This window comes from Roseomonas sp. CCTCC AB2023176, assembly GCF_042259275.1.
Taxonomy (GTDB): Bacteria; Pseudomonadota; Alphaproteobacteria; order Acetobacterales; family Acetobacteraceae; genus Roseomonas.
Genome location: NZ_CP170086.1, coordinates 728,712 through 782,696, shown reverse-complemented (window position 1 = coordinate 782,696; position 53,985 = coordinate 728,712). Strand labels below are relative to the sequence as shown.

General features: G+C 71.9%; 53 protein-coding genes and 2 pseudogenes (2 of these 55 running past the window's edge). 31 read left to right on the top strand and 24 right to left on the bottom strand.

Annotated elements, in window-relative coordinates:
- A pseudogene (locus ACE7GA_RS03920) lies at positions 1 to 215 on the top strand (biotin transporter BioY); it begins 306 nt to the left of the window's first position.
- 71 nt (positions 216 to 286) lie between these two features.
- A pseudogene (locus ACE7GA_RS03915) lies at positions 287 to 1,932 on the top strand (diguanylate cyclase).
- Positions 1,933 to 1,935: 3 nt separating this feature from the next.
- Here ACE7GA_RS03915 and ACE7GA_RS03910 read toward each other — a convergent pair.
- Entirely contained in the window at positions 1,936 to 2,346 is a 411-nt protein-coding gene (locus ACE7GA_RS03910) for a rhodanese-like domain-containing protein (protein ID WP_376095912.1), read from the bottom strand.
- Between the two features lie 91 nt (positions 2,347 to 2,437).
- On the opposite strand from ACE7GA_RS03910, the gene ftrA reads away from it, so the two are divergent.
- Positions 2,438 to 3,499 carry a transcriptional regulator FtrA gene (ftrA, locus tag ACE7GA_RS03905; protein WP_376095909.1) on the top strand — a complete coding sequence of 354 codons (1,062 nt, stop codon included), beginning with the start codon at positions 2,438 to 2,440 and terminating at the stop codon, positions 3,497 to 3,499.
- 164 nt (positions 3,500 to 3,663) lie between these two features.
- On the opposite strand, the gene ACE7GA_RS03900 is transcribed toward ftrA, so the two are convergent.
- The 4 genes from ACE7GA_RS03900 to ACE7GA_RS03885 form a co-directional block, all read right to left on the bottom strand.
- Positions 3,664 to 5,196 carry an ABC transporter substrate-binding protein gene (locus ACE7GA_RS03900; protein ID WP_376095906.1) on the bottom strand — a complete coding sequence of 511 codons (1,533 nt, stop codon included), beginning with the start codon at positions 5,194 to 5,196 and terminating at the stop codon, positions 3,664 to 3,666.
- A gap of 77 nt (positions 5,197 to 5,273) precedes the next feature.
- Entirely contained in the window at positions 5,274 to 6,551 is a 1,278-nt protein-coding gene (locus ACE7GA_RS03895) for a TRAP transporter large permease (protein WP_376095903.1), read from the bottom strand.
- A complete protein-coding gene (locus tag ACE7GA_RS03890; RefSeq protein ID WP_376095900.1) occupies positions 6,548 to 7,141 on the bottom strand; it encodes a TRAP transporter small permease in 594 nt (197 codons plus the stop codon). Before ACE7GA_RS03890 ends, ACE7GA_RS03895 begins: the two co-directional genes overlap by 4 nt.
- Positions 7,141 to 8,139: a sialic acid TRAP transporter substrate-binding protein SiaP gene (locus tag ACE7GA_RS03885; RefSeq protein ID WP_376095897.1), complete on the bottom strand. Its 999-nt coding sequence runs from the start codon at positions 8,137 to 8,139 to the stop codon at positions 7,141 to 7,143. Before ACE7GA_RS03885 ends, ACE7GA_RS03890 begins: the two co-directional genes overlap by 1 nt.
- 80 nt (positions 8,140 to 8,219) lie before the next feature.
- On the opposite strand from ACE7GA_RS03885, the gene ACE7GA_RS03880 reads away from it, so the two are divergent.
- From ACE7GA_RS03880 to ACE7GA_RS03865, 4 genes are all read left to right on the top strand, one after another.
- Positions 8,220 to 8,552, top strand: coding sequence for a hypothetical protein (locus tag ACE7GA_RS03880; protein ID WP_376095894.1), 333 nt, complete (start codon positions 8,220 to 8,222; stop codon positions 8,550 to 8,552).
- A gap of 49 nt (positions 8,553 to 8,601) precedes the next feature.
- Positions 8,602 to 9,054, top strand: a complete 453-nt coding sequence (locus ACE7GA_RS03875) for a WYL domain-containing protein (protein WP_376095891.1) — start codon at positions 8,602 to 8,604, stop codon at positions 9,052 to 9,054.
- Positions 9,055 to 9,377: 323 nt separating this feature from the next.
- Positions 9,378 to 9,704: a hypothetical protein gene (locus ACE7GA_RS03870; protein WP_376095888.1), complete on the top strand. Its 327-nt coding sequence runs from the start codon at positions 9,378 to 9,380 to the stop codon at positions 9,702 to 9,704.
- Between the two features lie 81 nt (positions 9,705 to 9,785).
- Positions 9,786 to 10,304: a CHAP domain-containing protein gene (locus ACE7GA_RS03865; RefSeq protein WP_376100085.1), complete on the top strand. Its 519-nt coding sequence runs from the start codon at positions 9,786 to 9,788 to the stop codon at positions 10,302 to 10,304.
- A 60-nt stretch (positions 10,305 to 10,364) separates the two neighbouring features.
- On the opposite strand, the gene ACE7GA_RS03860 is transcribed toward ACE7GA_RS03865, so the two are convergent.
- Positions 10,365 to 11,375: a TerC family protein gene (locus ACE7GA_RS03860; RefSeq protein ID WP_376095885.1), complete on the bottom strand. Its 1,011-nt coding sequence runs from the start codon at positions 11,373 to 11,375 to the stop codon at positions 10,365 to 10,367.
- Positions 11,376 to 11,744: 369 nt separating this feature from the next.
- On the opposite strand from ACE7GA_RS03860, the gene ACE7GA_RS03855 reads away from it, so the two are divergent.
- The 6 genes from ACE7GA_RS03855 to ACE7GA_RS03830 all read left to right on the top strand — a co-directional run bounded on the left by ACE7GA_RS03855 (position 11,745) and on the right by ACE7GA_RS03830 (position 16,191).
- The gene (locus tag ACE7GA_RS03855) at positions 11,745 to 12,017 is read left to right on the top strand and encodes a twin-arginine translocase TatA/TatE family subunit (protein ID WP_376095882.1); all 273 of its coding nucleotides are present in this window, start codon (positions 11,745 to 11,747) and stop codon (positions 12,015 to 12,017) included.
- Positions 12,018 to 12,089: 72 nt separating this feature from the next.
- Positions 12,090 to 12,722, top strand: coding sequence for a methylthioribulose 1-phosphate dehydratase (locus tag ACE7GA_RS03850; RefSeq protein WP_376095879.1), 633 nt, complete (start codon positions 12,090 to 12,092; stop codon positions 12,720 to 12,722).
- Positions 12,719 to 13,261: an acireductone dioxygenase gene (locus ACE7GA_RS03845; RefSeq protein ID WP_376095876.1), complete on the top strand. Its 543-nt coding sequence runs from the start codon at positions 12,719 to 12,721 to the stop codon at positions 13,259 to 13,261. Before ACE7GA_RS03850 ends, ACE7GA_RS03845 begins: the two co-directional genes overlap by 4 nt.
- 8 nt (positions 13,262 to 13,269) lie before the next feature.
- A complete protein-coding gene (gene mtnC / locus ACE7GA_RS03840; RefSeq protein ID WP_376095873.1) occupies positions 13,270 to 13,983 on the top strand; it encodes an acireductone synthase in 714 nt (237 codons plus the stop codon).
- A 102-nt stretch (positions 13,984 to 14,085) separates the two neighbouring features.
- The gene (locus ACE7GA_RS03835; RefSeq protein WP_376095870.1) at positions 14,086 to 15,078 is read left to right on the top strand and encodes a magnesium transporter CorA family protein; all 993 of its coding nucleotides are present in this window, start codon (positions 14,086 to 14,088) and stop codon (positions 15,076 to 15,078) included.
- Between the two features lie 90 nt (positions 15,079 to 15,168).
- Positions 15,169 to 16,191 (top strand): D-cysteine desulfhydrase, encoded by a 1,023-nt coding sequence (locus ACE7GA_RS03830; RefSeq protein ID WP_376095866.1) that lies wholly within the window; start codon positions 15,169 to 15,171, stop codon positions 16,189 to 16,191.
- On the opposite strand, the gene ligD is transcribed toward ACE7GA_RS03830, so the two are convergent.
- Positions 16,158 to 18,716: a non-homologous end-joining DNA ligase gene (gene ligD, locus ACE7GA_RS03825; RefSeq protein ID WP_376095863.1), complete on the bottom strand. Its 2,559-nt coding sequence runs from the start codon at positions 18,714 to 18,716 to the stop codon at positions 16,158 to 16,160. The genes ACE7GA_RS03830 and ligD overlap by 34 nt on opposite strands.
- 129 nt (positions 18,717 to 18,845) lie before the next feature.
- Here ligD and ACE7GA_RS03820 point away from each other — a divergent pair, with 129 nt between their 5' ends.
- Both ACE7GA_RS03820 and ACE7GA_RS03815 read left to right on the top strand, forming a co-directional pair.
- Positions 18,846 to 19,817, top strand: coding sequence for a Bug family tripartite tricarboxylate transporter substrate binding protein (locus tag ACE7GA_RS03820; RefSeq protein WP_376095860.1), 972 nt, complete (start codon positions 18,846 to 18,848; stop codon positions 19,815 to 19,817).
- On the top strand, positions 19,817 to 20,485 hold the full coding sequence (locus ACE7GA_RS03815; RefSeq protein WP_376095858.1) for an RraA family protein: 669 nt from the start codon (positions 19,817 to 19,819) through the stop codon (positions 20,483 to 20,485). Before ACE7GA_RS03820 ends, ACE7GA_RS03815 begins: the two co-directional genes overlap by 1 nt.
- Before the next feature lie 45 nt (positions 20,486 to 20,530).
- Here the strand turns inward: ACE7GA_RS03815 and ACE7GA_RS03810 are convergent, their stop codons facing one another.
- The 5 genes from ACE7GA_RS03810 to hmgA all read right to left on the bottom strand — a co-directional run bounded on the left by ACE7GA_RS03810 (position 20,531) and on the right by hmgA (position 27,528).
- Positions 20,531 to 22,174: an NAD(P)/FAD-dependent oxidoreductase gene (locus ACE7GA_RS03810; protein WP_376095855.1), complete on the bottom strand. Its 1,644-nt coding sequence runs from the start codon at positions 22,172 to 22,174 to the stop codon at positions 20,531 to 20,533.
- A gap of 35 nt (positions 22,175 to 22,209) precedes the next feature.
- Positions 22,210 to 23,391 carry an NAD(P)/FAD-dependent oxidoreductase gene (locus tag ACE7GA_RS03805; protein ID WP_376095852.1) on the bottom strand — a complete coding sequence of 394 codons (1,182 nt, stop codon included), beginning with the start codon at positions 23,389 to 23,391 and terminating at the stop codon, positions 22,210 to 22,212.
- Entirely contained in the window at positions 23,388 to 24,758 is a 1,371-nt protein-coding gene (locus ACE7GA_RS03800; protein WP_376095850.1) for an aldehyde dehydrogenase family protein, read from the bottom strand. Before ACE7GA_RS03800 ends, ACE7GA_RS03805 begins: the two co-directional genes overlap by 4 nt.
- 39 nt (positions 24,759 to 24,797) lie before the next feature.
- Positions 24,798 to 26,102, bottom strand: coding sequence for a fumarylacetoacetase (gene fahA / locus ACE7GA_RS03795; RefSeq protein WP_376095847.1), 1,305 nt, complete (start codon positions 26,100 to 26,102; stop codon positions 24,798 to 24,800).
- A 70-nt stretch (positions 26,103 to 26,172) separates the two neighbouring features.
- Entirely contained in the window at positions 26,173 to 27,528 is a 1,356-nt protein-coding gene (gene hmgA, locus ACE7GA_RS03790; protein WP_376095845.1) for a homogentisate 1,2-dioxygenase, read from the bottom strand.
- A 62-nt stretch (positions 27,529 to 27,590) separates the two neighbouring features.
- Between hmgA and ACE7GA_RS03785 the strand changes: the two genes are divergently transcribed.
- A complete protein-coding gene (locus tag ACE7GA_RS03785; RefSeq protein WP_376095843.1) occupies positions 27,591 to 28,055 on the top strand; it encodes a MarR family winged helix-turn-helix transcriptional regulator in 465 nt (154 codons plus the stop codon).
- 16 nt (positions 28,056 to 28,071) lie between these two features.
- On the opposite strand, the gene ACE7GA_RS03780 is transcribed toward ACE7GA_RS03785, so the two are convergent.
- On the bottom strand, positions 28,072 to 29,538 hold the full coding sequence (locus tag ACE7GA_RS03780; RefSeq protein ID WP_376095841.1) for an amidohydrolase family protein: 1,467 nt from the start codon (positions 29,536 to 29,538) through the stop codon (positions 28,072 to 28,074).
- 230 nt (positions 29,539 to 29,768) lie between these two features.
- Between ACE7GA_RS03780 and ACE7GA_RS03775 the strand changes: the two genes are divergently transcribed.
- Positions 29,769 to 31,349, top strand: coding sequence for an ABC transporter substrate-binding protein (locus tag ACE7GA_RS03775; protein WP_376095838.1), 1,581 nt, complete (start codon positions 29,769 to 29,771; stop codon positions 31,347 to 31,349).
- On the opposite strand, the gene ACE7GA_RS03770 is transcribed toward ACE7GA_RS03775, so the two are convergent.
- The 7 genes from ACE7GA_RS03770 to ACE7GA_RS03740 form a co-directional block, all read right to left on the bottom strand.
- The gene (locus ACE7GA_RS03770) at positions 31,346 to 32,197 is read right to left on the bottom strand and encodes a gamma-glutamyl-gamma-aminobutyrate hydrolase family protein (RefSeq protein WP_376100083.1); all 852 of its coding nucleotides are present in this window, start codon (positions 32,195 to 32,197) and stop codon (positions 31,346 to 31,348) included. The genes ACE7GA_RS03775 and ACE7GA_RS03770 overlap by 4 nt on opposite strands.
- Positions 32,198 to 32,210: 13 nt before the next feature.
- Entirely contained in the window at positions 32,211 to 33,179 is a 969-nt protein-coding gene (locus ACE7GA_RS03765; protein WP_376095835.1) for an NAD(P)/FAD-dependent oxidoreductase, read from the bottom strand.
- 52 nt (positions 33,180 to 33,231) lie between these two features.
- A complete protein-coding gene (locus ACE7GA_RS03760; protein ID WP_376095832.1) occupies positions 33,232 to 33,495 on the bottom strand; it encodes a hypothetical protein in 264 nt (87 codons plus the stop codon).
- Between the two features lie 17 nt (positions 33,496 to 33,512).
- On the bottom strand, positions 33,513 to 34,244 hold the full coding sequence (locus ACE7GA_RS03755; RefSeq protein WP_376095829.1) for a patatin-like phospholipase family protein: 732 nt from the start codon (positions 34,242 to 34,244) through the stop codon (positions 33,513 to 33,515).
- Positions 34,245 to 34,343: 99 nt separating this feature from the next.
- Positions 34,344 to 35,357: an ABC transporter substrate-binding protein gene (locus tag ACE7GA_RS03750; RefSeq protein WP_376095826.1), complete on the bottom strand. Its 1,014-nt coding sequence runs from the start codon at positions 35,355 to 35,357 to the stop codon at positions 34,344 to 34,346.
- Positions 35,358 to 35,498: 141 nt separating this feature from the next.
- Positions 35,499 to 36,164, bottom strand: a complete 666-nt coding sequence (locus tag ACE7GA_RS03745; RefSeq protein ID WP_376095823.1) for an SDR family NAD(P)-dependent oxidoreductase — start codon at positions 36,162 to 36,164, stop codon at positions 35,499 to 35,501.
- A gap of 1 nt (position 36,165) precedes the next feature.
- Entirely contained in the window at positions 36,166 to 37,146 is a 981-nt protein-coding gene (locus ACE7GA_RS03740) for an MBL fold metallo-hydrolase (RefSeq protein WP_376095820.1), read from the bottom strand.
- A 131-nt stretch (positions 37,147 to 37,277) separates the two neighbouring features.
- Here ACE7GA_RS03740 and aspS point away from each other — a divergent pair, with 131 nt between their 5' ends.
- Genes aspS through ACE7GA_RS03725 form a run of 3 tightly spaced genes read left to right on the top strand, consistent with a single transcriptional unit; the run spans position 37,278 to position 41,132 of the window.
- On the top strand, positions 37,278 to 39,128 hold the full coding sequence (aspS, locus tag ACE7GA_RS03735; RefSeq protein WP_376095817.1) for an aspartate--tRNA ligase: 1,851 nt from the start codon (positions 37,278 to 37,280) through the stop codon (positions 39,126 to 39,128).
- Positions 39,129 to 39,157: 29 nt separating this feature from the next.
- Positions 39,158 to 40,039, top strand: coding sequence for an EipB family protein (locus ACE7GA_RS03730; RefSeq protein WP_376095814.1), 882 nt, complete (start codon positions 39,158 to 39,160; stop codon positions 40,037 to 40,039).
- Positions 40,040 to 40,091: 52 nt separating this feature from the next.
- Positions 40,092 to 41,132, top strand: coding sequence for a class I SAM-dependent methyltransferase (locus ACE7GA_RS03725; protein WP_376095811.1), 1,041 nt, complete (start codon positions 40,092 to 40,094; stop codon positions 41,130 to 41,132).
- 8 nt (positions 41,133 to 41,140) lie between these two features.
- Here ACE7GA_RS03725 and ACE7GA_RS03720 read toward each other — a convergent pair whose 3' ends face one another.
- On the bottom strand, positions 41,141 to 41,860 hold the full coding sequence (locus tag ACE7GA_RS03720; protein ID WP_376095808.1) for a DUF1003 domain-containing protein: 720 nt from the start codon (positions 41,858 to 41,860) through the stop codon (positions 41,141 to 41,143).
- Between the two features lie 108 nt (positions 41,861 to 41,968).
- Positions 41,969 to 42,652 carry a YqgE/AlgH family protein gene (locus tag ACE7GA_RS03715; protein WP_376095805.1) on the bottom strand — a complete coding sequence of 228 codons (684 nt, stop codon included), beginning with the start codon at positions 42,650 to 42,652 and terminating at the stop codon, positions 41,969 to 41,971.
- Between the two features lie 97 nt (positions 42,653 to 42,749).
- Here ACE7GA_RS03715 and ACE7GA_RS03710 point away from each other — a divergent pair, with 97 nt between their 5' ends.
- From ACE7GA_RS03710 to ACE7GA_RS03700, 3 genes are read left to right on the top strand one after another with little or no spacing between them, the layout of a single operon-like run.
- Positions 42,750 to 43,232 (top strand): peroxiredoxin, encoded by a 483-nt coding sequence (locus ACE7GA_RS03710; RefSeq protein WP_376095802.1) that lies wholly within the window; start codon positions 42,750 to 42,752, stop codon positions 43,230 to 43,232.
- Between the two features lie 4 nt (positions 43,233 to 43,236).
- On the top strand, positions 43,237 to 43,506 hold the full coding sequence (locus tag ACE7GA_RS03705; RefSeq protein ID WP_376095799.1) for a hypothetical protein: 270 nt from the start codon (positions 43,237 to 43,239) through the stop codon (positions 43,504 to 43,506).
- A 58-nt stretch (positions 43,507 to 43,564) separates the two neighbouring features.
- On the top strand, positions 43,565 to 44,338 hold the full coding sequence (locus tag ACE7GA_RS03700) for an SDR family NAD(P)-dependent oxidoreductase (RefSeq protein WP_376095796.1): 774 nt from the start codon (positions 43,565 to 43,567) through the stop codon (positions 44,336 to 44,338).
- Here the strand turns inward: ACE7GA_RS03700 and ACE7GA_RS03695 are convergent.
- Complete coding sequence (locus ACE7GA_RS03695) at positions 44,335 to 44,982, bottom strand: TetR/AcrR family transcriptional regulator (RefSeq protein WP_376095793.1); 648 nt, start codon at positions 44,980 to 44,982, stop codon at positions 44,335 to 44,337. The two genes, ACE7GA_RS03700 and ACE7GA_RS03695, sit on opposite strands and share 4 nt — an antisense overlap.
- A gap of 87 nt (positions 44,983 to 45,069) precedes the next feature.
- Here ACE7GA_RS03695 and ACE7GA_RS03690 point away from each other — a divergent pair, with 87 nt between their 5' ends.
- Genes ACE7GA_RS03690 through ACE7GA_RS03675 form a run of 4 tightly spaced genes read left to right on the top strand, consistent with a single transcriptional unit; the run spans position 45,070 to position 48,120 of the window.
- The gene (locus tag ACE7GA_RS03690; RefSeq protein WP_376095790.1) at positions 45,070 to 46,239 is read left to right on the top strand and encodes an HlyD family secretion protein; all 1,170 of its coding nucleotides are present in this window, start codon (positions 45,070 to 45,072) and stop codon (positions 46,237 to 46,239) included.
- Complete coding sequence (devC, locus tag ACE7GA_RS03685; RefSeq protein ID WP_376095787.1) at positions 46,236 to 47,411, top strand: ABC transporter permease DevC; 1,176 nt, start codon at positions 46,236 to 46,238, stop codon at positions 47,409 to 47,411. Before ACE7GA_RS03690 ends, devC begins: the two co-directional genes overlap by 4 nt.
- Positions 47,411 to 48,001 (top strand): ATP-binding cassette domain-containing protein, encoded by a 591-nt coding sequence (locus ACE7GA_RS03680; protein WP_376095784.1) that lies wholly within the window; start codon positions 47,411 to 47,413, stop codon positions 47,999 to 48,001. The genes devC and ACE7GA_RS03680 overlap by 1 nt, the downstream gene beginning before the upstream one ends.
- The gene (locus ACE7GA_RS03675) at positions 47,959 to 48,120 is read left to right on the top strand and encodes a hypothetical protein (protein WP_376095781.1); all 162 of its coding nucleotides are present in this window, start codon (positions 47,959 to 47,961) and stop codon (positions 48,118 to 48,120) included. The genes ACE7GA_RS03680 and ACE7GA_RS03675 overlap by 43 nt, the downstream gene beginning before the upstream one ends.
- A gap of 7 nt (positions 48,121 to 48,127) precedes the next feature.
- On the opposite strand, the gene ACE7GA_RS03670 is transcribed toward ACE7GA_RS03675, so the two are convergent.
- Positions 48,128 to 49,843: a 4Fe-4S dicluster domain-containing protein gene (locus ACE7GA_RS03670; protein WP_376100081.1), complete on the bottom strand. Its 1,716-nt coding sequence runs from the start codon at positions 49,841 to 49,843 to the stop codon at positions 48,128 to 48,130.
- A 106-nt stretch (positions 49,844 to 49,949) separates the two neighbouring features.
- Here ACE7GA_RS03670 and ACE7GA_RS03665 point away from each other — a divergent pair, with 106 nt between their 5' ends.
- From ACE7GA_RS03665 to ACE7GA_RS03650, 4 genes are all read left to right on the top strand, one after another.
- Positions 49,950 to 50,828, top strand: coding sequence for a uracil-DNA glycosylase (locus ACE7GA_RS03665; protein WP_376095778.1), 879 nt, complete (start codon positions 49,950 to 49,952; stop codon positions 50,826 to 50,828).
- A gap of 103 nt (positions 50,829 to 50,931) precedes the next feature.
- The gene (locus ACE7GA_RS03660; RefSeq protein ID WP_376095775.1) at positions 50,932 to 51,606 is read left to right on the top strand and encodes a hypothetical protein; all 675 of its coding nucleotides are present in this window, start codon (positions 50,932 to 50,934) and stop codon (positions 51,604 to 51,606) included.
- 124 nt (positions 51,607 to 51,730) lie between these two features.
- Positions 51,731 to 53,161 carry a lytic transglycosylase domain-containing protein gene (locus ACE7GA_RS03655; RefSeq protein WP_376095772.1) on the top strand — a complete coding sequence of 477 codons (1,431 nt, stop codon included), beginning with the start codon at positions 51,731 to 51,733 and terminating at the stop codon, positions 53,159 to 53,161.
- Between the two features lie 416 nt (positions 53,162 to 53,577).
- On the top strand, positions 53,578 to 53,985 hold the start of the coding sequence (locus tag ACE7GA_RS03650; RefSeq protein WP_376095769.1) for an isopenicillin N synthase family dioxygenase. Its footprint extends 597 nt past the window's final position; only the first 408 of its 1,005 coding nucleotides appear in the window; the start codon lies at positions 53,578 to 53,580; its stop codon lies off the right edge, out of view.

Here is a 53,985-nt window from a genome sequence, read left to right as displayed (position 1 = left end):
CCTGGATCGCGGGGCAGGCAGGGCGGGGCGCGGTGCGGCAGGCGGTGGTGCTGGCGGCGGCGCACCTCGTGATCTTCGTGCCGGGCGTCGCCTGGCTCGCGACCGTCGTGGGGTGGGAGCGGGCCTGGCAGGCCGGCTTCCTCGTTTTCGTGCCGGGGACGGCGGTGAAGACGGCGCTGGCCTTCGCGACGCTCCGCGCCCTTCGGCGGGGGTGAGGCGCGAAACGCGGGGTTAACCCCTCCCGGCCGATGGTGCCCCCGCGCGACGCCGAGGCGGGAGGGGGAACATGCCGGGGGAGGGGAGGCGCTCCGCGCCGCCGCTGCGGGAGGCCTTCGGCGGGTTGCGGGGGCGCCTCCTCGCTCTCGTGTTCCTGGCGCTCGCCCTGCCGGCGGCGGTGATCTCCGTGCTCATCGATCGCGGGATCGCCACGCGCGTGGCGGCCGAGGAGGCGGGCCTGCTCGCCGCCGCCCGCGCCTTCGCGCGGGAGGAGGGGACGCGGATCGGCCAGGCGCGCGCCGTGCTGGAGGCCCTGTCGGGCATGCCCGGCGTCGCGGAAGGCGGGCCGGCCTGCTACGCGGCGCTCGAGTCCATCGATTCCGCTTCCCGCCGGTCCCGGGGGATGGGGATCGTGCGGCCGGACGGGAGCTTCGTCTGCGCCTCGGCGTCCGGGATACGCCGGCAGAACATCGCGGACCGCGCCTATTTCCGGCGGGCGCTGGAGACGCGCCGCTTCGTCGTCTCGGACCTGGTGGTCGCGCGCAACGGGCAAGGCTCGCTCGCGGTCGTCGCGGCGCTGCCGGTGCTGGCGGCGGACGGGACGGTGACGGCCGTGCTCGTCGCGGCGCTCAACCTCGACTGGGTCGGCCGGCTGGCGGCCGGCGCGGGGCCGGACGCCGACCTCGACGTCGCGATGCTGGTGGACGGGGCGGGCCGCGTCATCGGACGCAACCCGCCGCGGCCGGACATGATCGGCGCGTCCTACGCGGACCATCCGATGGTGGTGGCAATGCTGGCGCGGGGCGAGGGCACCCTGCGGGCGGAGATGCTCGATGGCGGGCGCCGCTTCGTCGCCTTCGCGCGCCTGCCGGACAGCGACGCCGTCGTGGCGGTGGCCCGCGACGAGGAAGCGGTGCTCGCGCCGATGCGTCAGGATGCGGCGATCGCCTACGGCGCGGTGCTGCTGGCCGTCGTGCTGGCGACGGCCCTGGCGTTCTGGTTCGGGCATTCGGTGCTGCTGCGGGGAATCGGCGCCATGGCCGTGGCGCTGCGCGATGGCCGGCGGCTGACGGACGCGGCCCCCGACCCCGGTGCCGCGCCGGAGGTGCTGGCGCTTCACCGCGCGCTGTCCACCGCCGAGGCGGCGCGGGAGAGGACGGAGGCGCGGCTGCTGGAGGCCCTGTCGCATCTCGAGACCATCGCGGCGACCGACGGGCTGACCGGGCTGTTCAACCGGCGGCACTTCGACGCGTCGCTGGCGCGCGAATGGCGTGGCGCGTCCCGGGCGGGAACCCTGCTGTCGCTCGTCCTGATCGACGCCGATCGGTTCAAGGCGTTCAACGACCGCTACGGGCATCCGGCGGGTGACGCCTGCCTGCGGGCGATCGCGACGTCCATCCAGGCGGTCGCGCGCCGGCCGCACGACCAGCCCGCCCGCTACGGGGGGAGGAATTCGCCATCATCCTGCCGAACACGGGCGCCGAAGGGGCCCGGCACGTTGCGGAGCGCCTGCGCCGGCTGGTCGAGGAAGCGGGTATTCCCCGTGCGGACAGCCCCGGCGGAGTCGTGACCCTCTCCCTCGGCGTCGCTTCGGCCATGCCGGGGCGCGGCATGGCGGGCCCCGAGGGGCTGGTCGCCGCGGCCGACGCGGCGCTCTACCGGGCGAAGACGGGCGGGCGGAACCGCGTCGTGGCGGCCGAGGACGTGCCGGCGTGACGCTCAGGCGGGCGCCGCCTCGTCCGAGCGGACGGGGAAGTCCTCGTCCCGCCAGCCCGTCATCCCCCCGCGCATGACCTTCACGCTTCGGCCGAGCTCGGCGATGCGCACCGCGGCCTTGTCGGCGCCGTTGCAGTGCGGGCCGGCGCAGTAGACGACGAAGAGCGTGCCGGGCGGCCAGGCCGCCATCCGTTCCACGCCGATCTCGCGGCGCGGCAGGTTGATCGCGCCGGGGACGTGGCCGCGCGCGTGGGCCTTGGGGCCGCGCACGTCGAGCAGGACGAAGCCCGGATCGTCGCCGCGCAACGCGGTGTGGACGTCGTTGCAATCCGTCTCCAGGGCGAGCATGCGGCGGAAGTGGAGCATGGCGGCCTCGGCCGGCGCGGGCGCGATCTCCGTGACGGGGTTCGGCATTTTCTGTTCCCTCCTCTCTGGGGCGGGAAAGATGGTGCGACGGGGCGCGGGCGGCTGGTGAGTGGCACGAGTGACGGCTATCGTCAGGTTCGTGCCAAACCCGGCCCCGCCTCCCGATCCGCTCGTCGTCGCGCTGGCCTATGACGAGCTCTGCACCTTCGAGTTCGGGGTGGCGGTGGAGGTCTTCGGCCTGCCGCGGCCGGAGATGGGGCCGGGATGGTACCGCTTCGCCGTCGCGGCGGTGGAGGATGGGCCGCTGCGCGCCACGGGCGGCGTGCGCGTGCTGGCCGATGGTGGGCTGGACCTGATCGCGCGGGCCGGGACGATCGTCGTGCCGGGGTGGCGCGGCGTGGACGCGCCGGTGCCCGAGCCCCTGCTGGCGGCGTTGCGGGCCGCGCATGGGCGCGGGGCACGGCTGCTGTCGCTCTGTTCCGGCGCCTTCGTGCTGGCGGCGACGGGGCTGCTGGATGGCGGGCGCGCCGCGACGCATTGGCGTTACGCGGAGGCGCTGCGGGCGCGGCACCCGCGGATCACCGTCGTTCCCGACGTGCTCTACGTGGATGAGGGTCAGGTGATGACGGCCGCGGGCAGCGCGGCGGGGATCGACCTGTGCCTGCACTTGATCCGGCGCGACCACGGCGCGGCGGCGGCGAACAGCGTGGCGCGACGGCTCGTCGTGCCGCCGCACCGGGATGGCGGGCAGGCGCAGTTCGTGGAGCGCCCGGTGCCGCGGGATCACGAGGGCTCGCGCCTGTCTCCTCTGCTCGACCGGATGCGGGCGGCGCCGGCGGAGGACTGGACGGTGGAGCGGATGGCCGGGGCCGCGGGAATGAGCCGGCGAACCTTCATCCGCCGCTTCCGGGAGACGACGGGGGCGACGCCCGCGGCCTGGCTGCTGGACGAAAGGGTCCGGCGCGCGCGGGAGTTGCTGGAGACGACGCGGGCGCCGGTGGAGGAAGTGGCGGCGGCCAGTGGCTTCGCGAGCGCGGCGACACTGCGGCTGCATTTTCGGGGGATGTTGGGGATTCCACCGTCGGCGTACCGGGCGCGCTTCGGCGGGGATGGGGCTGGTTGTCCCGGGGGGAGGGCGTTGCCCTCCTCCCGGACCCTCCACCCACCAAGGGGCGACGGCCGCCTGGACCGCGTTCCGTAGAAATATGCTCTCGTGTGAAGGTTGGCTCGCAGGCGCGCTTGCGCCGCCTGCGAGCCAACCTTCACACGAGGGGGTTCACAGAGTGGGGTCCGGGGGACGCGTCCCCTGGCGGATGGAGGCCCGGAGGAAGGCAGCGCCTTCCTCCGGGGCCACCCAGCGCATCCTCATCGCGGCGCGATCTCGACGGCCAGGACCTCTTCGTCGGCGCGGGCGCGCGTGGCGAGGTTGGCCGTGCCGGCGTTGACGGAACGGAGCAGCCCGACGCCGATGATCAGGTTCTCGTCCGCGACTTGCTGCATCAGGGCGCGGAGCTGGCGTGCGCGTTCCGTGTCGTCGAGCGTGGCGCGGGCCCGCTGGATGAGGGCGTCGGTCGCCTGGGTGCCCAGGCCGGTGAAGTTCAGCGTGCCGAGGCCGGGGACGGTGCCGACGGAGTGGAGTTGGGAGCCGAGGAGGTAGGAGGTCTCGCCGGTCAGAGAGCCGAAGACGGAGAGGAAGACGCCGTATTCCCGGCGGTTGCGGCGGGTGAGGAAGGTGGCCTGGGGCACGACCTCGACCGTGGTGCGCACGCCGACGCGGGTCCACGCCGCGGCGACCGCCTGGCAGATGCGGGGCGTGCGGTTGGGGGAGCAGAACAGGTTGACCCCGAAGCCCTGCGGGAAGCCGGCTTCGGCCAGCAGGGCGCGGGCGGCGTTGAGATCCTGCGCGGGGACCGGGCGGTCGGGGATGGAGCCGAAGATGAAGGGCGGGGCGGCGAGGTCGGTTGGGTCGGCGAAGCCTTCCATGATCTGGCGCGCGATGCCGTCGCGGTTCAGGGCGAGGGAGAGGGCGCGGCGGATGCGGGTATCGGCGAAGGGGTTGGCGCCGCCGGCATCCACGCCGGGCGGGTTCGGGCGTTCGACGTCGGGGTAGATGTTCACGGCGTAGATCGAGGGGCCGGCGAACAGCGAGAAGCGGCGGTCGGCCTGGATCCGCGGGGCGTCCTGCAGCGGCACGTTGTTGATGAACTCCACGTCGCCTGCGAGGAGGGCAGCGATGCGGGCGGAGTCATTCGGGATGGGGACGAGGCTTGCGGTCTCCCAGGGCACGCGGCCGCCCCACCAGGCGTCGTTGCGGCGCATGGCGAGCGGGGCGTTGGTGGACCAGGACGCGACGCGGAAGGGGCCGGTGCCGATGGCGGCCTCGCCGGAGTTGAATTCGGCGTTGCCCTTCGCGGCGACGGAGCGGGGGATGATGAAGATCTGCGTCAAGTTCGTCAGCAGGATCGGGGACGGGCCGGTGGTGCGGATGCGGAAGGTCAGGTCGTCCACGACCTCCACGCCCGTCACACCGGCGAGGTAGATCGTATAGGGATTCGGATTGCCCGGCACGTTCGGCACGCGCTGGAAGGAGGCCGCGACGTCGGCGGAAGTCAGCGGCGCGCCGTCGTGGAAGCGCACGCCGGGGCGGAGACGGAACTCCCAGGTCGTGTCGTCCACCACGCGCCAGGATTCGGCGAGGCCGGGGCGCAGTTGCATCCCGGCGTCGCGGGCGACGAGGGTGTCGTAGATGTTCCGCAGGGCGCCGGTGTTGGAAAGGTTCAGCAGCCAGTGCGGGTCGAGCGTGCTCGGCGGGGACTGGATGCCGATGCGGAGGTTCTGCGCCAGCGCCGGCGTGGCGGCGAGCATCAGGGCGAGGGCGAGGTGGCGCAGGGCGCGCATCGCGGATTCCTTCCATCGCGGCGATGGCTGCAGCGTGGCAGGAACCGGCCGGGGACGCTACCGCGCCGGGCGGTGCTTCATCGGTACATCAGCGTCGGCAACCACAGCACCATCTGCGGCCAGAAGGTCACCAGCGCCAGGCAGACGAAGAGCGGAATGAGGAAGGGGCTGCAGGCCTTCGTCGTCTCCTCGAAGGTCAGGCCGGAGACACGTGCCAGGATGTAGAGGACCATCCCGACCGGCGGCGTGAGCAGGCCGATCATCAGGTTCAGCACCATGATCAGCCCGAAATGCACGGGGTCCACGCCGATCTGGATCATCAGCGGCATCAGGACGGGCGTGAGGATGGTGATGGCAGCGATGGTCTCCAGGAAGCAGCCGACGATCAGCAGCAGGATGTTCACCAGCAGCAGCACCATCCACTTGTTCTCCGTGATCGAGAGAACGAAGGACGCCACGCCGTCGGTGATGCGCGTCGTCGTGACGAGCCAACCGAAGATCGAGGATGCCGCGACGATGAGGAGGACGATGGCCGTCGTCTCGATGGTTTCCATCGAGACGCGGACGAAACCGCGCCATGTGAGGGAACGGTACACCACGACGCCGAGGAAGAGGGCGTAGAAGGTCGCGGCGACGGCGGCCTCCGTGGGCGTGAAGGCGCCGGTGGTCATGCCCCCGACCAGCAGGACGGGCGTCATCAGCGGCAGGAAGGCGCGCTTGAAGGCATGGCCGAGCTTGGGGATCGAGAAGGTGGCGTCGCGCTGGAAGCCCTGGCGGCGCGCGACGATGGCGACCCAGGCCATCAGCGTCGCTGCCATCAGCAAGCCGGGGATCAGCCCCGCTGCGAAGAGCTGGCCGATGGAGGCGTTGGCGACGACGCCGAAGATCACCATCGGGAGGGAGGGCGGGATGATCGGGCCGATGGTGGCCGATGCGCCGGTGAGGCCGACGGCGAAGGGCAGGGGGTAGCCATGCTCCCTCATCGCCTTGATCTCGATGTTGCCGAGGCCGCCAGCGTCGGCGACGGCCGTGCCTGACATTCCCGCGAAGATGACGGAGCCCACGACGTTGACGTGGCCCAGGCCCCCGCGAAGCCAGCCGACGAGGGCGACGGCGAAGGAGTAGATGCGTTCCGTGATGCCGGCGGAGTTCATGAGCGAACCCGCCATGATGAAGAAGGGAATGGCGAGCAGCGGGAAGGAATCCACGCCCGCCGCCATCCGGTGCAGGACGACGAGCGGCGGCAGGGCGCCATCCGCCCAGACGTAGATGAGGGACGCGCCCCCGAGCGCGACCGCTACGGGCACGCCGACGAGCAGCAGCCCGATGAAGGCGAAGAAGAGGAGTGCGGTCACACGCGCGCTTCCAGGGAGGGGTCGGCGGGGGTCTCGGGCTCGCCGGCGGCGAAGCGTTGGGCCGCCGCCTGGGCGGAGCGGAGGGTCGTGAGGACCAGGCCGAACAGGATGCCCCAGTATACGTAGGATAGCGGAATGTCGGGGAAGACGACCATCGGTTGGAAGGCCATGGCCTCCGACACCTGCCAGGCGAGGAAGGACAGGATGCCGTAGAACGCCATCGCGACGCCCGCGGCGGCGAGGCGCGCGTAGCGGCGGGCGCGGACGGGGAGGGCGGCGAAAAGGAACTCGACCGCGATATGGGTGCCGCGCCGCGCGGCGATGGCGCTGCCGAGGAAGGCGAGCACCATCAGCATGTACTGCGCGATCTCCTCGGTCCAGGAGAGGCTGCTGTTCAGCACGTAGCGCGTGAAGAACTGCACGAAGACGGTGACGGACAGGATCCAGAACAGGCCGAAGGCGAGCCAGTCTTCCGGCGCCGCCTCGATCGGCGGCTCCGGCTGGTTGCCTTCCTCGGCCGCAAGATGGGCGAAGGTCTGTTCGGCGTCCTCGCGCGACGGCGCGGCCCTCGTCTCGTGCACGTCAGGCATCAGGTACGGGGGCCGATGGCCTGGAGGCGGTCGTACTGTTCCCGGGTCCAGCCTGCGCCTGCGGCGGTGTCGTTGTGCAGCGGCACGGCAGCCGCCCGGAACGCCGCGCGATCCGGCGTGAGGACGGTCTTGCCCTGCTGCCGGAACCAGTCGGGCAGGACGAGTTCCTGCTGCCGGATCTCGTTCGTGACCTTGTCCGACGCCTCGCGCAGGACTTCCGCGAAGACGCCCTTGTCCGCGTCGGAGAGGCGGCGCCAGGTCGCGCCGCCGACGATCGTCAGCAGGCTTTCCGTGATGTGGGCGGAGAGCATGATGTGGCTCTGCACCTCGTAGAATTTCTTGGCCTGGATGGTGGGCAGCGGATTCTCCTGCCCGTCCACGGTGCCCTGCTGCAGCGCGAGGTAGACTTCCGCGAAGGCGATCGGCGTCGCGTTGGCGCCGACACTGCGCGTGAACATCAGGAACAGCGGTGCCTGCGGCACGCGGAGCTTCATGCCCCGCATGTCCTCGGGCCGGTTGATCGCCTTGTTCGCGGTGAGGTGCCGTTCGCCGTAGTAGTTCAGCGCAAGCGCCTGGTGGTTGGTCTGCCGGTTGTACCCGCCGATCAGGTCACGCAGCAGGTCGGACGTCCGGTAGGCCTGGAAGTGGTCGAAATCCCGCAGCACGTAGGGCGCGTTGGAGATCGAAAGCGGCCGGTAGGTGGCGCCGGCGAAGGCGACGCCGGTGTAGATCATGTCCACCGTGCCGAGCGCGAGGCCCTGGTTGATCGTCGGCTCGTTGCCGAGGGAGGAGGAGGGGAAGATCTCGATGTTCCAGCGGCCGGCTGTCCGTTCCTTGATCCGCTCCGCGGCCCAGAGGGCCTGGGTGTGATAGGCTTCGTTCGTCTCGTACACGTGGCCCCACCGCAGGCGCGTGCCCTGCGCGACGGCGGGGTTGGAGACGAAGGGCGCGGCGAGCGGCGTCGCGAGCGCGGCACCGAGCAGTTGGCGGCGATTCATGGTCGTGTTCTCCCGGTAGAATATCGTTTTGGTTGCCGGGAGCCTGCCCGACGGGTCCTGGTGCCGCAAGCGATCTGCTGATGCGGCATCCCGTCACGCGGGACGGGCGGTACTTCGTCGTCCGCGGTCGGTTGTGGCGCATGGCCGATCCGTCGCTGCCCGAGGAGCGGCGCGCTTCGCTGACGCGGGAGTTGATGGCGGCGCGGCGCGCGGTCGGGGTGGCGTTGCGGTCAGGCGGTACAGCGGCGCTGCGGGACGCGCGGGCGGCGGTGGACCGGGCGAAGGTGGCGCTCGGCGAGCGGGGGCCGGTCTGGTGGGATGATGGGGCGCCGGACCTCAACCGGAAGCTGGTCCGCAACACGCCCTATGCGGCTTGGTTCGAGGCGCTCGGCGCGGGTCCGGACGGGACCTAAACGATTGATCAGGCTGGAAAACAGGGGTGCCGATCACCATATCCCGTGCATGCGCAAGACCCCTGCTGGGCGTCGCGCCGTGACCCGGCTCCCCGCCCCCCAACTGCCGCCCGAGGTGATGGCCCGCCGCGTCGAGCGGCTGTCCCATGCCGTGCACGAGCGCCGGGCACTCGAGGTGCTGTATGGCGGCGCCTGGCGCGTCGTGCACCCGCATGCCCTCGGCGAGACCGGGACGGGCAAGTTGGGGCTGCTGACCTGGCAGACGGCGGGGCTGGCGCGCGGCCCGGGCAACCCTGGCGAGGGGTGGCGCCTGTTCGACATCGCGCGGATCGAGGACGCGCAGGTCCTGCGCGCGACCTTCGCGCCGCGCCCGCGGGAGGCGGAGGCGACCTGGACCAAGGGTATCGGCGCGCCGCTCGCGGAGGTGCCGCCGCGGGAGGCGGCGCTGGAGCCGGCGATCCCGGTCGCGGCGGTCCCCGACCCTTTTCGCCTGGGGGCCTGAGCGCGCCGGAGCGCGGGCAGGCCCCGGAGCCTCAACCTTTGGATGATGGGTCGAACGCAGGGTCTGCGGGCGGCGGCAATGCGGGCGTGCACCTCGCGTTGCCCGTGCCGGCCGCTACCCTGCGGGTGGGCGAGGAGACGGCCGGTGCTGATGGTGTGCCGGGCGCTGAGGTTCCCGGGGAGGCGTTGACCGCGGGGGCCTCGTCCGTGCACCTCGCGCCGGACCCGGCGATCGTCGTCGCGGCCGGGGTTCCTGCCTCGCCGGCCGCGACCGGGCGACCGGCCCCCACCCGAACCAGGCCGTCCATCGGCCGGGAGACCCCGATGGCCCGAGCCCCCCGCCCCCCTTCGCCAGAGAAGGCCGCGATCAAGCGGTTGGGCGAGACCCTCCAGCGTGGCGCGACCGCGGACCGGATGACCCGGGAGGTTCAGGGCGTGGTGGACGGCCTGCGCGAGGCCGGGGACGAGGAGACGGTGAAGGAGTGGCTGGAGGCCATGCGTGAGACCTTCGCCGAGGGCGCGGAGGCCGCGGCGGAGGCCGTCAGCGACGTGGACACGAGCGACGCGGCCGGCGCGAAGCGGGCGCGCCAGAGCCTCGCAGCCTTCGAGGCGACGCGGGACGCGCTGGACGCGGCGTTGCGCGGGCGGTGATCCGCTGCTGACTCGCGCGGGGACGTTGCGGTAGCGTGCGACCTGGACCTCGGGGGAGGTCCAGGGGGATTTTTGGGCGATGTGGCTTCGGAGGGGGCGCTGCTCGCGTCCCTGGCCGTATTGCTGTCGGGGTGCGGGGGCACGCGCGGCGGGTCGGGGCTGAGCAGCGGATACGAGTCCGGCAGCGGGTTCCTTTACTGCGTGCCTTACGCCCGCGCGCGGACGGGCTTGGACTTGCGCGGCAATGCCTGGGAGTGGTGGGAGGCCGCGGCGGGTCGCTATGACCGCGGGGCGCGGCCGCGTGTCGGGTCCGTGCTCGTGTTCCAGCGGACGTCGCGGCTGCCGGACGGGCACGTCTCCGTCGTGTCGCGCGTCGTGAGCGCGCGGGAAATCCGGGTGGACCACGCGAACTGGGCAACGGGGAGCGACCGCGGGCGCGTCGCGCGGGACCAGGCGGTGGTGGACGTGTCGGAACGCGGCGACTGGTCGCGGGTGCGGGTCTGGTATCCGCCGATCGGCGCGGTGGGGAACACGGCCTACCCGGCCTATGGGTTCATCCATGCGGGCAGGCGGTGGGCGTCTGCGGACGGGGCGCCGTAGAGCGGTCGCGGGCGCGGTTCGCCTGTGGGGGGGGCCGGATCGCTCCGGCCCCCATCCCGTTCAGCCCTTCGCGGCCGGGGTCACGGGGCCGACTTCCGGCCCGTGCGGCGGCTCGTTGCGGGTCTTCCACAGCGACAGCGCGATCGAGCCGACGATGATCGAGCCCGTCAGCATCAGCGCGTATTCCACCGGCACCGCCTTCCCGCCCGCGAAGTAGTTCGCGAGCATCTTGGCGCCCACGAACATCAGCACGATCGAGAGGCCGTGCTTGAGGTACTTGAAGCGGTGGATGACACCGGAGAGGGCGAAGTACATCGCGCGCAGGCCGAGGATCGCGAAGACGTTCGCGGTGTAGACGATGAACGGATCCGTCGTGACGGCGAAGATCGCGGGGATGCTGTCCAGCGCGAAGACGAGGTCGGTCAGCTCCACCATGATCAGGACGAGGGCGAGCGGGGTGAGGAAGAACTTGCCGCCCTCGCGCCAGGTGAAGCGGTTGCCCTTGTACTCGTCGGTGACGGGAAGGCGGGCGCGCATCCAGGCCAGGATCTTCTGGCCGCCGACCTCCTCCTCGCCTTCCGCGGAGACGGACTTCAGCATCTTCCAGCCGGAGTAGATGAGGAACAGGCCGAAGATGATCATGATCCAGTCGAATTCGCGCAGCAGCGAGGTGCCGACGAGGATCATCACCGCGCGCATGGCCAGCGCGCCGAGGATGCCCCAGAACAGCACGCGGTGCTGGTAGGCGGCGGGCACGCCGAACTTCGCGAAGAGCAGGACGAAGACGAAGATGTTGTCCACGCTCAGCGACCATTCGATGATGTAGCCGGTGAGGAACTCGAGAGACTTCGTCGTGCGTTCCTCCGGCGTCGCGCCGTAGGTCATGCGGAGGTAGACGAAGAAGGCGAGGGCCAGCAGGACGTAGATGCCGGACTTGATGAGGGCGGTGCGGACGGGCACCTCCTCGGCCTGGCCGTCGGCACGCTTCTTCGAGAAGACGCCGAGGTCGAAGAGCAGGATCAGGAGTACGCCGGCGTTGAAGACCAGCCAGAAGGTGGGTGACGCGCCCATGCGCGGTGGGTCCCTGTGTCTGGCGCAGTCGGGCCTTCGGGGGATATCGGGCCTGACCGCGCGCGTTGCACGCGATCCGACATCGCGCCGTGCCGCCTCGCCATTCCCATGCTGGACCGTTCCGGCCCGGGGTCAATGGCAGACGGCAGGCGCCAGAGGGGCCCGGATCTCTAGGCCTTAGTGCAGCAGCGCCGCCTGGGTTGCAAGCGGAAATGAACGAACGTCCATGTTTCCCGCCCTCCCCCATTGCCCGGGGCCGCGCGACGCGCCATGTGCCCCTAGGCGGCAGGGGGCCCGCGGGCCTAGTGTCCGCGCCGGAACACGGTGCCGGGCATCCGCCGGCCGCACACGGATTTTCGGGGCTTCACCATGGGTTCGTTCAGCATCTGGCACTGGCTCGTCGTCCTGCTCGTCGTGCTGCTCCTGTTTGGCAGCGGCAAGATCAGCGGGCTGATGGGTGACCTGGCCACCGGCATCAAGTCCTTCCGCAAGAACATGCGGGAGGAGGACGATGCCTCGATGGCGGCGACCACGACGCCGACCACGACGACGGGCAACCTGCCGGCGCCCGGAACCACGGGCCAGGCGGCACAGCCCGGCGCGACCCAGACGGTCGTCCGCCAGCCCTCCCAGCCCGTCTAGGGCCTCGTTTGAACCAACGCGCCGGTGCTCGCCGAAAGGCGGGCGCCGGCGTCGTGCGTGAGGGGGTCCGAGATGCGCCCGATCCCGGAGGATGCGGTCCGCGCGATCGTCGGCGCGGGGCGGCGGCTGGCCGAGCAGGGATGGGTGCCGGCGACGGCGGGCAACATCTCGGTACGGCTGGCGGGTGGGCGCGTCGCGATCACCCGGTCAGGCTTCCACAAGGCCTATCTGACCGCCGAGGCCGTGATGGCGGTGGACCTGGAGGGGCAGCCGGAGGACCCGACGCTCCGGCCCTCGGCGGAGACGGGGCTGCATTGCGGGGCCTATCGCCGCTTCCCGAATGTCGGGGCCGTGGTCCATGGCCATTCCGTCGCGAACACGGTGCTGTCCCGGGCGGCGGGGGATGCGATCGGGCTGGAGGGGTACGAGCTGCTGAAGGCCTTTCCAGGCCTGCCGACGCACGAAGCGGCGGTGGACGTGCCGGTGCTGGACAACGACCAGGACATCGCCCGCCTGCAGCGTGCGGTCGAGGCCCGATGGGACGGCATGGCGGCACGCGGGGGGGACATCCCTCCGGGCTATGTGATCCGCGGCCACGGGGCCTATGTATGGGCGCCCGACATGGAGGCCGCGCTGGCCCGCCTGGAGGGTCTGGAATTCATGCTGGCCTGTGAACTGGCCAGCCGAGGAGGGTTGGGGCGATGAGCCGGCTGATCATCCACGCCGCGGACACGAATGCCGTGGCGCTCGACACGACGGACAAGGCGGAGATCGCGCGGGAGCTCGGCGCGATCGGCGTGCGGTTCGAGCAGTGGCCCGTGGCCGCGCTGCCGCAGGGGGCCGACGCTGATTCCGTGCTGGCGGCCTACAGGCCACGCCTGGACGCCTTCATGGGCGAGACGGGGGCTGGGACGGCGGACGTCATCAAGCTTGACCCCTCGCACCCGATGAAGGACGCGATGCGGGCGAAGTTCCTGTCGGAGCACACGCATACGGAGGATGAGGTCCGCTTCTTCCACGAGGGCAGCGGCAACTTCGTGCTACACGTGAACGGGCGCGTCTACGACGCGCATTGCACGGCGGGCGACCTGATCTCGGTGCCGGCGAACGTGACCCACTGGTTCGACGCGGGGACGGCACCGAACTTCACCGTGCTGCGGGTCTTCACGGACACCACGGGCTGGACGCCGCACTACACGGGCACCGACATGGCGGAGCGCTTCCCCGCCGCCACGGCGGCCTGACCCGCCTGATGTCGGTCCGCCTGGTCCTGACCGACATCGAGGGCACGACGAGCGCCATCGCCTTCGTCAAGGAGACGCTGTTTCCCTACGCGGAGCGGGCGCTCGACGGGTTCCTGGCCGAACGTGCCGGCGAGCCGGAGGTCGCTGCCATCCTGGACGACGTGCGGGCGCTGGCGCCGGGGCAGGACCCCGCGGTGACGCTGCGCGGCTGGATGGAGCGGGACGAGAAGGTCACGCCGCTGAAGACGCTCCAGGGCCTGATCTGGCGGCAGGGGTTCGCGGGCGGGGAGGTCGTCGGGCACCTCTGGCCCGACGTGACGCCTTGCCTGCGGGCTTGGCGCGCGGCGGGGGTGCGGCTGGCCGTCTTCTCCTCCGGCTCGGTCGCGGCGCAGCGGCTTCTGTTCGGGCATTCGGTCGCGGGCGACCTGACGCCGCTGTTCGACGGGTTCTTCGACACGCGCACCGGCGCGAAGCGGGAGGCGGCGTCCTACGCCGCGATCGCCGCGGCGCTGGGCGAACGGCCCGGCGACGTGCTGTTCCTGTCGGACGTGGCGGAGGAACTGGACGCGGCGCGGGCCGCAGGCATGGCGACCTGCCAACTGGTCCGTGCGGCCGACGGTACGGCGGAGAGCGGGCGGCATCCGGCCTGCTCGATCTTCCCCGACGTGGCCACGCGCTTCGGCCTGCCGATGCCGGACGAGCCGGCACGCGACGCCGCCTGAACTTCTCCCGACCCCCTTGGGCCGGGATTTCCCGTCGCGACGCTTCCGGGCGCCCTGCCCGCCAGCGGCCCTCTTCCACCGCCCGCGAGCGGACCTGCACCCATGCTGACGACCTACACCCTGCGCGAGAACACCTGCGACGTGCGGGGCGGCCTGCTGGACGCGGCCGACGACCTGACGCATGCCGTCTGGATCGACCTGCTGAATCCGACTCCCGAGGAGGAACGGGCGGTGCAGGAGGCGCTTCGCCTGGAGATCCCGACGCGCGAGGAGATGCAGGAGATCGAATCCTCCTCTCGCCTCTACAAGGAAGGCGACGCGCTCTTCCTCACCGCGCCCTTCCTCTACGGCGCGGACGAAGGGGAGTATGATTCGACGAACATCACCTTCGTGCTGGCGCCGACGGTGCTGGTGACGGTGCGCTACGCGACGCCCAAGGCGTTCTCCACCTTCGCGTTGCGGGTGAAGAAGCAGGCGGGGCCGCTGCTGCGCACGCCGGACGGCGTGATCCTGCACCTGTTCGAGCAGATCGTGGACCGACTGGCCGACATCCTGGAACGCACCAGCGCGGACATGGACCGCGCGAGCCAGACGACGTTCCGCAACGCCCGGCACACGGGCATCAAGGCGAACCGCCGCGACGTGGACCTGCGCAACGCGCTGATCACGCTGGGCCAGGTCGGCGAGGTGACGAGCCGCGCGGGGGATACGCTGCTCGGCCTGACGCGGATCATGACCTTCGTCGGCGCGGAGAAGGCGAACGCCGTGCGGAAGGAGAACCAGGCGATGATCAAGACGCTGGTCCGCGACATCCGCTCCCTCGGCGAGCACGCGAATACGATGAACGCCAAGGCGCAGTTCCTGCTGGATGCCGTGCTCGGCATCATCGGCATGGACCAGAACGGGATCATCAAGACCTTCACCGTGGCGTCGGTGGCGCTGATGCCGCCGACGCTCGTCGCCTCGATCTACGGGATGAACTTCAAGCACATGCCGGAGCTGGACTGGGTGGCGGGCTACCCTTGGGCGCTGCTGCTGATGGTGGCCAGCGCGGTGCTGCCGATCCTCTTCTTCAAGCGGAAGGGGTGGCTGTAGGACGCCGCGGCGCCGGCGCCGCCTGGGCCCTCCCCCGCCGCGGGGCGGCGGGGTAAGGAAGGCGGACGTCCAGACCACGGAAAAATCCGCATGAACCTCGCCCGCTTCCCCCGCATCCGCCTCGGCCACATGCCGACGCCGCTGGAGCCGATGGAGCGGCTGACGAAGCACCTGTTCCCGAACGGTGACGGGCCGACGCTCTGGATCAAGCGGGACGACGCGACGGGGCTGTCCACGGGCGGGAACAAGACGCGGAAACTGGAATACCTCATGGCCGATGCGGTGGCGCAGGGCGCGGACGTCGTCATCACGCAGGGCGCCACGCAGTCCAACCATGCGCGGCAGACGGCGGCGGCCTGTGCCAAGCTCGGGATCGAGTGCCAGATCCTGCTGGAGGACCGGACGGGCTACACCGACCCGGCCTACACGCAGTCGGCGAACGTGATGATGGACCGGCTGCACGGCGCCTCCATTTCCCGCCGTCCCGGCGGCGCGGACATGCAGGCGGAGATGGAGGTCGTCGCCGAGGACCTGCGGAAGGCGGGGCGCAAGCCCTACGTCATCCCGGGCGGCGGCTCGAACCCCGTGGGCACGCTGGGCTACGTGACTTGCGCGCTTGAGCTGGTCAACCAGGCGAACGAGATCGGGCTGCGCATCGATCACCTCGTGCACGCGACGGGGAGCGCGGGCACGCAGGCCGGGCTGGTCGCGGGGCTCGTCGGGCTGAACTCCGGCATCAACCTGCTGGGCATTGGCGTGCGCGCGCCGCGGGAGAAGCAGGAGGCGAACGTGCTGGCGCTGGCGCAACGCACCGCGGACCACATCGGGCTGCCGGCCGGCACGATCCGGGCGGAGCACGTGCGCGCCAACTGCGACTACGTGGGCCAGGGCTACGGCATCCCGACCGAGGGAATGGTCGAGGCGATCAAGCTGCTGGCGCGGATGGAGGGCATCCTGCTGGATCCCGTCTATTCCGGGAAGGGCATGGCGGGGCTGCTGGACCTGCTCCGCAAGGGGCAGTTCAAAACGGGCGAGAACATCGTGTTCCTCCACACCGGCGGGCAGGTCGGGCTGTTCGGCTATCCCGACGCCTTCGACCTGCCGCGGGACTGAGGGCGCGGGCCGTGCGGCTTCGCCACCTCGCTGCCTCGCTGCTGGCGATCGCGCTGGCGGCCGGGCCGGGGGCAGCGCCGGCGCAGGACGGGCGGATGGCGCCGGCCCTGGACTTCCTGGTGCAGTCGAACTGCATCGACCCGTCGGGGCGGGTCGTGCCGGGCCTCCTGCCGACGGAGCCGCGCTGCACGCATCGCCGGCCGGTGCGGGAGGGCGACCCTCTCGGCTACCGCAAGCATGACTGGCCCGCGACGGCGCAGGCGGGCGCGCTGCCGCAGGGCTATCAGGCCTCCGATGCCTATCTCGCGACGCTGCTCGGCCGGCAGGTCGCGGTGATGACCTTCGATTTCGGCGCCGATGCCCGGCGCGCCTTCGGCCGCTTCGATCCGGGCGCGGATGGTGGCGACGCGGCGGTGGTGCAGGGCGACACCGCAGTCGCGCTCCTGACCGAGGATGGTGGCGGCGGGGTGCAGTGGTTCATCGGGCCGGCCTGCCGCACGGGGGCGCTGGCGCCGGGGTGGCTGTTCTTCGGGCCGGGCGACGGGCAGGCGATCGCGGAGTTGGGTATCGCTCGTTCGCCCCGCGCCTGCCCGGCGGGGTTTTCGCGCGCGCTGACCCGTTGGACCCGCCAGACCATCGACATGCCCGCGCTCGCCTCGGGCCGCCCCGCCGGGCGGTTCCGCGCGGAGATGATCGTCAGCGACCATTTCAGCCATCCCGACCCGGCGGCCAGCCATCACCTCGAGCGCTTCTGGTTCGCGCGCGGCCTGGGGCGGGTGCGGTGGGAGCGCTGGCAGAACCCCGCGCAAGCCGGCGCGGAGCGGGAGCGCTGGGAGGCGCAGGGCCGCTGGCTCGCCGGCACGGGACGCTGCCCGGAGGTGGAGGGCGGCGGACCGCCCGCCCCGGGCTGGGTGCTGGTGGATTGCCGGAGCTGGACGAACTTCGTGCCGGCGGATGGCGTGTCGCGCCCGGCGGCGTGGCCGACGCTCGAGGCCAACCGGTAGGGCAGTATCAGCGGCGGCTGGTCGGGGGCAGGGGCGCGCGGCGTCGTCGAAGGCGGCCCAGGGATCGGGGCGCAACAGGCGGTCGGGCAGGGTGCGGATGGTGAAGGCGTGGGGGTCCAGGGCCTCCGTCACCTCCTCCCAGGCGAGGGGCGTCGAGACGGTGGCGCCGGCGCGCGCGCGCGGGGAATAGGCGGCGACGGCGGAGGCCTCGCGCGCGTTGCGGCCGTAATCCAGATAGATGCGGCCGGGGCGGGCGGCCTTGGCAACGCTGACCGTGAAGCGGTCCGGCATCTCCCCCGCCAGCGCCGTGCAGGTGGCCTTGGCGAAGGCGAGCAGCCGCGGCCAGGTCGCGCCTGCGACGGGCGCCACGACGTGCAGGCCCTTGCCGCCGGTGGTCTTGCAGAACGGGGTCAGGCCGGCGGCGGCCAGGCGTTCGCGGCAGAGATGGGCGGCGCGGACGACCTCGGCGAAGGGGACGTCGTCTCCGGGGTCGAGGTCGAGCACGAGGCGGTCGGGTTGCGCGATGCGGTCGCCGCGCGCGGGCCAGGGGTGGATTTCCAGGATGTTGTACTGGGCAAGGGAGAGGAGCGCGGCGACGTCGTTCGCTGCGAGCCAGGGTTTTTCCTCGTCGCGCGTGCGGATCGGCCTGAGGTCCCGTGGCGTGCCGCGGGAGGCGTGGCGGAGGAAGAAGGTGGCCGCGCCGATGCCATCGGGCGCGGAGAGGAGGGAGAGCGGGCGGCCTGCGATCCAGGCGAGCAGGCGCGGGGCGACGGCGACGAGGTAGTCGGCGAGGGCGCGCTTGGTGATGCCGTCCTCGGGCCAAAGGCGCTTTTCGGGGTGGGTGAGGCGCACGCCCTCGATCGTGGCGGGCGGGCTGTGGTCCTTCGGGGCAGGCGGTCGCTTCGGCCTGGCTGTGGCCCTGGGCTTCGCGGGCGCCGGTTTCGCGGGCTTGCCGCCGAGGTCCTCGAGGGTCTTGCCAGACTTCACCGAGGTGTCGGCGGCGAGGAAGGCCTCGGCCTCGCCGGGCCGCGCGGCCTCGTCGTCATCCTTCACAAGCAGCCATTGCTGCTTCGGGTTCCTCCCGCGCGGGCGCATGCGGATGAGGTGCCAGCCGCCCGTCATGCGGTCGCCGTGCAGGGTGAAGGACAGGCGGCCGGCTTCCAGGTCCTTCGCGGGATCGGTGCCGCCCGGTTCCCAGGTGCCGCTGTCCCAGAGCAGGACGGTACCGGCCCCGTAACCCTCGGCGATCCTGCCCTCGAAGTCGGCGTAGTCGAGCGGGTGGTCCTCGACCTGCACGGCCAGACGCTTGTCTGCGGGATCGGGGGAGGGGCCGCGGGTGACGGCCCAGGATTTGAGGACGCCATCGAGTTCCAGGCGGAAGTCGTAGTGCAGGCGGGTCGCGTCGTGCTTCTGGACGACGAAGCGGAGCGCCTTGCCGCGGCGACGCGCGACCGTGCCGCGCGGTTCGGCGGTGCGGGCGAAGTCGCGCTTGGCGTGGTAGTCGGAAAGGGCGCCGGCCATGACGTGGCGGGAACGTTTGCTCCTGCCTCGGGTTCCGCCGCATGCCCTCGCAGCGTCGGAGGCAGCATTGTTACGGGTCCGGGTGAGGGCTAGGCTCGATCAGACGCGGGAGTAAAAACAATGTCTCGCATGACAAGGCGAAACCTCGGCTCGCTCGTTCTCGGGACAGTGCTTGCTTCCGGCGACGCCGTGTCCCAGCCGCGGGATTGGCCGACGCGCCCGATCCGCATGATCGTGCCCTACGGCCCCGGCGGCGCGACGGATACGTTGATCCGGCTGTGGGGCGCCCGTCTCTCCACGATCCTCGGCCAATCCGTTCTCATCGAGAACCGTCCCGGCGGCAACACGGCGATCGGGGCTGAAGTCGTGCTGAGGGCTCCGCGCGACGGGCACACCCTGTTCTTCGCGGGGGGAGGCGCGTTCCTCTCGGCGCCGCTGCTCCAGGCCCTGTCCTACGACCCGTTGCGCGAGTTCCAGGGCGTTTCGATCGTCGGCAGCAACGGCATGCTGATGACGGTGAACCGGGACATCCCGCCCCGCGACCTCGACGGTTTCATCGCCTGGGCGCGGGCTAACCCCGGTACGGTCAACGCCGCCTCCTCGTCGCTCGGCACATCAAGCCATCTCGCACCCGTGCTCCTGGCCCAGCGGGCGGGGATCGACATCACCGTCGTGCCCTATCCCGGCTTCCCGCAGATGCTCGGCGACCTCGTCGGTGGGCGGGTGCAGGCGCTGTTCGGAAACCCCGCCGACATGCTGCCACACGTGCAGTCCGGTTCCCTGCGGGCTCTGGCCGTGACGTCGGAGCGGCGAATGCCGCAGCTTCCCGACGTACCCGCACTGGCGGAGCGCTATCCCGACGCGGTCTTCACGACCTGGAACGGGCTCTTCGCCCCCGCCGGCACGCCGCGGCCCGTGATCGAGACGCTCGCGCGGCACATGACGGAGATCGGGCGCGAGCCGGAGATGCGGCGGCGCCTCGCCGACCTCGGGATCGATCCGGACGAGAGGACGCCGGAACAGGTCGACGCGACGCTCCGTCAGGAAGCGCCGATCTACGCGACCCTGCTGCGGGCCTCGGGCCTGGGGCGCGCGGGCTGATGTTCCGCGTCGGAACCCTGCCGGAGCCGATCGCGCCGGAGCGGCTGGCGCGGCTGGCACAATGCGAGACCGCGACGATCGGGCACTTCCTGCATTCCGGGTTCATGGACCCGGCGATCACCGCCGTGATCCCCGGCCGGCGGGTCGCCGGCACGGCCGTGACGGTCCTCGTCCCGCCGGTGGACGGGACGATCAACCACTACGCGGTCGGGCATGCGCGGCCCGGCGATTTCCTCGTTCTCGACCGGGCCGGGGACCACCGGCACGCCGGCTGGGGCGGGGTCGTCGAAGTGGCGGCGCATGTCGCCGGCGTGGTCGGCGTGGTGGTGGACGGGACGGCGACGGACTTCGAGGAGATCCGGCATATCGGGCTGCCCGTCTGGTGCCGCGGTCCCTCCCCGATCACGCTGAAGCGGCTCGGCCTCTCCGGTTCTTTCTGCGTACCCGTGTCCTGCGGCGGGGTCGCGGTGAACCCCGGCGACGCGATCCTTGCCGATGAGAGCGGGATCGTTGTGTTGCGGCCTGATCAGCTGGACTGGGTCACCGACGAGGCACTGCGCCGGCAGGAGCGCGAGCCTGCCCTGCTCGCCCGGCTTCGCGCCGGCGAGCGGCTCCATGACATCACGGGCGCCGGTGCGCAGGTCGAGGCCAGCATCGTTCGGGTGTGAACGGCCAGGTGTGGGTGGCTTGGGGCGGCCCGCATCCCCGGGGTGCTACGCCGTGACCAAGGCCCCGTGCAGGGAGCGGATGACGGCTTCGGCCTGCTTGATGCCGTCCACCGCGGCCGAGAGGATGCCCCCCGCGAAGCCCGCGCCCTCGCCGGAGGGGAAGAGGCCTGGCGTGTTCAGGCTCTGCCCGTCATCGCCCCGGCGGAGGCGGAGGGGGGAGGAGGTGCGGGTTTCGACCGCCGTCATCACGGCGTCGGCCATGGCGAAGCCGGGGATCTGGCGTTCGAAGGCCGGCAGGGCCTCGCGGATCGCGGCGACCGCGAAGTCGGGGAGGCAGAGCGACAGGTCCGTCGGCGTCACGCCGGGGAGGTAGGAGGGCACGACCTCCCCCAACTCCGTGGATGGCCGGCCCGCCAGGAAGTCGCCCACGCGCTGAGCGGGGGCGCGGTAGTCACCGCCGCCGGCGTGGAAGGCCGCTTCCTCCCAGCGACGCTGGAACGCGATGCCGGCGAGCGGGCTGCCGGGGTAGTCGCGTTCGGGCGTGACGGAGACGACGATGCCGGCATTCGCGTTGCGCTCGTCGCGCCGGTACTGGCTCATGCCGTTCGTGACGAGGCGGCCGGGCTCGGAGGCCGCGGCGACGACGCGGCCGCCGGGGCACATGCAGAAGGAATAGACCGAACGGCCGTCGAGGCCCCGTTTACCAGCATGGGGGTCGCGGCAGTGGTGGACGATCTTGTAGTCCGCGGAGCCGAGCAGCGGGTGGCCGGCCTGCGGGCCGAAGCGGCAGGTGTTGATCAGGCCCTGCGGGTGCTCGATGCGGACGCCGATCGAGAAGGGCTTTGCCACCATGTCCACGCCGGCCTCGTGGAGCATCGTAAAGGTGTCACGGGCCGAGTGGCCGACGGCCAGCACGACGTGGTCGGCTTCCAGCACCGTGCCGTCCGACAGTCGCAGGGCACGGATGCGGCGGTCGGCGTCCAGCTCCATGCCATCAACGCGCGTGTCGAAGCGGTAGGTGCCGCCGAGCGCCTCGATCTTCTCCCGCATGGTCTCAACGACGGTGACGAGGCGGAAGGTGCCGATATGCGGCTTGGAGACGTAGAGGATTTCATCGGGCGCGCCGGCTGCGACGAGTTCCTCCAGCACCTTGCGGATGCGGTTTTCGCTATCGCCGATGCCGGACCAGAGTTTTCCATCCGAGAAGGTGCCGGCGCCGCCTTCGCCGAACTGCACGTTGGCCTCGGGATTCAGGATGTTCCGGCGCCAGAGGCCCCAGGTGTCCTTCGTGCGTTGCCGGACGATCGGACCGCGCTCGATCAGGATGGGGCGCAGGCCGATCTCGGCGAGGATGAGCGTCGAGAAGAGGCCGCAGGGACCCGCGCCGATGACGACGGGGCGGTGGCGCAGGGACGGGGGCGGCGCGGGCAGGCGGTAGGAGGTGTCCTTCGCCATTCCGACCTTCGCGTTGGGGCCGAGGCGGCGGAGCACGGCGTCCTCGTCCTCGACCTCCGCGTCCAGCGTGTAGACCAGCATGATCGCGCCGCGCTTGCGGGCGTCGTGGCCGCGGCGGAAGACCGTGACGTCGCGTAGCGCGGCATCCGGCACGCCGAGGCGCGTGCGCGCCGCGTCCCGGATCGCCTCGGGTGCATGGTCCAGCGGGAGCTTGATCTCGTGAAGTCGCAACATCGTCTGCGGGTATATGGGGCGCGGCGTTCGCGGACTCAAACGCTTTGCGCGGCACACCAGCCCGACGACCAGGCCCACTGGAAGTTGTAGCCGCCGAGCCAGCCCGTGACGTCCACGGCTTCCCCGATCACGTGCAGGCCGGGCACATCCCGTGCGGCCAGGGTCCGCGGGTCCAGCGCGCGCGTATCCACGCCGCCCGCCATGACCTCGGCCTTCGCGTAGCCTTCCGTGCCCGCGGGCTTGAGCGTCAGCGCGTTGAGGAAAGCGGCGACGTCGCGCAGTGCGCGATCCGGCAGCTCCCCGACGGGACGGGCGAGGTGGGCGAGGCGGGTTTCCGCCAGGCCGTTCGCGAGGCGGGCGGGGAGGTGTTCGGCCAGCACCGTGCGGGCCTCCGCGCGCGGCCGGTCGCGCTTGCGGGACAGCAGCCAGGACGCGGCGTCGGTGCCGGGGAGGAGGTCGAGCGTGATCGGCGCTCCGGTCGCGAGGTAGGACGAAACCTGCAGGATCGCGGGGCCGGAGAGGCCGCGATGGGTGAAGAGCATCGCCTCCCGGAAAGCCGCGCGCCCCGTGCGCGCCTCGACGGGCAGGGAGACGCCCGCAAGGGGGCGCATCAGCGCCAGCCAGTCCTCCCCGAACGTCAGGGGAACGAGGGCGGGGCGCGGCTCCACCACGGCCAGGCCGAAGCGGCGGGCGAGGTCGAGGGACAGGCCCGTCGCGCCCATCTTCGGGATGGACAGGCCGCCGGTCGCGAGCACGAGCGCCGGGGCGGTGAAGGCTCCGTGGTCCGTCTGCACGGTGAAGGCATCGGCGCGGGAGACGTTCGTGATCCGGTGCCCGGCGCGCAGGTCCACGCCGCCGGCGTCGCATTCGGCGCGCAGCAGCGCGACGATCTGGCGGGAGGAGCCGTCGCAGAACAACTGGCCCAGCGTCTTCTCGTGGTGGGCGATGCGGTGGCGGTCCACCAGCGCGATGAAGTCCTGGGCGGTGTAGCGGGACAGGGCGGACCGGGCGAAATGCGGGTTGGCCGAGAGGAAGCGGTCCGGGGCCGTGTCGCGGTTGGTGAAGTTGCAGCGCCCGCCGCCGGAGATGAGGATCTTCTTCCCGGGCTCCTCCGCATGGTCCAGCAGCAGCACGCGGCGGCCGCGTTGCCCCGCGGAAGCCGCGCACATCATCCCCGCCGCGCCGGCGCCGAGGACGATCGCGTCGTATCCCGTCATCCCATCAGGCGCTTCAGCAGCGACAGCGGCGCCTTGATCGGCGGGTAGCGCATCGGCGGGTCCACGCCCGCGGGCTGCCGGAAGATCGCGCGCTGGTCGGAGAAGGCGTCGAACCCCGCGCGGCCGTGGTAGCGGCCCTGGCCGGAGGCGCCGACGCCGCCGAAGGGGAGTTCCGGCACTGTCGCCTGCACCAGCGTGTCGTTGACGCAGACGCCGCCGGATCGGGTGGCGGCGGTGACGCGGTCGGCCAGGGCGCGGTCGCGGGTGTGGACGTAGACGGCGAGCGGGGGCGGGGCCGCGGCGATCTCGGCCAGGACGGCGTCGAGTTCGCGGTAGGGGATGACCGGCAGGATCGGGCCGAAGATTTCCTCCCGGCGCAGGGCGGGGTCGGCGTCGGCCAGGATCGTTGGCGGGATGTGCAGCGCGGCCTCGTCCGCCATGCCGCCGTGTAGGACGCGGCCCGCGTCCAGCATGTCCCGCAGACGCGTGAACTGGCGGGCGTTGACGATCCGCTGCATCCCCCGCCCGTCGGGGCCGTAGAAGCGGGTCAGCGTGTCGCGCAGCGCGGCGGTGAGGGCGTCGAAGCTGCTCTCCTCCACCCAGACATGGTTCGGGGCGAGGCAGGTCTGGCCGGCGTTGAGGAACTTGCCCCAGGCGATCCGGCGCGCGGTCACGGCCGGGTCGGCGCTGGCATCCACGATGCAGGGGTTCACGCCGCCGAGTTCCAGCGTGACCGTCGCCAGGTTCTTCGCCGCGGCCTCCGCGACCTGCCGGCCGATGCCGGTGGAGCCGGTGAAGAAGACGTGGTCGAAGGGCAGGACGGTCAGCGCGCGCGCGACCTCCGGCCCGCCGGTGACGCAGCGGACATGGTCCGGATCGAAGGCGCGCTCGATCAGGCGGGCGATGGCGTCGGCGGTGGCGGGCGCGAGTTCGGAGGGCTTCAGGACGACCGCGCAGCCCGCCGCGACCGCGCTGACGAGGGGCATGAGGCAGAGTTGCGCCGGGTAGTTCCATGGGCCGAGGATCAGCGCGACGCCGCGCGGCTCGGCCACGACGGAGGCGCGGCCGGGCAGTTGGAACCAGCGCACCCCCACACGCCGCGGCGCCATCCAGCCGCGGAGCTTCCGGAGCGCCACGGCCAGTTCCTGGCGGACCAGCATGATCTCGGACGCCCAGGCCTCGACCGCTGGCTTGCCGAGGTCGGCGTGCAGCGCCGCAAGGAGGTCGGGTTCCGATGCTTCGAGCGCGTCGCGCAGGCGGATCAGCGCGGCCCGGCGCGCGGCCTCGGGGCGCAGCGCGCCGGTGCCGAGGTGCGCGCGAAGCGCATCGAGGATCGCGCCATGCGCGGGCGGGGCGGGGCCGTCCATGGGCCCGGCGTTATCCGGCGGCCCGCCGCGCGTCCAGCATCAGATGCCCGGGGCGGGGCGGACCGTGCCCAGGCAGGGGCCGAAGCCAATCGTCGCGAAGCCCTCGCGCCGGCCCCGGGCGTGCAGCGCGACCTCGTCCCCATCCTCCAGGAAGCGGCGTTCCTCGCCGGAGGGAAGGCGCACCGGTTCCTTGCCACCGCGGGAGGTCTCGAGGAGCGAGCCAAGGCCGGTCGGATCCGGCGCAGAGAGGGTGCCGGTGCCCAGCAGGTCGCCCGGGTGCAGGTCGCATCCGTTGCAGGCGTGGTGCGTCACGATCTGCGCCGCCGTCCAGTACATGTGGCGCATGTTGGACAGCGACAGGCGGTGCGGGGGCAGGCCGGCCTCGCGCATCTTCGGCGTGAGGATGGTGATCTCCAGTTCCAGGTCGAAGGCGCCGGTGGCCTGGTCCGCGCCGTCCGACAGGTAGGGGAGCGGCGCCGGATCGCCTTCGGCCCGCGGCGCCTGCGCGATCCGGAAGGGCGCGAGGGCCTCAGGCGTGACGACCCAGGGCGAGACCGTCGTGAGGAAGTTCTTCGCCAGGAAGGGACCAAGGGGCTGATACTCCCAACCCTGGACGTCGCGCGCGGACCAGTCGTTGAGAAGGCAGTAGCCCGCGACGTGGTTCGGCGCGTCGCCGATACGGATGGGCGTGCCGAGATCGTTTCCCGGGCCGATCCAGATGCCCATCTCCAATTCATAGTCGAGGTTGCGGCAGGGGCCGTAGGACGGCGTGGGATCCTCCGCGCGCTTGCGCTGGCCGTTCGGGCGCGTGACCGGCGTGCCGGACAGGCGGACGGACGACGCGCGGCCGTGATAGCCGATCGGGACGTACTTGTAGTTCGGCAGCAGCGGATTGTCGGGGCGGAAGATCTTCCCGACATTCGTCGCGTGGTGGATGCCGACGTAGAAGTCGGTGTAGTCGCCGATCCGTGCGGGCAGGTGCAGCGTGACATCCGACGAGCGGTGCAGCAGGTGCGGGCGGGGCTGCGTGCCCTCGGCCAGGAGGTGCGACAGTTGCGCGCGCAGCGCACGCCGTGGACCCGCGCCGAGACCCATGAGGCCGTTCAGCGTGCCGTCGGCCGTCGCTTCCACGGCGCGCGCGGCCTCTCCGGCGAGGAGGCCGAGGCGCAGCGCTTCCGTCAGGTCCAGGATGTCATCGCCTATGGCGACGCCGGCGCGTGGCGACCCGCCGCTGACCGAGAAGACGCCGAGCGGCAGGTTCTGGATCGGGAACTCGGCGTGGCCGTTGGCGGAGGCGACCCAGGAGGTGAGGCCGGGGTCATGCGTGGCATCGGTCGTCGTCATGCGTGTCCTCTGGCGCGAAAAGGGCCGGGATCGTGCGGACCCCGGCCCCTGGCATGGTTCGGCGCGTCGTTCAGGGCTTCGTCGGGTCGAAGTGCCGGCGGATCGGGGCACCGTAGTTCGTGTAGTCCCGCTGGAACTGCGGGCACTCCGCGGCGAACCGCGTCACCTTCTGCGGAAACCGCGTCTCGAACATGAAGGCCAGCGTGCCTTCCAGCTTGTGCGGCTTCAGGTCTGCGTTCAACGCCTTCTCGAACGCGTCCATGTCCGGGCCGTGCGGCAGCATGCTGTTGTGCAGCGAGAAGCCGCCGGGGACGAAGCCGCCGCCGGTCTTGGCGTCGTAGACGCCGTGGACCAGGCCCATGAACTCGCTCATGACGTTCATGTGGTACCAGGGCGGGCGGAAGGTGTTCTCGGCCACGAGCCACCGCTCGGGGAAGATGACGAAGTCGATGTTCGCCGTGCCCGGTGTCTCGGAAGGCGAGGTCAGCACCGTGAAGATGGACGGGTCGGCGTGGTCGAACAGGATCGGGCCGACGGGTGAATACTTCCGCAGGTCGTACTTGTAGGGTGCGTAGTTGCCGTGCCACGCCACGACGTCGAGCGGCGAGGCGCCGATCTCCGTGCGCCACAGCTTGCCGCCCCACTTGACGTAAAGCGCGGTCGGGACCTCCCGGTCCTCGTAGGTCGCCTCGGGCGTCAGGAAGTCGCGCTGGTTGGCCAGGCAATTGGCGCCGATCGGGCCGCGCTCCGGCAGGGTGAAGGCGCCGCCGTAGTTCTCGCACAGGTAGCCGCGGGCGGGGCCGCCGGTGAGCTCGACGCGGAACTTCACGCCGCGGGGGATGACCGCGATCTCGCCCGGCTCGATCCCGATGATGCCGAATTCGGTGTGGAGGCGCAGGTCGCCCTGCTGGGGGACGAAGAGGAGCTCGCCGTCGGCGTTGTAGAAGACCTCGTCCTCCATCGAGCGGGTGATGAGGTAGACGTGCGACCCCATCCCGGCCATGGCGCAGGCATCGCCCGCGGTGGTGATGGTGCGGATGCCCTCCAGGAAGGACACCGGCTGCTCCGGCAAGGGGATCGGGTCCCAGCGCATGGGGGCGAGCGGCAGGTCGACTTCCGCCACGGGGGCGGTGCGCCACAGGCCGATTTCCGCCGGCTGGAAGGCGCCCCAATGCGCGACGGTCGGGCGGATGCGGTACAGCCAGGACCGCTCGTTCGTCGTGCGCGGGGCGGTGAAGGGGGAACCGCTCAACTGCTCCGCATACAGCCCGTAGGCCGGCCTCTGCGGGGAGTTGCGGCCGACCGGGAGGGCGCCGGGCAGGGCCTCCGTCTCGAAGCCGTTGCCGAAGCCGGACAGGTAGCCGGGGTGGAGCTGCGTCGCGGCCCGGGCGTTTCGTGTGCTTTCGGGGCAAAGGGAGACGTTCAAGGGCGGAACCTCCTGGCTCGGGCTGGCGGCCGGGCGGGAACGATTATATCATCTCATATGAGATGAAAAGCACGGCCCGCCAACCCCTCATCCTCGGTGACTTCCTCCCCTACCGGCTTTCCGTCGTGACGGAGGCGGTCTCACGCCTCTTTGCGCAGCGCTACGAGGAGCGGTTCGGCCTTTCCATCCCCGAATGGCGGGTGATGGCCGTGGTCGGCGAGGCGCCGCCGCGCGCGACGCAGGAGGTCATCGAGCGGACGGGAATGGACCGGGTGAAGGTGTCGCGCGCCGCCATCCGGCTTGCGGACAAGGGCCTGCTGGCGCGGCAGGCGGACCCGGCCGATGCGCGGGCGCATCTGCTGTCGCTGACGGAACAGGGTGAGGCGACCTACCGGGCCATCGTGCCGCTCGCGCGCGACCTGCACGCGGCCCTCGCGGCCGGGCTGACGGAGGAGGAGCAGGCCGCGCTGGACCGAATCCTCGGCAAGATCGGCGAGCGGGCGCGGGCGCTGAGCGGCGCGGCCTGATCCGCGCCGCGGGCCGTCAGGCGGCGCGCCGGGCCGCCTCCCGCCGCAGAAGCCGCCCGGCCGGCGTGTCGCTCGCGCCAGCAGCGTGGGTGTAGACGGACTGCCCGTTCACCCAGGTCTCGACGATGCCGTCGGCGACCTGCTTCGGCTCGGTGAAGGTCGCGCGGTCGCGCACGGTCGCGGCGTCGAAGAGGACGAGGTCGGCGAAGGCGCCCTCCCGCAGCACGCCCCGGTCGGGGATGCCGAAGACCACGGCGGTGCGGCACGTCATCTTGTGCACCGCCGTCTCCAGGTCGAGCAGGCCGAGGTCGCGGCTGTAGGTCCCCAGCACCCGTGGGAAGGTGCCCCAGAGCCGGGGATGCGGGTGCTTCGCCAACGGCCCGCCATCGCTGCCGATCATGGAAAGCGGGTGGGCCATGATGCGGCGGATGTCCTCCTCCGCCATGTTGTGGAAGACGCCGCCGCCGGGCATCAGCCGCGCCGCCGCCTCCTCCGCCGTCACGCCCCATTCGGCCGCGAGTTCGAACAGGTCGCGCCCCGCGGCTTCCGGGTGCGGGACGGAGGTCGTCACCGTCACCTTCACGTCCGGGCGCGGCTTGCGTGCGCCGAGCGAGGTGGAGGAGGCGGTGTAGGGATACATGTCGAAGGCGACGGGCCAGTCCGCCGCGTGCCGCTCGATCAGCGGCAGCGTCTCGCGGGACCGGCCATGGTTCTCGGGCTGCGCGCATTTGTGGTGGGAGATGACGACGGGCACACCCACGGCGCGCCCGATCCTCACCGTCTCCTCGATGCTGTCCAGCACATGGTCCGCCTCGTCCCGCATGTGCGTCACGTAGAGGCCGCCGGTCCCGCGCAGGGCTTCGGAGACCGCGATGACCTCGTCGGTCGGCGCGTGCTTGCTCGGCGGGTAGAAGAGGCCGGTGGAGAAGCCCGCGGCGCCCTCCGCGAGCGCCTGCGCCAGCATCGCGCGCATCCGCTCCGCCTCCCCGTCCGTCGCGGGGCGGTCGAGGTCGCGGCCCATGGCGCCGACGCGGAGCGACATGTGGCCGATGAGGGCGAGGGTGTTGACGGAGGACGGGTTGGTCCGCAGCCGGTCCGCATAGGCGGCGAAGGAGTCGAAGATCCACCAGTCCGGCGCGCAGACGCCGTCGAGCGGCGGCGGCGGTCGCTCGGCCATCGGCACGGGCGCGAGGGAGATCCCGCAATTCCCCACGACCACTGTCGTGACCCCCTGCGACGTCTTGCAGAGCATGCAGGCCGGGCCACAGAGCACGGCCTGGTCGTCATGCGTATGGGCGTCGATGAAGCCGGGCGAGACGACACGGCCTTCCGCCATGACCTCCCGGTCCGCGGACAGGCCGCCGAGATCACCGATGGCGGTGATCCGGTCCCCTTTCACGCCGACATCGGCCCGCCGCCTCGGCCCGCCCGTGCCGTCGATCAGCGTGGCGTCCCGGATGATGAGGTCACAGCGGAGGGCCATGGTGCCGTCCTTCCCGATGAGATGAGCCCGATGAGATGAGCCCGATGGGATGAGCCCGATGGGATGAGCCCGATGGGATGAGCCCGATGGGATGAGGATGCGGCGGGACGCCGGGTCCGCCAAGCGGGCCACGCACGCGATGCCACGCACGCGACGCCATGCACGCGAGGTTTGACTCTACCGGTTCCGCTGCGGAACGCTGCGCCCAACCCGTCCGGAGATGCTGCACGATGCGCCGCCGCCACCTCTTCCTCGGCACGGCCGGCGCCCTGGCCGCGCCGCGGATTGTCGGTGCGCAGAGCGCGGCGTCCCGGACCGTGCGCTTCGTGCCACAGGCGGATGTCGCGGTGCTCGACCCCGTGGTGACGACGGCGACGGTCACGCTGGTGCACGGCATGGCGGTCTTCGACACGCTCTACGCCACGGACGCGGAGTACCGCGTGCAGCCGCAGATGGTGGCGGGGCACGTGATCTCGGCCGATGGGCGCGAGTGGAACCTGACCCTGCGGGAAGGCCTGCGCTTCCACGACGGGGAGCCGGTGCGGGCGCGCGACTGCGTCGCGTCCATCCGCCGATGGTGGGCACGCGACAATTTCGGCGGCGAGTTGATGGCTGCGACGGACGAGCTGTCGGCGCCGGACGACCGCACCATTCGCTTCCGCCTGAGGCGTCCCTTCCCCCTGCTGCCGCGCGCGCTGGGCAAGGTGACTTCGCCGATGCCCGCGATGATGCCGGAGCGGCTGGCGAGCCTCGATCCCGCGCGCCCGGTGCCGGAGGTGGTGGGCAGCGGTCCCTTTCGCTTCCTCTCGGCCGAGCGGGTCTCCGGCGCTCGCCTCGCCTACGAACGCTTCGCGGGCTACGTGCCCCGGCCGGACGGCGCGGCCAGCCGGACGGCCGGGCCGAAGGTCGCGAACATCGAGCGCGTGGAGTGGCACATCCTGCCGGATCCCGCGACGGCCGCGGCCGCCTTGCAGCAGGGCGAGGTGGACTGGCTGGAATATGCACCCCCCGATCTCCTCCCCCTCCTGCGCCGACGGCGGGACGTGACGGTGGCGGTGACGGAGGAGTCCTCGCTCTCGACGCTGCGCCTCAACCACCTGCATCCGCCCTTCGACAACCCGGGCGTGCGCCGCGCGATCCTCGGCGGCGTGGACCAGGCAGCCTTCATGACCGCCGCCTTCGGTGAGGACCGATCCACCTGGAGCGACCGCGCCGGCGTCTTCCTGCCAGGCACGCCGATGGCGAGCGAAGCGGGGATGGAGGTTCTGACGGGGCCACGCGACATGGCGAAGGTGCGACGCGAGCTCGCCGCGGCGGGATACCGCGGGGAGAAGGTGCTTCTCCTGCAGCCCAACGACTTCCCGCTGATCAAGGCCCAGTGCGAGGTCGCGGCCGACCTGTTCCGCCGCGCCGGGATGACGGTGGACGTCTATGGCGCGGATTGGGGCAGCGTGACGACCCGCCGCGCGTCACGGGAACCGGTGGAGCGCGGGGGCTGGTCGGCCTTCGTCTCCGGCTTCTCCTCCGGCGGCGTGCTGGACCCGGTGGCGCATCTGGGCCTTCGCGCGAACGGGGCGGGCGCCTGGTTCGGCTGGCCGGACAGCCCCCGGCTGGAGGCGCTTCGGCAGGACTGGATGGTCGCGCCGGACGAGGCGTCGCAGCGGCAGATCGCCGAGGCGATCCAGGTGCAGTTCTGGCAGGACGTGCCATACGCGCCGATCGGGCAGTACTTCCGGGTGATGGCGCACCACCGGAGCCTGGGCGGCTTCCCTGTCGGCATGTCAGCCTTCTGGAACGTGCGGCGGGGCTAGGCGCGTCCCCGTGCGCTGCGGGTCGGCTTGACCAGATGCTCGACGAAGTTGCGCAGTTCGATGCTGCGCCGAGCGGGATCGGCCACCTGTTCGTCCAGGCCGAGTTGCCACGCCACGTCGCGCCGCGCGGGGTCGTGGTGCAGGGCCGCGACCCGCGCGGCGTAGGTCTCCACCGCCCGTTCGTCGAGTGCGAGCCCTGACTCCCTCAGGTCGTCCACCTGGCGCCGCAGCGCGGCCGCGATGTCGGAGAGCGGCAGTTCCGGATGGTACTGCACGCCCCAGAAGACGCCGCCTCCGTGCCGGATCTCTGCGGCCTGCACGGAGGTGACGCGGTTGCCGGCGAGGGCGGTCGCGCCGTCGGGAAGGCGGTCCACCTCGTCGGAATGGATGGCGGGGGCGTCCCAGGCGCGCGGGCGCCCGTCCAGCAGCGGGTGGGCGGTCCCCGCCTCCGTCCGCGTGATCCGCCGTGCGAAGCCTGCCTCATAGCCTCGCCGGTTGGACCGGACCGTTCCGCCGGCGGCGGCCGTCGCGACCTGCAGGCCGGCGCAGGAACCGAAGGCAGGGGTGCCCGAGGCGAAGACGGCGCGCATGAAGGCGACCTGCCGCCGGACCTCCGGCGATCCTCGTACACATGCAGCGGGGAACCCGTGAGGAAGACGGCGTCGTAGCCTTCCAGCCCCGCGCGGTCTGGCGCCTCCGTCCCGTCCTCCGCGGGCCGGATCAGGTCGAGCGTGGCGCCGGGAACGAGCGTGCGGAGGGTGTCGAGGTAGGTCTCGCCGCTGCTGCGCCCGACGCTCGCCCGCCGGGCCTCGCGCGCCGCCGGCATCTCGCTCTCGGCGACGAGGAATCGGAAAGGCCGAGTCACGTGCGGTTCTCCGGCTCGTCCTCGGTCGGGATCTCGCAGCGGTTGTGGATGGCGGTGGCGGCGACGGCGGCGTGGCCCATCGCGACGACCACCTGGTCCAGGCCGCGCACGATGGCGCCGGCGGCGTAGAGGCCGGGGACGGTGGTCTGGTTGTGGTCGTCCACGATCAGGGCGCCGGCGTCGTCGTGCTCGGCGCCGAGCGCGGTCGCGAGGCCGGAGCGCAGCGTCAGGCCGAGAGCGGAATAGAGGACGTCGAAGCCGTGCCGCGCGCCGCCGGCCTGCACCGCGGCGATGCGGTCGCCTTCAATCTCCAGCGCGGCGACGGGTTCCTCCACCACGCGGATGCGGTGCTCCGCGATCCGGCGCCGATCCTCCTCCGTCAGGTCCAGGGACTTGCCGAGCGTCATCAGCGTGACATCGCCGGAATAGGTTCGGGCGATGAAGACGGCCTCGCCGAGGCCGCGCGTACCGTGGCCGACGACGCCGATCCGGCGGCCCCGCGCCTCGTAGCCGTCGCAGATCGGGCAGTAGCGGATCAGGCCGCGGCGGATCGCGCCTTGCAGGTCGGGGAGGTCGGGTTCCACGTCCTGCGCGCCGGTCGCCAGCAGCACGCGGCGGGCGCGGAGGTGGCTCGGCGCGCCCTCCGCCTCGACGTGCGCGGTGAAACCGCCTGCCTCCTTCGTCAGCGCGGTGACGGAACCACGGAGCGGCACCGCCCCGTAGCGCCCGGCATGGTCGCGCGCGCGGCCCAGGATCTCGGCGCCGCCGATGCCCTCGGCGAAGAAGGGGATGTTGTGGCTCGTCGGGATCCAGGCGGCGCGCGGGTCGCCTTCGTCCACCAGGGCGAAGCGGCGGCCGAAGCGGGCGAGGTAGAGCGCGGCCGTCAGCCCCGCGGGACCGCCGCCGATGACCAGCGCGTCCAGTGCCTCCTCCGGATCGTGGGTCGGGCCCGTGGTGAAGGTCATGCCGCGGTCCTCCTGCCGCGCGCTGCCTGGCAGGCGGCGTGATCCCCGCGCATCAGCCGGGGGTCGCGTGCACGGCGAAGCCACCCGACGGGATGGCCAGCGCCGGGAGGGTCGCGCCGAGGTCCCGCTCGCCCGCCGCCCAGTGGGCGGAGAGGGCGCGCGCGGCATAATCGAACCCCTTCTGCGGCCCCTCCTCTCCCGGTCCGGGATGGTAGCCGAGGAGGAGGATCGTCACGTCCCCCGCCCGCTCCCCGCCCAGTTCGGCGATGCGGGCGCGGAGGGCGTGTTCGCGCCGCGCGTGGTCGAGCAGCAGCATGCTCTGGTTGCCGAAGATCAAGTCGCCTGCCCGCGCCACGGCGCCGAGCAGGCCCGAGGGCCGCGCCCCGGCGCGGGGAAGAGGTCGCTCGCGATGACGAGCAGGTCGCCCGGCGGCGGGGCCCCGAGGACGAGGTCGAGCGGGAGATTGCAGGACAGCCCGCCGTCACCGAGCAGCCGGCCCTCCACCGCCAGGGGCGCGAAGAGGGGCAGGAGAGCGCAGGAGGCCACGACGTGGTCCGGCCCGATCCGGTCGCCACGCGCCGTGTCCCAGGTCACGCGCTCACCTGATACGAGGTCGGTGGCGGCGAGGCTGACGCGGATGTCGCCGCCGTTCAGCCGGCCGAAGTCCACGGTCTCCGCCAGGAAGCGATGGAGCGGCGACAGGTCGTAGAGGCCGGGGAAGGGGTCGGAGGGCAGGTTGAGCCGCGGCCGGAACAGGCCGGGCCGGCCGAACAGTCCGGTGCGCGCGGCCGCCGACCAGGTGAGGGCGCGGGCGAGCGGGATGGGCGCGCCGGGGAGGTCGGGCAGCGCATCGGTCAGGGCGTCCCAGAGGCGCCGCAGCGCCGCGACGCGGTCCTCGGGCGCGCTGCCGGCCAGCACCGCGGCCGTCACGGCGCCGATCGAGCAGCCCGCGACGTGGTCGGGCAGGGGGCCGCCCGCTTCGGCCAGGGCGGCATAGGCCCCTGCATGATAGGCGCCGAGCGAGAGGCCGCCCGAGAGGACGAGGGCGGTGGTGCGTTGGGTCATGGGAATCCGGGCGTCGCGCCCAAGAAGCGCCGCGGGCCCGAACGGTTGCCGGCCGGTCGGCCGAAACCTGGTGACCCCTGCCGGCGCGGGGCTACCGGGTCAGCCCGGAGCGGCTTCGCGGTAGTGGGACAGGTCGAGGTACTTCATCGGATCGGTCAGGCGCGTCCCGGGCGGTCCGAACTCCGACCGCAGGGCGAGGACGGTGCGGATGCCCTCCACGTCCACAGCCGCGCGGCGCTCGAAGCCACCCGTGGGGTGAAGGAGGATACGGGCGGAGGCCTCGGCGACCTGGGGCGACATGGTCGGGACGTTCTTGCGCAGGATCTCCTGCGCCTCGGCGCGGTTGGACGGGTCGTAGAGCCAGGCCAGGGCGTCGATCGTGCCGCGGATGTAGCCGACCGCCTCGGCCTTGTGGGACGCCAGCCATTCCCGCCGCGCCGCGCCGACCAGGCCCTGGTAGTGGCCGAAGGCGCCTGCCGCATCGGCGAGGACGCGGAAGCCGCGCGCCTCCGCCAGCGCCTCGAAGGGGGAGATGAGCATGGTGCCCGCGTGCTGCTTCGCCAGCAGAGCCTCGAACCGCTGGAGCACGCCGCCGGCGCGGACGTAGCGCACGTCCTCGTCCCGCAGGCCGTTCTGCTGGAGGAGCTTGCGCAGGACGAAGGCGTAGCCGGTGGTCAGCGCGTCCACCGAGAGGTCCTTGCCACGCAGGTCCTCGAAGCGGGCGACCTCCGGCACGGTGACGAGTTTCAGGAAGCCGTTGTCGCCGCCGACGAAGACGGCGAGGTCGGACGGGCGCTGCGTCGGGCCCTCGCCCTGGCCCTCCATGTAGGCGATGACGTTGTCCACGGCGGTCATCGCCACGTCGAAGCGGCCGTCGATGAGGTGCGTCAGCTGGAAGACGGAGTTCGGCGTGGGCGTGACGTTCACGCGAATGCCGTGGCGGGCGAAGAAGCCCTTCTCCTGCGCGACCCAGATCGGCCAGTTGAAGCCGCCGGGGAAGACGATGACCTCGACGGGGCGGAGGTCGCCCGTCGTCGTGCCTTGGGCCAAGGCGGACACGGCGAGGGACGCGCTGAGGCCAGCGAGGAGGACGCGGCGGGTCGGGTCGGGCATGGGGTTCCTCCGCGTGCCGCGTCTCGGGGCGGCGCCGCGGGAAAGGCTAGGGCCTGCCGCGACGCGCGGCCAAGCGCCGGATGCGTTTCCGTCGGCGGCCGCCGGCGCCGGGAGGTCGCGGTGCCCTCAGAACGTCTCCGTTCAGGGCCGCACCGCAACCTCATGCGACCAGACCGAGCGGGGCTGGCGCAGGACGGCCATGTAGGTCTCGGCGATCGCGCCGGGGTGCAGGAGTGAATCGTTCCCCGGATCCGGCCGCGATGCCGAGGCGATGCCGCCGTCGATCACGAAGTGGCAGACATGGATGCCCTTGGGGTGCAGTTCGCGCGCGAGGCTCTCGGCCAGGCCGCGCAGCGCGAACTTGCCCATCGCGAAGGGGGCGGAGTTCGGATAGCCCTTCACGCCGGCGGAGGCGCCGGTCAGCAGGATAGCGCCGGTGCCGCGGGGGAGCATCCGCCGCGCGGCCTGCTGCGCGACGAGGAAGGCGCCGAAGGCCGAGACCTCCAGCGTACGCCGTACGGCCTCCGGCTCCAGTTCCGCCACGGGGCCGCGGACGCGGTACGAGGCGTTGTAGGTTACGACCTCCGGGGAGCGACCCTCGGCGTCCAGGGCCGCGAAGAGCGCGGCGACGGCGGCGGGGTCCGCGGCGTCGCAAGCGTGCAGGGTGGCGCCGGTTTCCGCCGCGATCGCGCCGAGCTTTTCGATGTTCCGCGCCGCGAGCGCGACGCGATGCCCGGCGGCGGCCAGGGTGCGCGCGAGAGAGGCGGAGAGGCCCTGCCCGGCGCCGACGATCAGGGCATCGGGCATGTCAGGAATGGACCTCCGCCGACTTCACGGGCGCGTTGCCCTCCAGCGCCCGCCACATCTCCAGGTCCCGCTCGGCGGTCCAGATGCGCGGGTGGTCGAGGCCCTTCGCCTCGTCGAAAGCGCGGGAAACGTTGAAGGGCATGCAGTGCTCGAAGATGACCCAGTGTCCGTATTTCGGGCGCATCGCGGCCATCGCCTCGGCGTAAGTGGCGTGGAGGTCGCGGCCCTCGGCGGCGCAGCGCTTCGCGATGGCGAAGAGGTCGGCGGTGAAGGAGGCGGTGCCGGCGATGCCGTCCTCGACCTCGGCGCGGGACGTCAGGGATTTGCCGCGGCCGGGGACCAGAGCCTCGGCGCCGAGGGCGCGGACGGCCTCCAGCGTCGCGGGCCAGTCGGTGAAGTGGGCGTCGCCGCAATAGGGCGTCGCACCATACTCCACCGTGTCTCCGGCGAAGAGGACGCGTTCCTTCGGCAGCCAGACCACGGTGTCGCCGGCGGTGTGAGACCGGCCGATGTGGATGATCTGGACCTCTCGCTTCCCGAGCCAGAGGGTCATCCGCGCGTGGAAGGTGACGTTGGGCCAGGTCAGGCCGGGCACGCTCTCCCGGCCCCGGAACAGGCGGGGGAAGCGGCCGATCTCGCTGTCCATGTCCTGCTGCCCGCGCTCCACGATCAGGTCGCGCGTGGCATCGGAGGCGATGACCTCTGCCCCCTCGTAGCCGCTGGCGCCGAGGACGCGTACCGCGTGGTAGTGGGTCAGGACGACGTGACGGATGGGCTTGTCCGTCACCGCCCGGATCCGGGCGATGACGTCGCGCGCCATGATCGGGGTGGCCTGGGCGTCCACCACCAGCACGCTGTCGTCGCCGATGACGACGCCGGAGTTGGGGTCGCCCTCCGCCGTGTAGCCGTAGAGGCCGGGGGCCAGTTCCTCGAAGGAAATGGTCTTGTCGGACAGGTCCTTGGTGCTGGCAAAGCCGGACATCGTGGGGTCCCCCGGGAACGATCCGGCGCCATGTGCGGGACGGTCCGCCGCTTGTCCACAGGGTTGACAGGGGCGCCCCCCCGGCCCCCTCTGCCGCTCCCGCCCCCGACCGATCGGTTCCGAGAACCCCCATGCACGCCTACCGCACCCACACCTGCGGTGCCCTCCGCGCCGCCGATGCCGGCCAGACCGTCCGCCTTTCCGGCTGGGTCCACCGCAAGCGGGACCATGGCGGGCTGCTCTTCGTGGACCTGCGGGACCATTACGGGCTGACCCAGTGCGTCATCCCCACCGGCTCCGCGGTCTTCGACACGGCGGAGGGGCTGCGGCCGGAGAGCGTCATCACCGTGACCGGCGAGGTCGTGCGGCGCGAGCCATCCACCGTGAACCCGCGCCTGCCGACGGGCGAGGTGGAGCTGCGGGTGAATCACCTCGTCGTGCAGTCCGTTGCCGACTTGCTGCCTTTCCAGGTGGCCGTGGACGACGATGCACCTGAAGAAATGCGGCTGCGCTACCGGTTCCTGGACCTGCGCCGCGAACGGCTGCAGCGGAACATGATCCTCCGCGCGAAGGTCATCCACGACATCCGGGAACGGATGATCGCCGCCGGCTTCAACGAGTTCCAGACGCCGATCCTGACGAGTTCCTCGCCGGAGGGTGCGCGCGACTTCCTCGTCCCCGCGCGTCTGCATCCCGGCAAGTTCTACGCGCTGCCGCAGGCGCCGCAGCAGTTCAAGCAGCTGACGATGGTCGCGGGCTTCGACCGCTATTTCCAGATCGCGCCGTGCTTCCGCGACGAGGCAGGGCGGGCGGACCGCACGCTGATGTTCTACCAGTTGGACGTGGAGATGTCCTTCGTCACGCAGGACGACGTCTTCGCGACGATGGAGCCGGTCGTCCGCGGGACCTTCGAGCAGTTCGCCGACGGCCGCGCGGTGGATGTCAGCCCCTGGCGCCGCATCCCCTACGCCCAGGCGATGCTGGACTACGGATCGGACAAGCCGGATTTGCGGAACCCGCTGGTGATCCGCGACGTGACCGCGCAGTTCGCGGAGTCCGGCTTCGGCCTCTTCGCCAAGATCGTCGCGGGCGGCGGCGTGGTGCGGGCCATCCCGGCACCGGGCTCGGCGGGCCAGCCGCGGTCCTTCTTCGACAAGCTGAACGAATGGGCCCGCGCCCAGGGCGCCGGTGGCCTCGGCTACATCGCCTTCGACGCCGAGGGCGCGAAGGGCCCGATCGCGAAGAACCTCCAGGCCGACCGCGTCGAAGCCATCCGTGAGGCCTGCGGCTTGAAGCCCGGCGACGCGGTCTTCTTCGCGGCGGGGAAGGAGGAGGACGCGGCGAAGTTCGCCGGCACCGTCCGCACCCGCCTCGGCTCGGAGCTCGACCTGATCGAGAAGGACGCCTTCCGCTTCTGCTGGATCGTGGACTTCCCGATGTACGAGCTGAACGAGGAGACGGGGCGCGTGGACTTCTCCCACAACCCCTTCTCCATGCCGCAGGGCGAACTCGAAGCCCTGAATACGAAAGACCCGCTGACGATCCCCGCCTTCCAGTACGACATCGTCTGCAACGGCTACGAGATGGCCTCCGGCGCGATCCGGAACCACAAGGCGGAGATCATGGTCCGCGCCTTCGGCATCGCGGGCTACCCGCCGGAAGCCGTGGAGGAGCGGTTCGGCGGCATGCTCAACGCCTTCCGCTACGGCGCCCCGCCGCACGGCGGCATGGCCGCGGGCATTGACCGGATCGTGATGCTGCTGGCCGAGGAGAAGAACCTCCGCGAAGTGAACATGTACCCGATGAACCAGCAGGGGGAGGACCTGATGATGGGCGCCCCCTCCACGGTCGAGCCGGGCCGGTGGAAGGAACTGCACATCAAGCCCGACCTGCCCCCGGCCAAGCCGGCCGCAGCGCCCGCCCAAGGGGCCGTGACGGCCGGAAGCGCGACGAAGGGTGCAAGCCCGGTCGGGACGCCCTAAGTCTTCGGGCAATCCCGGAAGGTCCTTCGATGCGTCACCTCCTCGCTGCCACCGTCGCGCTCTCGGCCCTCGCGGGCACCGTCCTGGCCCAGGACAAGCCGGCCCCGGCCGGGGCCCCAGCCGGAAGCCCGGCCCCGTCGGCGGCCCCGCACGTCAACGCGATCCCGGGCACCGAGGCCATGGCGGCCCACCGCGCGGCCTATGCCCTGACGTTCGACCGGGCGCGGGACAACTCCGACGTGGCGCGGGCCGAGGGCGTGATGCTCTTCGAGGTGCTGGACGCCTGCGACGGCTGGGCCAGCCGCCAGCGCCTGACCCTGCGGATGCAGGACCGGGACGGCCAGGTGCTGGAGACCGCGTCGGACTACGCGACCTGGGAGTCGAAGGACGGCCGGCGCCTGCGCTACTCCATGACCCAGGCGAGCAACGGCGCGGTCACCAATCGCATCGTCGGCGAGGCCGAGCTGAACCCGGACGGCAGCGGCACCGCCCGCTACGACAGCCCGGCCGCGCGGACGGAGCAGCTTCCCGCCGGGACGCTCCTGCCGATGGTCCACACGATCCGCGCGATCGAGGCCGCCCGCGCCGGCCGCCGGATCCTGCAGGCCCCCCTGATGGACGGAACGTCGGAGGACGGAGCGCAGGACAGCACGACAACCCTGCTGGGCTGGCAGCGCGAGGCCATGCCGACCCCGCGCTTCCCTCTGCTCGCGAACCAGGAGAGCGGGCGGATGCGGATCGCCTTTTTCGGCCGCGACCAGAACAACGGCGGCGGCGCGTCATCGCCGGAATACGAGGTCGGGCTGCGCTACTACGCGAACGGTGTGGCGGACGAGATGAACATGGACTTCGGCGAGTTCTCCGTGAACGGGCGGCTGGAGACTCTGGAGGCCGTGCCGGGCGGCTGCTGACCCGGCCGGGGCGCTTGCCTTGGGCCGCTTGCCCGGGGCAGACGATCGCGCCATGTCCGACGTGATCCCGACCGCGGCCCCGACACTTCCAGATGGTCCGGGGGCCTTCCCCGGAGACCTCTTCACGGCCGAGCTCGTGGACCTCGGCGCGCAGGAGGACCCGCGCTTCGCCGGCGTGCTCACACCCCGGCCGGAGATCGGTGCCGCGCGCCCCGGCGCGACCGCGACCTTCCTCGACAACGCCGAGGCCTATTACGAGCGGCACCAGGACTTCGACGACTGGATGCACCCGCTCCGCGCCGCGCTGGACCGCGCGGGGGTGCGGGACGCCGGGACGATCGTGGAATACGGCTGCGGCTTCGGGAACGCGACGCTGCCCCTGCTCCAGCTGTTCCCGCAGGCGAAGGTCGTGGCGTCGGACATCAGCCCGAACCTGCTGGCGATCCTGCACCGCCTGCTGGTGGCGCGCGGGGAACGGGAGCGCTGCGTTCCCGTCGCGCTGGACGCGCACAAGCCCTATCTCCTCGATGGCGTCGCCGACCTCGTCATGGGGTCTGCGATCCTGCACCACCTCGCTGAGCCGGGCCTGCTCGTGCAGGCGGCGATGCGCGTGCTGAAGCCCGGCGGCTGGGCCGTTTTCTTCGAGCCGATGGAGGCGGGCTACGCCATGCTCCGCCTGGTGATCCGCGACCTCTGCCAGGACGCGGCGGTGCGGGAGTTCCAGTCGCCTGCGCTCACCTGGCTCGCCGAGATCTCGGTGGAGTGGACGCTCCAGATCAAGCGCGACGGGCTGCCGGGCTGGCGCGACCTGGACGACAAGTGGCTCTTCCCGCGCTCTACCCTCGAGCGATTCGCGGACGAGGCGGGGGCGGAACTGGTCGTCATGCCGATGGGCGGGCGCGGCAGCCCGGAGCCGTTCCGCTCGATGCTGCGCTATATCCTGAAGGGCTGGCGGGGGCTGGACCCGGACGACGCGGCGATGATGCCGGCTTGGGCCTGGGACATCGTCCGGCGCTACGACCAGGACTACTTCTCGGAGGATTTCCGGACGGACCTCCTGATGGAGGCGACCGTCCTGTTCCGGAAGCGCTGACGCCGGCCCTACCGCCGCCGCGCTTCCTGCAGGAGTTCGATCTGCAGGCGCTGGATATCCATCATGCGCTGCCACTGCTTCGTCGCGAGGTAGTCCAGCTTCTCGTGCAGGTGCCGAACCTCCAGCTCGGCCTTCAGGTTCACGCGGTAGTCGTTGAACGAGCGCAGCCTGTCCTTCGCCTCCTGCCGGTTCTGGCTCATCATGATGATCGGCGCCTGGATCGCCGCGATGGTCGAGAGGACGAGGTTCAGCAGGATGAAGGGATAGGGGTCGAAGCCCTGCTGCCCGCCCAGCAGCGCGATGCCGATCCAGCCGCCTAGGAACGCCGCGAAGGAGATGAGGAAGGCCCAGGAGCCGCCGAAGGAGGCGAGGCCGTCCGAGACGCGCTGCCCGAAGCTGCGCTTCTCCTCGAACTCGTCCTCGGTATTCGCGGCGATGGTGTCCTGGCGGGCGATGCTTTCCGTCACCTGACGGTCGAGCTCGGTGAATTCGCCGTGCTCGGCGCGCAGCAGGTCCTCGACGTAACGGCTGCGGTATTCGTTGACGGTGCTCCGGCCGATCTGCGCGTCGTCCGCCAGGTCGGGGTGGTCGTGTCGGATCAGCTCGATGAGCCCGGGGCGGAGGCTGTCAAGGGGGAGCAGGTCCCTGCGGGACCGCTCCTCGCCGGTGATGGCGCAGCGCTGCCGCTTGGTCGTCGCGGCGTCGGGGCCGGCGTCCAGCTCTGACATGCCGGGGCGTTCCTGGGATGGGAGGCGAAGGGGGGCGGTGCGTTCGCCCGGCGCATCATGAGCGCAGGGCGACGGGGCCTGGCAAGCCGCCGCAGCGCCGGGTTGCGATCAGGCGCGCCCGGCGGCGTCCACGAGCAGGAGCGGGTCTACCCTCAGCTTGGCGAGCGCCCGGCGCCACTTCGCGTCCTGCGCTTCCTCCTCAAAGAGGATGGCCTCGTCGGCCGGCACGGTCAGCCACGCATTGGCGTTGAACTCGCCCTCGAGCTGCCCCGGGCCCCAGCCGGCATAGCCCAGGGCGAGGAGGCCGTGGCGCGGGCCGCCGCCGCCGGCGATGGCCTTGAGGATGTCCACGCTGGCCGTCAGGGCGTAGCCGCCCTCGACGGGCAGGGAGCCTTCGCTGGACCAGTCGCCCGTGTGCAGCACGAAGCCGCGGCCGCCTTCGACCGGGCCGCCGGCATGGAGCGGGATGCGGCGCTGCGGCGGGTGCGGCTCCACGTCCAGCTGCTTCAGCAGGTCGTCGAAGGTCAGGTTCTCGATCGCGCGGTTCAGCACGATGCCCATCGCGCCTTCCGACGAATGGGCACAGATGCAGATGACGGAGCGCGCGAAGCGCGGGTCGCCCATGGACGGGGTGGCGATGAGGACTTGGCCGGCCAGCCAGCCTTCGCCCACCGTGACCTGCATCGGCGCGCGGGCCGCGGCGAAGGTCATCGGGTTCGACTCGCCCTCCTCCGCCTCGTCGTCGAGGGGCGGCGGGGGCGGCGGTACCTTGTCCTTCACGCGACGGGCCATCCCGCGAAGATGGCCGCGTGAACCCGTTGCCGCAACCCGCATTGACAGCCGCGCGCACCGGGACGATGCGTGAACGAACCCCAGACCCGAGGCCCCGATGACCATCCAGACCGGCGATTCCATCCCCTCCATGAAGATCATGCAGGCCTCGGCCGAGGGACCGAAGGAAGTGGACACCGGCGAACTGTTCCGGTCCGGCACCGCGGTCCTCTTCGGCGTTCCCGGCGCCTTCACCCCGACCTGTTCGGCGAAGCACCTGCCGGGCTTCGTGCAGCAGGCCGAGGCGCTGAAGGCCAAGGGCGTGACGACGGTCGCCTGCATGGCGGTGAACGACGCCTTCGTGATGCAGGCCTGGGCACGCGACCAACACGTGGAGGACACGGTCGTCATGCTGGCGGACGGCGCCGCGGCCTTCACGAAGGCGCTGGGCCTCGACATGGACCTGACGGCGCGGGGGCTGGGCGTCCGCACCAAGCGCTTCGCCCTTATCGCGAAGGACGGGAAGGTCACGCACCTGGCCATCGAGGAGCCGGGTGCCTTCGAGGTCTCGTCGGCCGACGCGATCCTCGCGAAGCTCTGATCCGATGGACCCCGTCACCTGGGGACTCTTCGCCTGGGAAGCGGGTTGGGTCTTCTCCGTGCGCAGCATGGAACTGATGTTCCAGGCGCCGGCCGATGCAGCGGAAACGCTCGGCGACATGGCCCTGGAGAAGGGCCGCGCCTTCGCCGAGGGCTGGTTCGATGCCGGGCTCGCGGCCATGCACGGGGCCGACGCGATGGCGGTCCTCGCGGCGGCCGCTGCCCCGGCCCGCGACTGTGTCCGGGCGAACCTGCGCGGCCTCGGCCGCCGCTGACGGCAACCGTTCCCGCCGGGGCGCGCTACGCCGCCGGATGACCGGCGGGGACGGGACCATGCGGCTCAAGGACAAGGTGGCAATCGTGACCGGGGCCGATTCCGGCATCGGCCGGGCGATCGCGGTGGCCTTCGCGCGGGACGGCGCGGACGTCGCGGTCACATACCATTCCGACGAGGCCGGCGCGGGCGAGACCCGGGCGATGGTGGAAGGGGCCGGGCGCCGCGCCATCCCGCTGCAACTCGACGTGACCGATCCGGACGCGGTGGACGCGGCCTTCGGCCGAATCGCCGAAGCCTTCGGCCGCCCGGACATCCTCGTGAACAACGCGGGCAAGGGCATGGACGGGAAGATGCCGGTCGCCGCGATGGACACGGCGGTCGCGGAACTGGTGATCCGCACGAACCTCTTCGGGCCGCTCTGGTGCTGCCGGGCCTTCGTGCGCCAGCGGCAACTGGCGGGCGGGGAGGGGAAGATCATCAACATCTCCTCCGTCGCGCAGTACCTGCCGACGGCGGAGAGCGCGCCCTACGGCATGTCGAAGGCGGGGCTCGGATCGCTGACACGGTCGCTGTCCGTCGAGCTGGCGCCGGACCGGATCAACGTCATGGGCATCGCGCCGGGCATGATCGACACGCCGATGACCGCGGACCGCATCAACGACCCGGTGAAGCGGGAGGCGTCCTTCCAGGAGATCCCGCTGCACCGCGCCGGGAAGCCGGAGGAGATCGCGGCGCTCGCCGTCTTCCTCGCCTCGCCCGATGCGGATTACGCGACGGGGCAGACATGGACGATGGATGGCGGGCTGACGATGAACTGGGGCGGCGCTTAAGGGCCGGCCGGCCGAGCCAGGAGCCCGTCGAGCAGCTCCAAGTGCGCCGCCTTGAAGCGCTCGGGCGGCACCGGCTGCACGAGGCCGAAGGTCGCCTGCCAGATCAGCGTCATGATGGCCGGCGCCATGATGATCATCGGCAGATCGGCCACCGCGCCCCGCCGCATCTCCCCGGACTCGATCCCCCGCTCCACGATCCGCGCCAGCACGGCCTGGCCGCGGGAGATGGAGAGGCGGTGGTAGCTCTCAAGGATGGCGGGGAAGCGCGGTCCCTCCGCGATGATCGCGCGCATCAGCGCCGAGAGTTCGGGCCGTGCGATCTGCGCATAGATCGCATCCAGCGCGTTCCCGAGGAGTTCGCGGGCCGACGCGTCGGGCCGTTCCACCATGGCGGCGAGACCGTCGAAGACCGGGGAGATGCGGGAGATCAGCGCGGCCTCGAACAGCGCTTCCTTCGTCGGGAAGTAGCGGAAGACCGTCCCCTTCGCGACGCCGGCGCGGCGGGCCACGTCCTCCATACGCGCGCGCTCGAAGCCGTGTTCGCCGAAGACGGCGAGGCCGGCGGCGATGATCTCGCCGGGGCGGTCGTCCTTGCGGCGAACGCGGGCAGGCGCGTCACGCGAGACTGATGACCCTTCGGTCATTATCTTGACCATCCCGCGCGTTGACCTGATAATGACCTGGCGGTCAACAATTGCCGGCTGCCTTTCGCGTCGGATTGGAGGTCGGTCATGCCCGCGACGACGACCCTGGAACAAGCCCCGGCCCTGCCGCTGCCCCTGGTGCGGCGAGAGGGCGGCCCGGCCCGGCCGCGGGGTCTTCGCCGGTCGCGCCGGCGCTGGACCGTCCCCGCACTGGCCGTCCTGGCCGTGGCGGGGTGCGTGGCGTGGTTCCTGCTGAACCGTGCGCCGCGCGACCCCGTGCCGCTGCGTATGCCGGAAGGCCCGGTCGCCGCGCGCCCGATGCCCGGCACGATCGTTGGCCTCGGCCGAGTCCTGCCGCGCAGCCGGATCGTGACCATCGCCCCACCCTTCGGCGCCGGCGACGCGCGGATCGCCGCCCTGCCGGTCGCCGAGGGGGACCGCGTGGAGGCCGGCGCGACCCTCGCCGTGCTGGACAGCGAGCCGAGCCTGCGCGCGGCCCTCGCCGTGGCCGGGGCCAACTTGGCGTCCCGCGAGGCCGCGCTTCGCCAGACCAGGATCAACGTGGAGGCCACGCGCGAGGAAGCGCGGGCCAACCTGGCCCGAGCCGAGGCCGCCATCGCAGCGAACCGCCGGGACCTGGACCGCGCGCTCTCGCTGCTCGACCGCGGCGCCTCCACGCAGCAGGTCGTGGACCAGCGCCGCGTCGCCTACGACCAGTCCGTGCAGGACGTGGCCCGTGCGCGTGCGGCGCTGATCCGCACCGACGTGCCGGACCTCGACCAGCAGGCCGACGTGGTCGTGGCGCGACGGGAAGCCGAGGCCCTCCGCGCCCAGGTGGAGAGCACCCGGGCCGACCTTGCCAAGGCGCGCATCCTCGCCCCCTTTGCCGGAACGGTGCTGACCATCCAGGCGCGCGTCGGGGAACGCCCGGGTCAGACGACGGGCCTGATGAGCTTCGCGACCCTCGACGACATGATCGCGGAAGTCGAGGTCTACGAGAACTTCCTGCGGGACCTGCGCCCGGGCCTGCCGGTGACGCTGACGGCAGCCGCCCTGGGCGAACATCTGCACGGCACGGTGTCCCGCATCGGCATGGAGATCCTTCGGCAGTCCATCGTGGATGCCAGCCCCGCGGCGAACACCGATTCCCGCGTGGCCCGGGTCACGGTGGAACTGGACGACCGGTCGAAGGCCCTCGCGGCCCGCCTGCCGAACCTGCAGGTCACCGCGCGCTTCGCCACGGGCGGCGCACCGTGACCGCGCTGCTCTCGCGCCTGCTCGGCCGGCTGCCGATCGGGTGGCTTCAACTGGTGCACAACCGCGGGCGTCTCGCGGCGGCGCTGGCGGGCGTCGCCTTCGCGAACGTGCTCGTCTTCATGCAACTCGGCTTCCTCGGCGCGCTGATCTCGACGATCCGGCTGCCCTACGACGCGCTGGACGCGGACGTGCTGATCCTCGCCTCCGACGCCAACACGTTGCAGGACGGCAGCCCCCTGCCGCGGCAGCGCATGTGGGCGGCGCTGGCCGTTCCCGGCGTCGCCGGTGCGACGGCGCTGCATTACGGCCGCCTGGACTGGAAGCAGCCGGACGGGACGGTCCGCACCCTCGACGTGTTCGGCACCGACCCGCGCGACCGTGCCTTCCGGCTGCCGGGCGTAGAGGCCGGGCGCATGGCGCTGACGATGGGCGACACGGCGCTGATCGACAGCGGCACGCGCAACGTCCCCGCGGCGCTGTTCCGGGACATCGCGGCCGGCCGTCCCTACCGGATCGAGGCAGTGTCGCGGGCGATGGACATCGTCGGCACCTTCTCGGTTGGCGGCGGCTTCGGGGCGGACGGGTACCTCGTCGTCTCCGACCAGACCTTCCTCCGCCTGTTCCCGAACCGGCAGTCCGGCGCGCCGAACCTCATCCTCGTGCGCGGCGAGCCGGGGCTGGACCCGCCCATGCTCGCCGGGCGGCTGCGCGCGGCGATCACGGAGGACGACGTCGTCATGCGCACCGTGTCGCAGGCCGTGGCGAAGGACCAGGCCTTCCAGACCACCCAGAAGCCCGTCGGCATCGTCTTCGGCTTCGGGATCGTCATGGGCGCGCTGGTCGGGGTCGTCATCGTCTACCAGGTGCTGTCCACCGACGTCGCCGACCACCTCAAGGAGTATGCGACCTTCAAGGCGATCGGCTACCGGCAGCGCTTCTTCCTCTCCATCGTGTTCGAGGAGGCGGTGATCCTGGCCCTGCTGGGCTTCATCCCCGGCAGCACGATCGCGGCCGGCTTCTACCTGCTGGTCCAGGCTGCCACCGGCCTGCCCGTCGCAATGGATGCGTTCCGGCTTGTCGCGGTCTTCGTGGGGACGGTGGCGATGTGCACGGTCTCCGGCGCCATCGCGACGCGGCGGCTCGCCCGCGCGCAGCCAGCGGACCTGTTCTGATGGAACCCGCGATCCAGGTCCGCGGCCTGTCCCATGCCTTCGGCGAGGGAGAGGCTCGGCGTCAGGTTCTCTTCGACGTCGAACTGACCATCCCGCGCGGCCAGTTGGTGATCCTGATGGGCGCGTCCGGATCCGGGAAGACGACGCTGCTGACGCTGCTCGGATGCCTGCGGGAGGTGCAGGAGGGCAGCGTCCGCGTGCTCGGCCACGAATTGTCCGGCGCGGGCGAGGAGGAGAGGGTCGAGGCACGGCGCCGCCTCGGCTTCATCTTCCAGGCGCACAACCTGCACGAAAGCCTGACAGCGTCGCAGAACGTCCGCATGGGCGCCGACGTGCACGGCCATCTCGCCGGCGCGGACGAGGCGGCAGCGCACCTGCTCCGCCTCGTCGGCCTCGGCGACCGGCTGAACTACCTGCCGGCCAATCTCTCCGGCGGGCAGAAGCAGCGCGTCGCCGTTGCGCGCGCCCTGGTCGGCAACCCCGACATCGTCTTCGCCGACGAGCCCACGGCGGCGCTGGACAGGAGTCCGGCCGGCAGGTCGTGGAGATGCTGCGCGCCCTGGGCCGCGAACGCGGCACCACCACGCTGATGGTGACGCACGACAACCGCATCCTGGAGCTCGCGGACCGGATCGTGACGCTGGAGGACGGTCGGCTCACGCGCGACGAGGCACCCGCCGAGCGCGTGGCGGCGGGTGCCGAAGCGTGACGCGGCGCTACATGCCGCCGATGTAGTTCGGGCCGCCGCCGCCTTCTGGCGTGCGCCAGTCGATGTTCTGCGTCGGGTCCTTGATGTCGCAGGTTTTGCAGTGGACGCAGTTCTGCGCGTTGATGACGAGCTTCGCGCCTGCGTTGCCAGCCTCCACCGATCCTTCGCCGTCCGTCGCCGCCTCCGGGTCCGGCGTGCCGCGCAGCTCGCGCTCCGCGTCGGGGCCGACGGCCTCATAGACCGCGGCAGGGCAGTAGCGGCTCTCGGGCGAGGCGAAGCGGTCGAAGTTGATGGCCCGCCAGCGCCCGGGATCGCGAAGCACCAGGTGCGCGGGCTGGTTCTCCTCGTGGTTCGTGTTCGACAGGAACACGGAGGACAGGCGGTCGAAGGTCAGCACGCCGTCGGGCTTGGGGTAGGCAATCTTTGGCATCCCGGACGCGGGCCGCAGCGTCTCGTGGTCCTCGTGGTGCTTGTAGGTCCAGGGCGCCTTGCCGCGAAAGACGTAGGTCTCCAGCGCCGCGGAAACCATGCCGCCGACGAAGCCGTACTTCGCGAAGCCCGGGCGGATGTTGCGCACCGACTGCAATTCGCTCCACACCCAGGACTGCTTCAGCGCCTCCGGATATGCGTCGAGCACCGGCGGTGGCGCCTCGCCGGCCAGGGCCGCGCTGACGGCTTCCGCCGCGACCATCCCGCTCTTCATCGCGGTATGCGTGCCCTTGATCTTCGGCACGTTGAGGAAGCCCGCGCCGTCGCCGATCAGCATGCCGCCCGGGAAGACCAGTTTCGGCACGGCCTGGATGCCGCCCTCGTTCAGCGCGCGGGCGCCGTAGCCGATGCGCTTGCCGCCTTCCAGGAAGCCGCGCACGGCGGGGTGCGTCTTGAAGCGCTGGAACTCGTCGAAGGGCGACATCCAGGGGTTGGGGTAGTCCAGCCCCACGACGAAGCCGATGGAGACGAGGTTCTCGCCAAGCATGTAGAGCCAGGAGCCGCCGTACACGGATGCCGGCAGCGGCCAGCCCACGGAGTGCCACACGAAGCCCGGCTTGTGGCGCTCCCTGGGGATTTCCCACAACTCCTTCACGCCGAGGGCGTAGGTCTGCGGCAGCGCGCCTTCCCGCAGCCCGTAGAGCTTCATCAGCCGCTGCGACAGCGACCCGCGGCAGCCCTCCGCGAACAGCGTGTAGGTCGCGCGGAGCTCCATCCCCGGCTGGTAGTCCGGCCCGGGCTCGCTGTCCTTGCCGATCCCCATGACGCCGGCGACGACGCCCTTCACGACGTTGTCCTCGACGACGAGGTCGGACGCCGCGAAGCCCGGATACATCTCGACGCCCAGCGCCTCGGCTTTGACGCCGAGCCACCGGCATACGTTGCCGAGCGAGACGACGTAGTTGCCGATGTTGTGCATCTGCGGCGGGTTCGGCAGGCGGATCGCCCGCGTCTCCGTCAGCAGCATGAACTTGTCTTCCGTCGCGGCGGTCGCCAGCGCCGGCGGATCGTCGCGCCAGTCGGGGATCAATTCATCCAGCGCGCGAGGTTCCAGCACGGCGCCGGAGAGGATGTGCGCGCCGATCTCGCCGCCCTTCTCGATGAGGCAGACATTGGTTTCGGGGTTCAGCTGCTTCAGGCGGATGGCCGCGGCCAGGCCGGCGGGACCCCCGCCGACGATCAGCACGTCGAACTCCATGCTCTCGCGCTCGATGCCTTCCTCGGCCACGCGCATCTCCCCTGTCACGTTCTGTTCGCCATGTAGTCCCGGGGTGCCGGGGGCGGAACCCTGGCGCCCGGCCGTTGCGTCCGCGTCGGCTGGCGGGCGATACCCGGGGAAGATGGACGCCCTGTCCGACACCGAAGCCCTGCTCGCTGCCCTCGAACTCCAGATCGCCTGGGGGGCCGAGGACGCGCTGGAGGAGGATCCGCAGGACCGAACGCGCCCCCGCGAGGCGGCGCCCATCGTCGCCGTCCCACCGCCCGCCCAGCCCGCGGCCCGCGCGCCGGCGGCGCCGCCCCGGCCCATCGCCACCCCGGCCCTGACAGGCCTGGGCGCCTTCACCCCCGCCCAGGCTGCGGCGCAGGGCCTGGCGGAGGGGGCGGACAGCCTCGATGCCCTCCGCGCGGCCATGGCGGCCCTCGACACGCCGCTGCGCGACACGGCGGGGAAGCTCGTCTTCTCCGACGGTGTCGCGGGATCCGGCCTGATGCTGATCGGGGAGGCGCCCGGGGCCGATGAAGACCGCCTCGGCCGCCCCTTCGTCGGTGTCTCCGGCCAGCTGCTGGACCGCATGCTCGCCAGCATCGGCGTCCGGCGGGAGGAGAACGCCTACCTCACGAACATCCTCCCCTGGCGCCCGCCCGGGAACAGGACGCCGACGGACGCCGAGATCAATCTCTTCACCCCCTTCGCCGTCCGACACGTCGCGCTGGTCCGCCCCCGCCTCGTCGTCTTCCTCGGTGGCACGGCGGCGAAGGCGATGCTGCGGACCCGCGACGGGATCACCCGGATCCGCGGCCGCTGGCACCGGCTGGAGGTGCCGGGCCTTGGCACCGTTCCTGCCCTGCCGACGCTCCACCCGGCCTACCTCCTCCGCAGCCCGGCGCAGAAGCGGGAGGCCTGGGCGGACCTTCGGTTGCTCCGGCGGACGTTGGACGGGTTGGTGGACCCACTGGCCAAAGCCGCTGTCAGCGATAGGCCTCTGTCATCGAACTGACGCCATCTTGAAGCCGCCGCGCCCCCGCCTGCCCAAATCGTGTCGGGGGGCTGGCACCCGGTTGGTTGCGCCGCTCCCCCGCGCCGGCATATTGCCTCCCGAGATGAGCGCCCGGCCCCCCCGGGGCCGCCTCCGTGCCCTCGGGCATGGCGCGGTCCTCCTCGCCGCCCTCACCGCCGCCGGTTCTGCCCTCGCGGCGAAGGCCCGGGATTCCGCCCCGCCCCGCCGCGATGCCGTCGTGCGGGAGTCCGTGCGCAAGTCGCCCGCGGCGCCGGCGCCCAGGGCGCGGATGGCCGAGCGCGGCGGCCCTGCGCACCGGCCCCCGTCCGTGGCTCCGCGCCGCGTCACCGCTTCGCGTACCGATGGCCCGCGCGCGTCCCGCCTCGACCTCGCCTGGCGCCAGCCCGTCCCGTCCCGGCGCGTGCCGCCGGTCATTCCGGGCTGGCGGCCGCTCCGGCCGGAACTTCGGGGGCCGCGGGTCCTGACCGCCGGCGACCTCGCGCCCTTCCGCATCGCGCCGCAGCGGGCGGCCGCCGCATCGGCCCCGCCCGCCATCCTCGCGGCCGCTCGCCCGCCGGTCATCGAGATGCCGGAGGCCGTCACCTTCCAGGAGCTCGCGCTCGCCCCCGAACGCCCCTGGCCGGCTCCGGCGCGCCCATCCCGCAGCCCCTCGCCCCGTCCGACGCCGCGCGCCTGCGCCGCATATTCGCCGCACATGCCCGCGGCGAATATGCGGAGGCGGCGCGGGAATCCGAGCGGCTCGACGACCGCCGCCTGATCGGCCACGTCCTGGCCGACCGCTGGTCCCGGCCGAACGGGCCGCAGCCGGGGGCGCGGACCTGCGGGCCTGGCTGTCCGATCATGCGGACCACCCGGACGCGCCGCGGCTGCACGCCATGCTGGTGGCGCGCCTGCCCGCCGGAGGGACGGCGCCGGCCCTTCCGGCGGCACCGGAGGCCGAGGCGGCGGCCGGCCCCGAACTGCCGCCGGAGGAGCGGGAGCCCGCCGCCGCGACGCGCAACGTGACCCGCAACCCCGCGCTCGACCGCACGGTGCGGGACATGATCGGACGCGGGGAACACGCCGCGGCGCTGGCCCACATCGCCCGGACCCGCGGCATGACCCCTGCCTATGCCGCGGCCCTGCAGACGGAGGTTGCGCAGTCGCTGTTTGCCGCGGGGCAGGATGCAGAGGCACTGCGGGTCGCGTCCGCCGCGGCGCGGCAGCCCGGCGCCCCGGCGCAGGCGGCTTTCGTCGCGGGGCTCTCGGCCTGGGGGCTGGGGCAGTACGAGACGGCGCTGCCGCAGTTCGAGGCGGCGGCGCGGAGCGACGCGGCGCCGGCCGTGCTGCGGTCCGCCGCGGCCTTCTGGACTGCGCGGGCGGCGGTGCGGGCGCGGCGGCCGCAGGCCTACGTGCCCTGGATGCTGCAAGCCGCGCAGGAGCCGCGGACTTTCTACGGTCTGCTCGCCCGCCGGTCGCTCGGCCTACCCTTCGGCTTCGCCTGGGAAGGCGACGTGGCCGGGGAGGCCGAGACGCGCGCTCTTACCGAGACGGCCGGGGGCTGGCGGGCGCTGGCGCTGCTCCAGGTCGGGCAGAGGACGCGCGCCGAGGCGGAACTTCGGCTGCTGCTCGGCGCAGCGCGGGGGAATGCGTCGCTGAACCGGGCGATGCTGGCGGTCGCGACCTCGGCGGGGATGGCGGACCTCGCGACAGATCTTGCGGCGGCGGCGCAGCGGGCGGATGGGCGCCCGCGCGATTTCGCCCGCTATCCGGTGCCGGCGCTCGCGCCGCAGGGTGGCTGGCGCGTGGACCCCGCGCTGATCTACGGGCTGGCACGGCAGGAATCGAACTTCGATCCGTCCGCCGTCTCTCCCGCGGGGGCGCGGGGGCTGATGCAGGTGATGCCGGCGACGGCCGCCTACATTACGGGCAACGCGGCCCTGCGCGACGAGGCGCGGGAGCGGCTGCACGATCCCGCCTTCTCGCTCGACCTCGCGCAGCGCTACCTGGTGCACCTGTCGGGGCAGGACGGGATCTCGGGCGACCTGATCCGGATGCTCGTCGCCTACAATGCCGGGCCGGGAAACCTCCAGCGCTGGCTGCCGGCGCGGCAGCATCGCGACGACCCCTTCCTGTTCATCGAGAGCATCCCCTACGCGGAGACGCGGGCCTTCGTGCAGCGGGTGCTCGGTTACTCCTTCATCTATGCCAGCCGGCTCGGGCTGCCCGCGCCGGCGCTGGATACGCTGGCGGCTGGCGGGTCGCCGCGGCTGGTGGGGGTGGAGGAACTCGCGAGGATGGTGGCGCGGGCGCGGCAGGGGGGCGGGCGGTAGCGGCGCGCTGATTGCCGGTGCGGCGTGCGTCGCGCGGGGATCCCGGCCGGTTTTCCTTGCGTCCCGGCAGCCGTCCGGATTACGCCCGCGCCGCGAGTAGAAGCGGCCAGGGCGAGGCGCCCGGGGCATTGCTCCCACGAACCGGTGGTGAAGCTTCGCGTGCTGCGCTCAATGACCCCATTGGCGACCCGATCGGCCACCCGATCGGCCACCCGATCGGCGGGCCTGGCACGCCGCGTGCGACGGCGCGACCTCGCATGGTCCGGCCGTGCGGCATCACCTCCTTCCGTTCCTGCCGGCGGATGACCGCCCGGCGGGGAAACCCGGAGTAGAAGCGGTGGGGCGCGGTCGCCGCGCCCCGACATTGCTCCCCCATCCGGGACGGCGCCGCCGTCCCGCCGCCTGAGGAGACGACGATGTCCGCAGACACGAACTACGCGCTGGAAGAACTGAAGCGGGAGACCCGCTACGGCGGCGCCGGCACCACGCGGGACCGCGAGGTCCCGCAAATCGACCTGTCCGACTTCCGGCGCCGCAAGGCGGAGATCGCCGACGCGCTCTGGGCCGCCGCGACCGATACCGGCTTCTTCCAACTGGTGAACCACGGCATCACCGAGGCACAGGTGGACGAGGCCTTCGACGCCGCCGCGCGCTTCTTCGCGCTGCCGATGGAGACGAAGGGCCGCTACCCCATGGCCAAGGGCACGAACTGGGGCTGGGAGTACAAGGCGCAGGTCCGCCCCTCGACCGGCACGCCGGACAACAAGGAATCCTACCAGATCACCATCCCCCGCATGGCCGGGATGTGGCCGACGGGTGAGGAA

What these genes read in the sequence shown, in the direction of transcription:
- ACE7GA_RS03910 (WP_376095912.1), bottom strand. Translation starts at nt 2,346, where the DNA reads ATGCCGAACCCCGTCACGGAGATCGCGCCCGCGCCGGCCGAGGCCGCC.
- ACE7GA_RS03900 (WP_376095906.1), bottom strand. Translation starts at nt 5,196, where the DNA reads ATGCGCGCCCTGCGCCACCTCGCCCTCGCCCTGATGCTCGCCGCCACG.
- ACE7GA_RS03890 (WP_376095900.1), bottom strand. Translation starts at nt 7,141, where the DNA reads ATGCCTGACGTGCACGAGACGAGGGCCGCGCCGTCGCGCGAGGACGCC.
- ACE7GA_RS03885 (WP_376095897.1), bottom strand. Translation starts at nt 8,139, where the DNA reads ATGAATCGCCGCCAACTGCTCGGTGCCGCGCTCGCGACGCCGCTCGCC.
- ACE7GA_RS03880 (WP_376095894.1), top strand. Translation starts at nt 8,220, where the DNA reads ATGCGGCATCCCGTCACGCGGGACGGGCGGTACTTCGTCGTCCGCGGT.
- ACE7GA_RS03875 (WP_376095891.1), top strand. Translation starts at nt 8,602, where the DNA reads ATGCGCAAGACCCCTGCTGGGCGTCGCGCCGTGACCCGGCTCCCCGCC.
- ACE7GA_RS03870 (WP_376095888.1), top strand. Translation starts at nt 9,378, where the DNA reads ATGGCCCGAGCCCCCCGCCCCCCTTCGCCAGAGAAGGCCGCGATCAAG.
- ACE7GA_RS03860 (WP_376095885.1), bottom strand. Translation starts at nt 11,375, where the DNA reads ATGGGCGCGTCACCCACCTTCTGGCTGGTCTTCAACGCCGGCGTACTC.
- ACE7GA_RS03855 (WP_376095882.1), top strand. Translation starts at nt 11,745, where the DNA reads ATGGGTTCGTTCAGCATCTGGCACTGGCTCGTCGTCCTGCTCGTCGTG.
- ACE7GA_RS03850 (WP_376095879.1), top strand. Translation starts at nt 12,090, where the DNA reads ATGCGCCCGATCCCGGAGGATGCGGTCCGCGCGATCGTCGGCGCGGGG.
- ACE7GA_RS03845 (WP_376095876.1), top strand. Translation starts at nt 12,719, where the DNA reads ATGAGCCGGCTGATCATCCACGCCGCGGACACGAATGCCGTGGCGCTC.
- mtnC (WP_376095873.1), top strand. Translation starts at nt 13,270, where the DNA reads ATGTCGGTCCGCCTGGTCCTGACCGACATCGAGGGCACGACGAGCGCC.
- ACE7GA_RS03835 (WP_376095870.1), top strand. Translation starts at nt 14,086, where the DNA reads ATGCTGACGACCTACACCCTGCGCGAGAACACCTGCGACGTGCGGGGC.
- ACE7GA_RS03830 (WP_376095866.1), top strand. Translation starts at nt 15,169, where the DNA reads ATGAACCTCGCCCGCTTCCCCCGCATCCGCCTCGGCCACATGCCGACG.
- ligD (WP_376095863.1), bottom strand. Translation starts at nt 18,716, where the DNA reads ATGGCCGGCGCCCTTTCCGACTACCACGCCAAGCGCGACTTCGCCCGC.
- ACE7GA_RS03820 (WP_376095860.1), top strand. Translation starts at nt 18,846, where the DNA reads ATGACAAGGCGAAACCTCGGCTCGCTCGTTCTCGGGACAGTGCTTGCT.
- ACE7GA_RS03815 (WP_376095858.1), top strand. Translation starts at nt 19,817, where the DNA reads ATGTTCCGCGTCGGAACCCTGCCGGAGCCGATCGCGCCGGAGCGGCTG.
- ACE7GA_RS03810 (WP_376095855.1), bottom strand. Translation starts at nt 22,174, where the DNA reads ATGTTGCGACTTCACGAGATCAAGCTCCCGCTGGACCATGCACCCGAG.
- ACE7GA_RS03805 (WP_376095852.1), bottom strand. Translation starts at nt 23,391, where the DNA reads ATGACGGGATACGACGCGATCGTCCTCGGCGCCGGCGCGGCGGGGATG.
- ACE7GA_RS03800 (WP_376095850.1), bottom strand. Translation starts at nt 24,758, where the DNA reads ATGGACGGCCCCGCCCCGCCCGCGCATGGCGCGATCCTCGATGCGCTT.
- fahA (WP_376095847.1), bottom strand. Translation starts at nt 26,102, where the DNA reads ATGACGACGACCGATGCCACGCATGACCCCGGCCTCACCTCCTGGGTC.
- ACE7GA_RS03785 (WP_376095843.1), top strand. Translation starts at nt 27,591, where the DNA reads ATGAAAAGCACGGCCCGCCAACCCCTCATCCTCGGTGACTTCCTCCCC.
- ACE7GA_RS03780 (WP_376095841.1), bottom strand. Translation starts at nt 29,538, where the DNA reads ATGGCCCTCCGCTGTGACCTCATCATCCGGGACGCCACGCTGATCGAC.
- ACE7GA_RS03775 (WP_376095838.1), top strand. Translation starts at nt 29,769, where the DNA reads ATGCGCCGCCGCCACCTCTTCCTCGGCACGGCCGGCGCCCTGGCCGCG.
- ACE7GA_RS03765 (WP_376095835.1), bottom strand. Translation starts at nt 33,179, where the DNA reads ATGACCTTCACCACGGGCCCGACCCACGATCCGGAGGAGGCACTGGAC.
- ACE7GA_RS03760 (WP_376095832.1), bottom strand. Translation starts at nt 33,495, where the DNA reads ATGCTGCTGCTCGACCACGCGCGGCGCGAACACGCCCTCCGCGCCCGC.
- ACE7GA_RS03755 (WP_376095829.1), bottom strand. Translation starts at nt 34,244, where the DNA reads ATGACCCAACGCACCACCGCCCTCGTCCTCTCGGGCGGCCTCTCGCTC.
- ACE7GA_RS03750 (WP_376095826.1), bottom strand. Translation starts at nt 35,357, where the DNA reads ATGCCCGACCCGACCCGCCGCGTCCTCCTCGCTGGCCTCAGCGCGTCC.
- ACE7GA_RS03745 (WP_376095823.1), bottom strand. Translation starts at nt 36,164, where the DNA reads ATGCCCGATGCCCTGATCGTCGGCGCCGGGCAGGGCCTCTCCGCCTCT.
- ACE7GA_RS03740 (WP_376095820.1), bottom strand. Translation starts at nt 37,146, where the DNA reads ATGTCCGGCTTTGCCAGCACCAAGGACCTGTCCGACAAGACCATTTCC.
- aspS (WP_376095817.1), top strand. Translation starts at nt 37,278, where the DNA reads ATGCACGCCTACCGCACCCACACCTGCGGTGCCCTCCGCGCCGCCGAT.
- ACE7GA_RS03730 (WP_376095814.1), top strand. Translation starts at nt 39,158, where the DNA reads ATGCGTCACCTCCTCGCTGCCACCGTCGCGCTCTCGGCCCTCGCGGGC.
- ACE7GA_RS03725 (WP_376095811.1), top strand. Translation starts at nt 40,092, where the DNA reads ATGTCCGACGTGATCCCGACCGCGGCCCCGACACTTCCAGATGGTCCG.
- ACE7GA_RS03720 (WP_376095808.1), bottom strand. Translation starts at nt 41,860, where the DNA reads ATGTCAGAGCTGGACGCCGGCCCCGACGCCGCGACGACCAAGCGGCAG.
- ACE7GA_RS03715 (WP_376095805.1), bottom strand. Translation starts at nt 42,652, where the DNA reads ATGGCCCGTCGCGTGAAGGACAAGGTACCGCCGCCCCCGCCGCCCCTC.
- ACE7GA_RS03710 (WP_376095802.1), top strand. Translation starts at nt 42,750, where the DNA reads ATGACCATCCAGACCGGCGATTCCATCCCCTCCATGAAGATCATGCAG.
- ACE7GA_RS03705 (WP_376095799.1), top strand. Translation starts at nt 43,237, where the DNA reads ATGGACCCCGTCACCTGGGGACTCTTCGCCTGGGAAGCGGGTTGGGTC.
- ACE7GA_RS03700 (WP_376095796.1), top strand. Translation starts at nt 43,565, where the DNA reads ATGCGGCTCAAGGACAAGGTGGCAATCGTGACCGGGGCCGATTCCGGC.
- ACE7GA_RS03695 (WP_376095793.1), bottom strand. Translation starts at nt 44,982, where the DNA reads ATGACCGAAGGGTCATCAGTCTCGCGTGACGCGCCTGCCCGCGTTCGC.
- ACE7GA_RS03690 (WP_376095790.1), top strand. Translation starts at nt 45,070, where the DNA reads ATGCCCGCGACGACGACCCTGGAACAAGCCCCGGCCCTGCCGCTGCCC.
- ACE7GA_RS03680 (WP_376095784.1), top strand. Translation starts at nt 47,411, where the DNA reads ATGGAACCCGCGATCCAGGTCCGCGGCCTGTCCCATGCCTTCGGCGAG.
- ACE7GA_RS03675 (WP_376095781.1), top strand. Translation starts at nt 47,959, where the DNA reads ATGCTGCGCGCCCTGGGCCGCGAACGCGGCACCACCACGCTGATGGTG.
- ACE7GA_RS03670 (WP_376100081.1), bottom strand. Translation starts at nt 49,843, where the DNA reads ATGCGCGTGGCCGAGGAAGGCATCGAGCGCGAGAGCATGGAGTTCGAC.
- ACE7GA_RS03665 (WP_376095778.1), top strand. Translation starts at nt 49,950, where the DNA reads ATGGACGCCCTGTCCGACACCGAAGCCCTGCTCGCTGCCCTCGAACTC.
- ACE7GA_RS03660 (WP_376095775.1), top strand. Translation starts at nt 50,932, where the DNA reads ATGAGCGCCCGGCCCCCCCGGGGCCGCCTCCGTGCCCTCGGGCATGGC.